We start from the raw sequence: 56775 nt of genomic DNA on the forward strand, positions 1-56775 counted from the left end.
TCGGCGCGGCGCGCGAACCACCGGGCCGCGGTCTCGTGAGCCGCCGCCGCCGCCACGAAGTCACGTCGCCGCGCCTCGCCCTGCAGATAGGCCAGCAGGATCGGGTGGATGCGATACGCCCTGGTGTCGTCGCCGCTCTCCCTGGTGATAAGTGCGCTGGGCCCGGCCAGCCGGTCCAGCACAGCCCCGGCATCCGCTCGCTTCGTCACCTCGACGGCCAGGTCGACCGAGAGGGCAGGCCTGACGGCGGCGCGCAGCATCGTGTTCTCGTCACCATCAGCTCAGCCGTCGATGATCTCCGACCGGAGGAAACCGGCCACCGCCGGATCGTCACCGTCGAAATCCACCACCAGCCCTGCGGAATCGTTCCTCCCGTGCAGGAACGGCACGATCAGCATCAGACCGGTCACCCATCCCGCGGTGCGCTGCAGCAGGATCGTCGTCTCCTCGTCCGTCAGGAGGAGACGATGCCCGGCGGCGAGCGCCAGCAGCTCGCTCCGATCGAACGCCAGGTCCGCCGGCGGCACGTCGACCATGGAGCCGTCGCCGCGCAGTCGCGTCGGCCCTGCGCACGGCCGGGTGCGCCCGGCGACCACGAGACGGATGTCCTCGGGCGCCGACGCGACCGGCTCGCCCACCAGCCCCGGCCGATCCGCTTCGACACGGTCCAACCCACCGATGAACACGTACCGGGTGTCCCCGTCGCCTGACACCCCCGAGCGCCGCCCGACCTGCCGCCAGACATCAGCGGGACGGAACCGGCCCGGCTGCGCGCGTACCCAGGTGACCGACTCCCCGTTCCGGTGAAGACGGCCAGCCCAGGAGGCCAGCAGGGTCATCTTCCCGGAGCCTGCCGCAGCCCAAACGCAGACGCAGCGCACTTCGCCGGCGATGAGCCGATGAAATGCACCATCAAGCCGCGGCCGTTCCACCTCAGCGGTCGACGGAGCCGGGATCGGCGTGCCGACCCTCGGTGACGGTGCAGCCGGTGACGACGCTGCAGGTGTCACGGCTCCCGGTGTCAGGGCTGCGCCCGGAAGCACCATCTGAGCCGGTACCCGATGCGAGGTCATAGAGACACGTCCTCCATTCGCGGTCCCGAGTGGTCGTTCAGCCTCGTCACCGTAGCTCTCGGCCTGCCCCACGGTAGGGTGCCCGGTGCACGCCGCACCGCCTGCAGCGGGTTCGAACGTTTGGAATTCACCCGTTTCGGGTGAAGGTGGTCCGGCCGCCTGGACGTAGAACAGTGGCACCCGTCACATTGTGTCGTGGTCGACGCTCAACGCAGGAAAACGGCAGTGCCCGAAGATGAGGAGAAAGTGCCATGGACTTCTGGGAAAACCTGTGGGGGACGATCTGGTTCTTCTTCTGGACCTTCGCGATAGTTTCGTAATTCTTTGCTCTCTTCGGCGTCATCGTCGACCTGTTTCGGGACCGGCAGCTCGGCGGCTGGGCGAAGGCGGCGTGGTTCCTCGTCCTGTTCTTCGTTCCCTTCCTCACCGTGCTGATCTGCGTGATCGCCCGCGGCAAGGGCATGGCGGAACGCAGTTCCACGGAGTCGAGGGAGTACCAGGCGCAGACCGATCAGTACATCCGCAGTGTCGCCGGAACCAGTGCCGGGCCCACGGAGGAGATTGGCCGGGCGAAGGCCCTGCACGATGCGGGCGCGATCACCCCGGCCGAGTTCGACGCCCTGAAGTCCCAGGCGCTGTCGAGGTCGTCCTACACCGAATAGGACAGCCACCCAATAGGACAGCCACCGAATAGGACAGCACGCACAGAGCGGTGGCCTCATCCGTTGAACCGGATGCGCCCACCGCCCTGTGCGTGACCTGATCGAGTGGGGTGCTGCTTCATGGTTAGACGGCGTCGAGCGCGTAGCCCTCTTCACCGTGCACGATGGTGTCCACTCCGGCCACCTCGTCTTCGTTGTTGATTCGGAAGCCGATCGTCTTCTGAATGATCACGCCGATGCCGTAGGCCATCACGAAGGAGAAGATCGCGATGCCGAAGGCTGCGACAAACTGCACCCAGAGCTGGTTGAGGCTGCCGGTGTCGAGCAGGCCGATGCCCGACCCGAAGATACCGATGTAGAGCGTTCCGATCATGCCACCGATGAGGTGGATGCCCACCACGTCGAGCGAGTCGTCGAAGCCCCACTTGAACTTCAGGTCGATGGCAACCGCGCACACCGCTCCGACGAGGACTCCGAGGACGATCGCCCAGAACGGGGTGAGGATGTTACAGGCAGGGGTGACGGCGACGAGCCCGGCGACGGCACCCGAGGCGGCACCGATCGAGGTGGGCTTGCCGTCCTTGATCTTCTCGACGATCAGCCAGCCGAGAATACCGGCGGCGGGAGCGACGAGCGTGTTGATCCAGGCGAGGGCGGCGACACCGTCGACGGCGGCTTCGGAGCCGGCATTGAAACCGAACCAGCCGAACCACAGGAGCGAGGCACCGAGGAGGGTGAGCGGAACGTTGTGGGGCTTGGAGATGCCCTTCTTGAAACCCACCCGCTTGCCGAGCACCAAGGCGAGAGCCAGACCGGCTGCACCGGCGTTGATGTGCACGGCGGTGCCACCGGCGAAGTCGTTGACCCCGAGAGCGGCGGGAGCCCAGCCGTCGGCGAGGTTGAAGACCCAGTAGGCGACCGGGAAATACACCAGGGTCGACCACACGGCGGCGAAGATCAACCAGGCGCCGAACTTGGCACGGTCGGCGATCGCACCAGAGATCAGTGCGACGGTGATGATGGCGAAGGTGGCCTGGAAGCCGGCGAACGCCAGCCCGTTCAGGTCGGGAGAGAGAAATCCGTCTTCCCCGGCGCCGAGCAGCCCACTCAGGCCGAGCAGCCCGGACGGGTTGCCGAGGAAACCGGGGATCAGCGGCGGGCCGAAGACGAGCCCGTAGCCGTAGAGCACCCACAGCACACCGACAACGCCCATCGCGCCGAAGCTCATCATCATCATGCTGATGACGCTCTTCGCCTTCACCATTCCGCCGTAGAAGAAGGCAACACCGGGAGTCATCAGAAGCACGAGGGCGGCCGCGACGAGGAGCCACAGGGAATTGAGATTCAGGGCTATTTCATCAGTTGTGGCGTCCAACAGGACTGACAGTTCAACCATGGATATGGTTACCTCTCGCTACTAACAGTGATTGCCGTCGACGTGCACAGGGTGAGCGGTTGATCGTGTCTCGGCGGGTACAGAGTCAGTTTGGAGTTGTCAGGTTTCGGTGAGTGCGCGCGGATGTTTCGCCCGCGTTACGCGCCGAGCGACGGTGTTAACATCGCGTTTCCGGCAGGCAGAGCGGTGGTCCGGCCCCGATCAGTCGTGGATCAGTCGTGCGGTGGAAGCTCACCTGTGGTCAGCGCCACGAGACGGGACTGGGACCGCTGGTACTTCTTTCGGTAACCGCCGGAGAGCATCTCCTCGTCGAAGACCTCGTTCAGGGGCTGCCCGTTTGCGATGATCGGAATCTCCGCGTCGTAGACCCGGTCGATGAAGGCGACCAGCCTGAGGGCATCCGTCTGGTCGGTCAGCAGGTACACATCGGTCAGGGCGATGACGTCGATGCCGTGGATCAACTTGATGTACTTCGACGGATGCACCGTGCTGAGATGTCGGATCAGGTCGCCGAAGTCGTCCCGGGTCACCGTGGAGCCGCGTTCGACCAGGGCGGGCACCAGTTGGTCCACTTCGTCCCGGGGCACGGCGATGGCGTGGCCCTCGATGTCGCGCCTGCGGTAGTCGAGGCCGTCGATACGCACGATCTCGAAGTTCGCGGACATCGCCTGGATCTCGCGAAGGAAGTCGATCGCGGCGAAACGCCCCTCGCCCAGCGAATTCGGCGGCGTGTTCGACGTGGCGGCGACGCGGGTACCCGAGGCCACGAGCTCGCCCAGAAGCCGGGTCATCAGCATAGTGTCGCCCGGGTCGTCGAGTTCGAACTCGTCGATGCAGATCAGGCGGGCGCCGGAGAGCTGCCTGACGGTGGCTGCGTAGCCGAGTGCTCCCACCAGTGCGGTGTACTCGATGAAGGTGCCGAAGTATTTCGGTCCCGGGGCGGCATGCCAGAGCGCGGCCAGCAGGTGGGTCTTGCCGACGCCGAAACCACCGTCCAGGTAGATGCCCGGCAGCTCCGGCTTGGACTTGCGGGTGCGGGAGAAGAAGCCGCTGGGCCGCTGGGCCAGCCAGGCTCCGGCAAAGGTGCCCAGCCGTTCCACGGCCTCGAGCTGCGAGGGGAAGTTCAGGTCAGGTCGGTACGACGCGAAGGAGGCGTGCTCGAACTGGGGCGGCGGAACCAACTCGGCCACGATCTCCGGCCCGGTGATGCTCGGAGAGCGATCGGCCAAACGTTGCACCTGGCTGAGAGCTTGTGGAGCCATGCTGTAGTACCCGGTTTCTGTGTCGGACTGATAGTCCCGGTCGGAGCATCATCGTTGAAGAACGACCGCGGATGCGATCAGGACCCATACCGCGTAGATTCGAAAACGCGGACCGGTAACCAGCCTAAACCGCGCCCATTTGATTCCAGTGTCCATCGGACGCCACCAGGAGGTTCCCCCCATGTCTGTTGATCTCGATCCGGCACCGAAGTTCATGGCCTACGCCCACCCCGAACGTCTGGTCAGCACCGAGTGGCTGCAGGCGCATCTCGAAACCCCCGGTCTTGTTGTCGTCGAATCGGATGAAGACGTTCTGCTCTACGAAACCGGCCACATCCCGGGAGCCGTGAAAATCGACTGGCACACCGACCTCAATGATCCGGTCGAGCGCGACTTCGTCGACGGTGCCGCCTTCGCCGCAATGCTCAGTGCCAAGGGCATCTCCCGCGACACCACCGTGGTCATCTACGGCGACAAGAACAACTGGTGGGCGGCCTACGCCCTGTGGGTGTTCACCCTATTCGGCCACGAAGACGTCCGCCTGCTCGACGGCGGCCGTGACAAGTGGGTGGCCGAGGAACGAGGCCTCACCCGGGACAAGCCCGTTATCACCCCGACCGTGTACCCGGTCGCCCCGCGCAACGATTCCGCCATCCGCGCATTCCGCGAGGATGTCTTCGCGCACTTCGGGAACCCGCTGATCGACGTGCGCTCCCCCGAGGAGTACACCGGCGAACGCACCCACATGCCGGCCTACCCGGAGGAGGGCGCCCTGCGCGGCGGCCACATCCCGTCGGCAGCGTCGGTGCCGTGGGCGCGCGCCGCTGCACCGGACGCCACCTTCCGCACCCGCACCGAGCTGGACGCCATCTACCGTGACGAGGCCGGCCTCTCCGACGGCGACAACGTCATCGCCTACTGCCGGATCGGCGAGCGGTCCAGCCACACCTGGTTCGTCCTGACCCACCTTCTCGGCTTCGAAGGCGTGCGCAACTACGACGGGTCCTGGACCGAATGGGGTAACGCCGTGCACGTGCCGATCGCGATGGGCACGGAGCCGGGCGCCGCACCTCAGCCCCGCTGAGCCGGCCGGCCCACTCGGATTCCGGGGCCTCACGGCCCGCGCATGGCAGAATGAGTGTTGATGACCGCCACCGAACTTCCCGCCAAACTGGCCGAGATCCGCGATGACTTCCTCGAACTCGAGGAGTCCGACCGGCTGCTGCTGCTGCTTGAGTTCGCCGACGAGCTGCCGGCGCTTCCGCCGCGCTACGCGGAGCACCCGGACCTGCTCGAGCGGGTCGTTGAATGCCAGTCCCCCGTCTTCATGTTCGTCGAGGTGGACGACGAGTCCGCGGTGCACCTCTACGCGACCGCTCCCCGGGAGTCGCCGACGACCCGGGGCTTCGCCTCGATCCTGGCCCAAGGTCTGGATGGGCTCAGCGCCCAGGAGGTGCTCGATGTGCCGGATGACTATCCGAACACGATCGGATTGACGAAAGCGGTGTCTCCCCTGCGCATCCGCGGCATGTCAGCCATGCTCGCCCGCACCAAGCGCCGCCTGCGCGAGGGCGCTGCGTGACCCTGACCCGGGTGTTTCCGGAGCCGGACGCGGGCGGCGATACGGTCGACCTGCCGCGGAGCGTCGACGGGCTCGACCCGGACAGCCGGGATTGGCTGTTGCGGCGCTACGCCCCGGCGCCGGGCGCGTACCTGCGGGTCAACATGATCGCCAGCCTGAACGGCGGCGTGGCCGGGACCGATGGCACCTCGGATTCCCTCTCGAGCCGCCTCGATCGCCGCATCCTAGGTGTGATCAGGGAACTTGCAGACGTCGTCCTGGTCGGCGCCGGCAGTGTCCGTGCGGAGGGGTACGTCGTGCCGGCCCGGACGGCCCTCGCGGTCGTCACCTCCAGCGGAAACCTGGCCGGTCATCGGCTCGAGCACTTTACGAACCGGGACTCCGCACACCCGGAATCCGCGCATCGGCAGCCGGTGTTCATCCTCTGTCCGCGCATCGCAGTCGGCCGGGTGGAGGCCGCCACGGTCGGGGCCCGCACGACCGTCGTGCCGCTCGACGATGAGAACGGTGTCCTCACTCCGTCCACGATTCTCGCGGCCCTCTGCGCCCTCGGCCTCCCGCGCATCGTCTGCGAGGGAGGTCCGGTGCTGGCCGGGCGATTCTTCGCGGCCGACCTGGTCGACGAATTCTGCCTGTCCACGAGCCCCCAGGTAGTGCTCGGCGGCCGGGGGTTGCTCGAATCGGCCACGGCCGGATCCACCGGATTCAGGTTGCGGCAACTTCTTCTGGACGACCAGGGAGCGACTTACGCTCGGTGGGAGCGATCTCGACCAGCCAGTTCGTGATGGCCTGATTCCAACCCTCGCGGTCGTAGTTCCACAGCTTCGTGTGCCGCGCCACCGCGAACGGCAGAAAGGTCACGATGTCGGGTCGGCGCCCGGCCAGGGCGCGGGAGCCGGTCGCGGGCACGAATCCGTCGTCGTCGCTGTGCATCAGGAGCACCGGTAGGTCGAGCTCGGCGGCGCGCGTGACGAAATCGAGGCGTCCGAAGTCGATCGGTTGGGTCTGACCGGTGACGATCTTGCCCCAACGCCGTCCCAGGACCTCCAGAGCACCGCTGGCGATGACCGCGGGCAGGCCGAGCAGGCCGCCGTGGAAGCGCGCGACATCCGCCCAGTCGATCACGGGCGAGTCGAGCACGATGCCGACGATCCGGTCGCGCAGCGTTGATCGCGTCGCGCTCTGCAGCACGATCGCGCCGCCCATGGACCACCCCATCAACACGATCTCGGTCGCACCGCGGTGCACCGCGAACGCGATCGCCGCATCGACATCCTGCCACTCCGCGTCTCCGAGGGAATACCGACCGTCGCCGCTCCGCGGTGCCTCCCCGTCGTTGCGGTACGACACAAGCAGGGACGTGAAGCCCGCATCCCGGAAGACCGGCGCCGCTCGCAGCGTCTCCTGCCGCTGCACCCCGCGCCCGTGCACCTGGATCACCCAGCGGCCGTCCGGCTCCTCGGCCGGGATCAGCCAGGCCGGGGCGTCACCGGCGTCGGTAGAAACGAGCACGTCCTCGAAGGCGAAGCCGAGGTCCCAGGGCCCGAGGTACGAGTAGCCGCCGAGCCGGCCGCGCTCGGCCCGGGCCAGATCCCCGTGATCGACGCGCAGGATGCGCCGCGTCACCTTCGTGGGCGTGAGACGGAGGATCTCGCCCAGGTGGGCGTGTCCTGTATCACCCGAGAACCAGAAGCTGTAATCGCCCTGCAGTACGGAATCCGCCGTGGACTGCAGCGTAATCGTTTCCGCCGCGAGGTCGACGGAGTGGATCCGCACGTCGTCGGAGCGCGTGGTCGAGGGCGTCACAATCCGACGTGCCATCACGGCCGCCAAAACACCGCCCGCGACCCCCAGCAACACCGTTGCCCCGGCGACTGCGATCCCGCTCACCGCCAGAAAACGCCTCGGGTACCGCCCTGAGCCCGCCCGCTCACGCATGACTACCTCCCCTGTCCGGCGTGCCTGTCCGACTCCGCTCGAAAAAAACTCTAGTCTGCACACGTGCCCGAAACACAAGAAACGCTCCCGCCGGAGTTCGCCGCCGCCCGCGCATCCTTCGCACGTGCCCGCATCCGTACGGAGCTTGTGGTCAATGAGATTTCCGCACCCGGAAACCTCGCTCCGCACTCCATCGCCTTCTCGGCCGACGTGACCCCGGTACGTCACGGGAGCGACTCCGATCTCGGGACCGGACGCTTCATCCTGCTTTATGACCCGGCCGAGCCCGAGGAGTGGGGCGGCGCCTTCCGCGTCGTCTGCTTCGCCCAGGCTCCCCTGGAAACCGACATCGGCCTCGACCCGTTCGTCGCGGGGGTCACCTGGTCGTGGCTGGTCGATGCTCTCGACGCCCACGGGGCACGGTATACAGCGGCCTCGGGGACCGCTACTAAGATTATCTCGTCCGGCTTTGGCGAACTTGCCAAGCAGGGCGATGGCGCGCAGATCGAACTGCGAGCCTCGTGGACGCCGCTGGACCACAATCTCGCCGCCCACGTCGAAGGATGGGGCGAGCTGCTCTGCATGCTCGCAGGTCTTCCACCCACTGGCGAAGGAGTCAGCATGTTGTCCACACGCCGAACCGGTCGTGCTTGATCACCAGGTGATCGATACGCGGGACGCCTACCTCGCGGCGACCGCAGTCCTCAGCGCGGGCACGGGCCCGATCGGCATCGACGCTGAACGAGCCTCCGGCTTCACCTACTCCCAGCGCGCCTACCTGATCCAGATCTATCGGCGCGACGCTGGCACATTCCTGTTTGACCCGCCCGCGATCGGCGACTTCCACGAGCTCAACCAGGCTCTGCGCGATGACGAGTGGATTTTCCACGCCGCGAGCCAGGACCTGGCCTGCCTGCGCGAGGTTGGACTTGACCCCCGGCACATCTTCGACACTGAACTGGCCGCTCGCCTGCTCGGAATCCCCCGGGTCGGCCTCGGCACTGTGGTGGAAGAGCTGCTCGGCATCCATCTTGCCAAGGAACACTCCGCCGCCAACTGGTCGACCCGCCCACTGCCGGAGGCCTGGCTGGTCTACGGCGCGCTCGACGTGGAACTGCTTCCCGACCTGCGTGACCGTATGGTCGACATGCTCGCCACAAATTCCAAGACCGACATCGCCGCGCAGGAATTCGCCGCCGTGCTGGCGCGTGAGGCGAAGCCCGTCGGCCCCGAACCCTGGCGCCGCCTTTCCGGCGTGCACTCCATCCGGGGACAGCGCGGTCTGGCCGTGGCCCGGGAATTGTGGCTGGCTCGCGACGCTCTGGCGCAGGAGCTGGATGTGTCCCCCGGCCGGCTCGTGCCCGACGCGTCGCTGACGGCGGCAGCACGGGCAATGCCGGCGAACCGGCAGGCCCTGGCTGATCTGAGGGAGTTCAGCGGCCGTGCGAGCCGCAGCGAACTCGACCGCTGGTGGCGTGCCATCCAGAAGGGCCTGGCGTCAACCGACCTGCCGTCGCTTCGGGGAAACGGCGACCTGCTCCCGCCCCCGCGCGCCTGGTCCGACCGCAATCCCGAGGCTGACCTGCGCTACAAGGCCGCTCGCGCAGCCCTCACCGAGGTCTCCGAGGAGCTCGCCATCCCGCTGGAGAACCTCGTCACCCCGGACTATGTCCGCCGGGTGGCGTGGACGCCGCCCGAGAACGTCGACCCCGCATCCGTCGGTGAGGCGCTCGCGCACCTGGGTGCGCGCACCTGGCAAATTGAAGTGACCGCACAACGGATCGCCGATGCCTTTGTGGATGTCCACCAATCGATCGAGCTCTCTTCGGAAGCGGATTCGTAGGATCCGTCCAAGGATTCGACCCTCCACGGGAGCCCCTTTAGGATCGACCGACACCTGATCGATGATGGAGGCAAAGTGGCCGATAGAACAGAAGTCGTGTTTGTGGACGGGGTTCGTACCCCGTTCGGACGCGCCGGTGAAAAGGGCATGTACTGGAACACCCGGGCGGATGATCTCGTGGTCAAGGCCATGATCGGACTGCTGGAACGCAACCCGTCGGTCCCTGGGGAACGCATCGACGAGGTGGCGATTGCCGCCACCACCCAGACCGGCGACCAGGGCCTCACGCTCGGTCGCACGGCGGCACTGCTTTCCGGGTTGCCGAAGTCGGTACCCGGATTCGCCATTGACCGGATGTGCGCCGGCGCCATGACCGCCGTGACCACTCTCGGAGCCGGGATCGGATTTGGCGCCTACGACCTGGCCATCGCCGGCGGCGTCGAGCACATGGGACGCCACCCGATGGGTTCGGGCGTCGACCCGAATCCGCGTTTCCTGTCCGAGCGCCTGGTCAGCGAGGACGCCCTCAATATGGGTGCCACGGCCGAGCGCATCCACGACCGGTTCCCGGCGTACACCAAGGAGCGGTCCGACCGGTTCGCCCTGCGCAGCCAACAGAAGGTCGCCGCGGCCTATGCCGCCGAGAAGATACAGCCCGACCTGGTGTCGGTTGCGATCCGCAGCGATTCCGGCTGGGGTCTGGCGACCCGCGACGAGGCTCCCCGCCCCGAAACCACGATGGAGGGCCTCGCGACTCTCAAGACCCCCTTCCGTCCCCACGGACGGGTCACTGCCGGCAACGCGTCCGGGCTCAACGACGGTGCCAGCGCCTGCCTCCTCGCCAGCGGCAAGGCCGCCAAGGACCTCGGTCTCACCGTCAAAATGAAGATGGTCAGCTTCGCCTTCGCCGGCGTTGAGCCGGAGGTCATGGGACTCGGCCCGGTCCCCTCTACCGAGAAGGCCCTGCGCAAGGCCGGCCTCAGCATCACGGACATCGGCCTGTTCGAACTCAATGAGGCTTTCGCCGTGCAGGTCATCTCGTTCCTCGACCACTTCGGCATCGACGACGAGGACCCGCGGGTGAACGAGTACGGCGGCGCGATCGCCATCGGACATCCGCTCGCTTCCTCCGGCGTGCGCCTGATGAACCAGCTCGCCCGTCAGTTCAGCGAGCACCCGGAGGTGCGCTACGGCCTCACCGCCATGTGCATCGGCCTCGGCCAGGGCGGCACCGTGATTTGGGAGAACCCGAACTTCAACCGGAAGGCAAGCAAGCGATGAGCAACTACTCCCAACTCGATTTCACCCCGCTGGTCGAGCTGTCGGCCGACGAGGTCGTCACCCACTGCTACGTACACGATGTGCCTCTGTCCGGTGGAAGGACCCTGGCGCTGGTCACGCTCGACAATGGCCGGGACCACACCCGCCCGAACACGCTCGGCCCGAACACCCTGCTCGAGTTCGCCATGGCGATGGACCTTCTCCGGGAACGCGCCGCCCTCGGCGACATCCACGGCGTCGCCGTCACCGGCAAACCATTCATCCTCGCCGCCGGCGCCGACCTGAGCAAGGTCAGCGAGATCCCATCGCTCGCGACGGGCAAGCTGCTGGCCCAGTTGGGCCACTATGCGCTGGGCAAGCAGGCCGAACTGGGTGTGCCCTCCTTCGTGTTCATCAACGGGCTCGCACTGGGGGGCGGGCTGGAGATCGCCCTCAACGCCGATTACCGCACCGTCGACGCGACCGTGCCCGCGATCGCGCTGCCCGAGGTCTCCCTTGGGCTGATCCCGGGCTGGGGCGGCTCCTACCTGCTGCCCAACCTGATCGGCATCGAGAACGCGCTCAAGGTGATCATCGAGAATCCGCTCAAGCACCGCACGCTCAAAGCGGCGGATGCTCTCGAGCTGGGCATCGCCGACGTGCAGTTCGCCTCGGCCAGGTTCCTTGAACAGTCCATCGAGTGGGCCGATGGCGTGATCGCCGGAAAGACAAAGGTCGCCCGGCCCAATACGCCCGGCAAGGTCGAACGGCTCGTGAAATGGGATGTGGCCGTGGGCGTGGCCCGCAAGATGCTGGAAAACCGCATCGGAACCGTCGCCCGGTCGCCGTACATCGCCCTCGACCTGCTCAAAGCAGCCAAGAGCGGATCTCGCCAGGAAGGGTTCGAGCGGGAAGACGACTCCTTGGCCGAACTCATCGCCGGAGACCAGCTGCAGGCCAGTATTTACGCTTTCAACCTGGTGCAGAAGCGAGCCAAGCGGCCGGCCGGTGCGCCGGACAAAGCCCTTGCCCGCCCGATAAAGAAGGTAGGCGTCATCGGCGCCGGCCTGATGGCCAGCCAGTTCGCCCTTCTCTTCGTGCGTCGCCTGCGCGTGCCCGTAGTCATCACTGACCTCGACCAGGCCCGCGTCGACAAGGGCGTCGCGTACATCCACGGCGAGATCCTCACCCTGGAGACCAAGAACCGTATCTCCCCCGACGAGGCCAACCGGCTCCGCGCTCTGGTCACGGGAACGACAGACAAGGCACAGTTCGCCGACGCCGACTGGGTGATCGAGGCCGTCTTCGAGGAACTCGGAGTGAAGCAGGATGTCTTCGCCGAAATCGAGAAGCACATCTCTCCCGACGCCATCCTCGCCACCAACACCTCGTCCCTCTCGGTCGAACAGATCGGTGCGAAGCTGGCCCACCCCGAGCGCCTGGTCGGTTTCCACTTCTTCAACCCGGTGGCGATCATGCCGCTGATCGAGGTCGTGAACACCCCGCGGACCAACGACGCCACTCTCTCCACGGCGATGGTCGTGGCAGCCAAATTGCGAAAGAACGCGGTCATCACCCGGGACACCCCCGGGTTCGTCGTGAACCGCCTCCTGGCGAAGCTCCTGGGTGAGGCCATGCACGCCGTCGACACCGGAACCCCGTTCGAGGTCGTCGATGGGTCACTGGCTCCGTTCGGGATGCCGATGACCCCTTTCGAGCTGCTCGAGCTGGTCGGCCTCAAGGTCGGCGCACACGTTCTGGACACCCACCATGCCGCATTCCCGGACCGGTTCTTCGAGAGCGCGAACCTGCATAAGCTGGCCGAGCACGGAACCATTCTGGAGCGCGACGCCAAGGGCAGGATCAAGGGCTTCGACAAGGGCGCCGTCAAGATCGTCGCGGGCGGGCAGACCCCGATGACAGCCGAGCAGATCCTACGCCGGATCGAGGACGGCCTCGCCGATGAAATCAAGCGGATGCTGGACGACGGCGTCGTGCACGCCGCGGAGGACATCGACCTGTGCATGATCCTCGGGGCCAACTGGCCGTTCCAGATGGGCGGGATCACGCCCTACCTCGACCGCGTCGGCGCGAGCGAACGGGTCTTCCAGGGCACGTTCCACACCCCACCGATCCGCGGCGTCGCTGCCGCGGCCCTGCCTGCCACCCGCACGACCGTAGGCGACTGACTGCATCCACTCCGCCGACCCGTAACCTCGGCTCCTTTCTCTTCACGGAAGGGGAGCCGAGGTCGTGGCTCGGCGCGGTGGTCGGCGGTATTTTTGTGCGGCCGGCGGGGCCGGAAGGGTGAGGCCCGCCAAGTGTGGGCGTTGGGGGTCGCACGGGCCGGGGTTTCCGAACCGGGCGTTTCCCTTGCCGACGTAGACGATCAGGGGACCTCGATGTGGGGTGGACGTGCAATCCACGCCCCATCCGAGTCCGGGCCCGGCCCGGCCCGACCAGCAACTCTACCCTGAACGAATTCGACGGAGATTTTGGATTTTGGCGGATTTGGCCCACAAACCCCCGAGAAAGCGGTTTCCCCAGGATCTCCGTCGAATTGGCTCGACGCCGGGCACGGCACCCCGCCTGTGATGAACAGCGACCACGGGGTGATCTCAGCCCCAGCCTTCCGAAAACGACACAACCATTCGATAGGGAATCACCTAGTCGTGCTGAAGGTTTGCCGGGATGCTGGCGGTGTCGGCGCGGTCCGCCGGCAGGGGCCGCGCATGCGGGATCTTGCTGCCGAGCACCATTGCGACGACATCGCGGGCGATGCGCTGCGGGGTCAGCCCAACACGGTCGAGGATCTCGGCGCGGGTGCCGTGGTCGAGGAATTCGTCGGGCAGCCCCAGTTCGGTGACCGCCGTGTCCACGCCGGCTTCACGCAGATCTTGGCGGACACGGGTGCCGACGCCGCCGACCCGGACGCCGTCCTCGATGGTCACGACGATGCGGTACTCCGCGGCCAGGGCCACGATGCTCCGCGGTACCGGGACGACCCAGCGCGGGTCGACGACGGTGGCTCCGATGCCCTGGGCTGCGAGCCGGTCCGCCACATCGAGACCGATCGTGGCCATCGGCCCGACGGTGACGATCAGCACGTCTTTCTGGGCTGATTCCAAGAGCACGTCTACGCCGTCGCCCAGGCGGCGCACGGCGTCGATTGGTGCGCTCACGCTGCCCTTGGGGAAACGCAGCACAGTGGGCGCGTCGTCGACGGCCACGGCCTCTTCGAGCTCCTCTGCCAGGCGCACCGAGTCCCGAGGTGCCGCGAGGCGGATCCCGGGGACGACCTGAAGGATCGCCAGGTCCCAGATGCCGTGATGGCTGGGACCGTCGGGCCCGGTCACCCCGGCCCGGTCGAGCACGAATGTGACGCCGGCCTTGTGCAGGGCGACATCCATCAGGACCTGGTCGAACGCCCGGTTGATGAAGGTGGCATAGAGCGCGACGACCGGGTGCAGGCCACCGAAGGCGAGGCCGGCGGCACTGGTGACCGCGTGCTGCTCGGCGATGCCCACGTCGTGCACCCGGGCGGGGAATCTCTCGGCCATCTTGTGCAGGCCGGTGGGACGGAGCATGGCCGCGGTGATGCCCACGATCTTCGGATCGAGTGTGGCAAGGCGCAGCAGCTCGTCGGCGAACACCGACGTCCAGGAGGGTGCGCCGGCGGATTCGGTGGACTCCCCTGTTTCCGGGTCGATCTGGCCGACCGCATGGAACTGGTCGGCGGTGTCCTGAACGGCCGGGTCGTAACCCTTACCCTTCTGGGTGATCGCGTGCACGATCACCGGCGCGCCGTAGCCCTTGGCCTGATGGAGCGCCTCGACCATCGCCGCCATGTCGTGGCCGTCGATCGGGCCGATGTACTTAATGTCGAGGTTGGAGTAGAGCGCCTCGTTGTTGGAGAACCGGGCGAGGAAGCCGTGCATGCCGCCGCGCACGCCGCGGAAGAACGCCCGGGCGGGCGCGCCCATCCGTTCGAAGGCCTGACGGCTGGTCAGATAGGCACTGTGGTACGCCTGTCGGGTGCGCACGGTGTTCAGGAAGCGGGCCATGCCGCCGATGGTGGGCGCGTAGGAGCGGCCGTTGTCATTCACGATGATGATCAGGCGACGGGTGTTGTCGTCGCTGATGTTGTTGAGGGCTTCCCAGGTCATGCCCCCGGTCAGGGAGCCGTCGCCGACGACCGCGATCACATGGCGGTCGCTCTGCCCGGTCATCTCGAAGGCTCGGGAGATACCGTCAGCCCAGGACAACGAGCTGGAGGCGTGGGAACTCTCCACGATGTCGTGCTCGGACTCGCGCCGCTGCGGGTAGCCGGCCAGGCCACCGGCCTGGCGGAGGAGGCTGAAGTCCTGGCGCCCGGTGAGCAGCTTGTGCACGTAGGCCTGGTGTCCGGTATCGAAGACAATGGCGTCACGCGGGGATTCGAAGACCCGGTGCAAAGCGATGGTCAGCTCGACCACGCCGAGGTTCGGACCAAGGTGCCCGCCGGTCTTGGAGACTTCCCGAACGAGGAACGCCCGCACCTCGGCCGCGAGCTGGACGAGCTGTTCCATCGAGAGGCGATCCAGATCTCTCGGCCCGAAAATCGTGTCCAGTAGCGCCATCGATAACACCTTTCACGTTGCGCTATCCGCCATCAGAAAACCGGCGCATAGATTCGGTCAAGCCGAGTCTACGCGCCGGTTTCGGTAGCTAGCCGAAAGGCTCCTGCGTGCTATGCGACCAGCGAACGCAGGACGTACTGCAGGATGCCGCCGTTGCGGTAGTAATCGGCCTCACCCGGAGTGTCGATGCGGACGACCGCGTCGAACTCGACCGTGGCCTTGCCGGCGGCAGACTGCGCACTCGGCGCCGCCGTGACGCGCACCGTCTTCGGGGTGACCCCGCTGTTCAGCTCGACGAGACCCTCGATTGTGACGACCTCCGTGCCGTCCAGTCCAAGTGACGCCCAGCTCTGGCCGGCCGGGAACTGCAGAGGCACGACGCCCATCCCGATCAGGTTCGAACGGTGGATGCGTTCGAAGCTCTCCGTGATGACGGCCTTCACCCCGAGGAGGCTGGTGCCCTTCGCGGCCCAGTCGCGGGACGAACCCGAACCGTATTCCTTGCCACCGAAGATGACCAGCGGCGTGCCGGCGGCCTGGTAGTTCTGCGAAGCGTCATAGATGAACGCCTGCGGAGCCCCGTCAACGGTGAAGTCGCGGGTGTAGCCACCCTCGACTCCGTCCAGCAGCTGGTTGCGGAGACGGATGTTCGCGAACGTGCCGCGGATCATGATCTCGTGGTTGCCGCGGCGCGAGCCGTAGGAGTTGAAGTCGCCCCGTTCGACGCCGTGCTCCAACAGGTAGGCGCCGGCCGGGCTGTCGGCCTTGATCGAACCAGCAGGGCTGATGTGGTCGGTCGTGACCGAGTCGCCCAGTTTGGCCAGCACACGGGCACCGACAATGTCGACCACCGGGGTAGTCTCCATGGTCATGCCGTCGAAGTATGGAGGCTTCCGCACATACGTGGACTCAGGGTCCCACTCGAAGACCTCGCTGTCCGGTGTCGGCAGGCCGCGCCAGCGCTCGTCGCCCTCGAAGACATGGCCGTACTGCTTCGTGAACATGCCGGTGTCGATCGAGCCGTCGATCGTGGACTGCACCTCGGCGGAGTCGGGCCAGATGTCCTTGAGGAACACCTCGTTGCCGTCGCTGCCGATGCCGAGCGCATCCGTCTCGAAGTCGAAGTTCATCGAGCCTGCGAGGGCGTAAGCGATGACCAGCGGCGGGCTGGCCAAGTAGTTCATCTTGACGTCGGGGCTGATCCGACCCTCGAAGTTGCGGTTGCCTGAGAGCACCGCGGTGACGGCGAGGTCGTTGTCGTTGATCGCGGTCGTGACCTCGTCGATGAGCGGGCCGGTGTTGCCGATGCAGACCGTGCAGCCGTAGCCGACGGTGTAGAAGCCGAGGGCCTCCAGGTCGCTGGTGAGGCCGGCCTTCTCGTAGTAGTCGGTGACGACCTTCGAGCCCGGAGCCAGGGTGGTCTTGACCCACGGCTTGCTCGTGAGGCCCTTCCTGACGGCGTTTCGGGCGAGCAGGCCCGCGGCGAGCATGACACTCGGATTGGACGTGTTCGTGCACGAGGTGATGGCCGCGACAGCGACCGCTCCGTGGTCGAGCGTGTAGTTCGCGCCGTCCTGCGTGGTGATCGCGACGGGCCTGGACACGCTGATCGGAGCGTGGCTCACATGGTTGTGTGAGGCCTTGTGGTCAAGGTTCTCGTCCTCGGCGGTAAAGCCGATCGGGTCTGAAGCAGGGAAAGAGGCCTCGACGGCCGCGTCCACAACAGTCCAGTCCTGCGTCGCGTAGCTCTGCAGGTCAAGTTCGAACTGCGACTTCGCCTCGGTGAGGATGACGCGGTCTTGCGGGCGCTTCGGGCCGGCAATCGATGGCACGACGGTGCCCAGGTCGAGCTCGAGGTACTCGCTGAAGACGGGTTCCTTGTCGGCATCGTGCCACAGGCCCTGCAGCTTCGAGTAGGCCTCGACGAGTGCAACCTGCTCGTCGCTGCGACCGGTCAGGCGCAGGTAGTCGAGGGTGACGTCGTCGATCGGGAACATCGCGGCCGTGGATCCGAACTCCGGGCTCATGTTGCCGATCGTGGCCCGGTTGGCCAGCGGAACCTGCGAGACACCCGCGCCGTAGAACTCGACGAACTTACCGACCACGCCGTGCTTGCGCAGAATCTGGGTGATGGTGAGCACGACATCCGTCGCGGTGACGCCGGTCGGAATGGAGCCGTTGAGCTTGAAGCCGACCACCTTGGGAATGAGCATCGAGATGGACTGGCCAAGCATGGCTGCCTCGGCTTCGATGCCGCCCACACCCCAGGCGAGCACGCCGAGGCCGTTGACCATGGTCGTGTGCGAGTCGGTTCCCACGCAGGTGTCGGGGTAGGCCTGGAGCACGTCGTTGCCCTCGGCGTCCGGCACGGTGCGGGTCATCGTAACGCGGGCCAGATACTCCAGGTTGACCTGGTGCACAATGCCGGTTCCGGGCGGCACGACCTTGAAATCGTTGAACGCGGTCTGGCCCCAGCGCAGGAACTGGTACCGCTCACCGTTGCGCTCGTACTCGATCTCCACGTTGCGCTCGAGGGCGTCCGCGGTTCCGAACAGGTCGGCGATGACGGAGTGGTCGATGACCAGCTCGGCCGGAGCCAGCGGGTTGATCTTCTTCGGGTCGCCGCCGAGTTCGGCGACGGCCTCGCGCATGGTGGCGAGGTCGACGATGCACGGCACGCCGGTGAAGTCCTGCATGACGACGCGGCCAGGGGTGAACTGGATCTCGGTGTCGGGTTCCGCCGTTGGGACCCACTCGCCCAGGGCGCGAATGTGGGCCTCGGTGATGTTGGCGCCGTCCTCGGTGCGAAGGAGGTTCTCCAGCAGCACTTTCAGGCTGAACGGAAGCTTCTCGTAGCCCGTTACCGCGTCGAGACGAAAGACCTCGTAGTCCGTCGACCCGACCCGCAGGGTGTCCTTGGCTCCAAAACTGTTTACGACCGCATTATTAAGCGCCGACACGATGCCCTCTCCTTCGTGGAAACCGACGGCGAAACCGTCCGCAATCCTCAATCCTGACGACCGGACGCCTGCCCCTGCCAGCAAGGGTAACCTAACCGGCGGATGCCACGTGCGGACGATGTCCAACGCCGAACTATCTTGACGTAGAGATAACTCTAGCGGTGCCACCGCGTTTCCCGCGCTTATTTCCGGCAGATGTCGCGGAATCGCGGTGAATTTAATCGGGCCGGCGACCCGCTGCGTCGTCGGTCTCCCGGTCGTCGACGCGGTAGACCGCCCGGACCACCAGCCACGAGATCACCAGGAGCGGCGCGTAGAGCGGAATCCCCATCAGGAGCTTGACGGCGCCGAGCCACTCCACGTTTCCGGAGTAGTAGAGGGGAAGCTGAACGGCCAGGCGCAGGGCGAACAAGCCCGCCCAGCAGAGCGTGAGAATGGTCAGCACCCGACGCCTGGACCGGTTCGACCGCCAGGCGATTCCCTCGCCCATCAGGAATCCGACAGCCAGCCCGATCAGCGGCCAGCCGACGACCGCCGAGATGAAGAGGGCACCGCCGTACAGTCCATTGGTCCAGAATCCGGGCAAAAAGAAGTCTTCGGCGCGGCCGGTGAACAGAGCGAGCACGGCGCTGACGATCAGTGCCACCAGGCCGCCGACGGCAGGCGTCACCGTTTGGCGACTAATCCGGCGCAGAACGATGAAAACGACGCCGATCAGCACCGGCACAACGAGGGACAGCACCAGCGACTGCTCGGGAAAAAGCTGCCGGGTGAAGGTGTAGGTGATCAGGAAGACAAGTCCGGGCAGCAGGGCCTCGACCAGTCCACGGATGCCGCCCATCGCGGCCAGCAGGGCGCGCCCGCTGATCGGATCACCCTCGGCCGCCGGCGTGAAGCCGGCCCGCCGGGCCGCCGCCGCCATGCCGTCGGCGAACGCGGCCGGCACGGGCGAGTCAGGCGCGTTCTCTGATGCGTCGGGCTCGCGGGCCTCGTCGGGGAGTGGTGCGTCCGTCATCCCGGCGTTCTTCAGGACTGGCCCGGCTCGGCCGCAGTGGCGGGGGTGGCCGGCATCCGCAGCGGAATGAGGTCACGCGGCGGCATCGGGGCGGATCCGCGCACCACGACGATGCTGCGGAACAGGTTTTCGATCTCGGTCGCGGCGTCGGTGTTGATGGCACCCTCGCCGGCAATCACGCCGCGCAGGAACCAGCGCGGGCCGTCGACTCCGATGAAGCGGGCCAGCCTGCTCGTTCCGTCGGATCCGTGACCCGCGGCCACGGGAATCTCGGCCACCAATTCGGGGCCGAACGGGCCTTCGCGCAGGGTCGTCGTTCCGCCCTGCTTGCCGATCTGATCGGCGATCTGGGCGCGGATTTCGTTCCACAGGCCACTTGAGCGGGGCGCGGCGAACGGCTGTACCTGGAGGGTGGAGCCGGCGTAGTCGAGCCCGATCGCCACGACCCGCTTGCTGCCCTCTTCGATCTCCAACCGTAGGTGAAGCCCCTCACGCGGGAGGATCTTGACCCCGCCGAGGTCCACGTAGGGCCGCACCGGGTTGGCTTCGGCTTCGTCGAGGGGACCCTCGGTCGCACGATCGTCCGGCGCCGACTTGGCCGTCTCGTCCGGGTTCTCCTCCGGGTTCGCGGTGTCGCTCACTGGTTGTCTCCTGACGTTGAGGTGCCCGTGCTGATGTTCCGGCTCAGGCCGGTGGACCCGAATCCGCCAACCCCGCGCTGGCTGCCGGGCAGCCGATCCACGGGAATAAACGTGGCCCGACTGACGGGCATGATGATGATCTGGGCGATGCGGTCGCCGATCGCGATCGCATGGGGCGTGGTCTGGTCGGTGTTGAGCAGCGTCACCTTGATCTCGCCGCGATACCCGGCGTCGACGGTGCCCGGCGCGTTCACGATCGTGATGCCGTGCTTGGACGCGAGACCGCTGCGGGGCACGACGAATGCCGCGAAACCGTCGGGCAGGGCGATCGACACGCCCGTGCCGACCAGTGCTCGTTCGCCGGGGGCCAGGACTAGAGCCTGGGAGGAATGAAGGTCCGCTCCCGCGTCACCCGGGTGCGCGTAGCTCGGGAGGATGGACGCGGTAATCAGGACTTCGACGCTTTCTGCCACGTGTCGAGGCTAGTGCAGAAGTCTGATCGAATAGACCCATGCCTGAATATCGCGAAAAACTCTGGGCCTCTCCCGCACCCTATGTGGCGACTGCGCTCATCATTCCTGCCAGCATCCTCGTGTTCGCACCGATTTCGATGCTGGCCGGGGTGCTGCTGGCCGCCGGTCTGTACGCCGCTTGCGTTCTGGCGCTGCTCTTGTCGGCACCGGTGGTGCAGGTGCGGGGCGGTGAGCTCACCGCCGGGCGCGCGAGCATATCGATCGATCTGGTTGGCGAGGTTCAGCCCTTCGACGGAGATGAGGCCGCCCTGGAACGTGGCCAACGGCTCGACGCCCGGGCCTGGCTGCTCATCCGCGGCTGGATTCGGCCCGTCGTGCGAATCCCGATCCTGGATGCGACGGATCCGGCGCCGTATTGGCTGGTGTCGACGCGGCGCCCACAGAAATTGGCCGCCGCGATCAACGGATCGCGACGACCAGCATCACATGATTGAGCGCGTTTAGGAGTCGCACTCCAGGCATACCAGGCCGAGCTTGGTCTCGTGCGACATCTGCGAACGGTGCTTCACCAGGAAGCACTCCACGCAGGTGAACTCGTCCGCCTGCGGAGGCAGAACGACGACATCGAGGTCGAGGTCGGACAGATCAGCGCCGGGAAGATCGAAACCACCGGGGTTGTCCGAGTCGTCGACATCTACGACACCGGACATCTTGTCGGGTACGCGCTCCTTGAGGGCCTCAATCGACTCTGAGTCGTCTTCGGTCTTCCGTGGTGCGTCGTAATCGGTTGCCATACCCATCCATTCAGTTACGCCGAGAAAGGATTTCGGCGGCCATAGTTTCCAACAATCCGGGCGGAATAGCAAACTACACGCCGCGTCATTTGCTCGGCACAGTCATCAACTTGCGGCACGCCCGGCGTATTCCCCGAAGATTCACTCTTTACATGGCATTCTTAGTCGCACTAGTGATGGCGAAAGGGCTTTCAACATGCAGGAATTGAAAGTTATTGGAGTCGAGAGCGGTGCGCTGCTCGCAGCGTCTGAAGAGGGAGACCGATTCAGGATCCCCATCGACGAAGTTCTCCAGTCCCGGCTTCGCCAGGCCCAGGTGGAACCAGCGTCGGGGCCGAAGCTGAGTCCCCGGGAAGTGCAGGCGCACATCCGTGCCGGCATGTCCGCCGAGGACGTCGCCGCGGTCACGGGTGCGTCCATCGATTTTGTGCGCCGCTTCGAGGGCCCGGTCGTCGCCGAACGCGACTACATGGTCTCCTGCGCGCTGAGCGTGCCGGTGCACACCGCCATCGACCTCGACCCGATCGAGGGCGGCGCCAACTTCGGCACCGTCATCCGTGAGCGTCTGGCCTCGCTCGGCGCCACGAACGAGCGCTGGGCCAGCTGGAAGGAACCCGGCGCCGGCTGGATCGTCAAACTGGCCTTCACCGCCGATGACATCGACCACGACGCCCGGTGGGGCTTCGAACCCAAGAAGAACTCGCTCTCTCCGGACGGCAGTGAAGCCATCGCCTTGTCGCAGCAGGGTGAACTGAAGGGTGCCCTGATCCCGCGGCTGCGGGCCGTCGGCGCCGAGACCAGCCTCGCCGATGTGTCCCGCTTCGACAGTGGCGCCTTCACATTCAAGGAATCACTGTCCGAGGAGACGTTGCACGATACGGCGCCGCTTCTGGACCCGGTGCCGTATTCCCGGTCGGCCGGCACAACGGATGCCGTGTCCCGTGCAGCCATCAAGCGCGCCGACGAACCGCCGCAGAGCCTGAGCGAGACGGCCGACCTGCTGGCGTCACTGCGCCGCCGCCGCGGGGAGCGCGAAGCCGCCGCTTTCGAAAGCAACCAGGTCGAGAGCCACTCCAGCCACAGCAACCCCGCCAGCACCAGCCCGGCCCCGGGCATCCGATTGGTGGACCAGCCGGTCGAGGCCGCCGCGGAACCCCACGTCGCTCCCTCGGCTCTCGCCGCCCCGCCGACCGAGGCCCCCCGCAACGCCTGGTCTGCCCAGGCCGCCGGGGGTCAGTCACCGGCCGCGACTCCGCGAGCGTCGGGTCATGGCAAGCGCGGGCGGGCCTCGATGCCCAGCTGGGACGAAATCGTGTTCGGTGCCCGCACCGACGACGACCTGCCCTAGCACGCAGGGTTTCAACGGCACCGGCACCGGTCCGACGAGCCTGTGCATACGACTCGCCCACGCATTCGACTACCCTAGGCAAGTGAGAATCAACACCCGGCTGCGATCCACAAGCCGGATTCCTCTGCTCCAGGCAGTGAAGACATCCGTGGCCGTCGCCCTCGGCTGGATCCTGTCGCAACTGCTACTGGACACGGAGCAGCTGCCCGTCTTCGCCGCGATCGCCGCCCTGCTGGTGGTGCAGCCGAACATCAACCAGACCCTCGGTCGCGCAGTCGAACGCAGCCTGGGTGTTATCGGCGGGGTCATCATCGCCTATGGCGTCGGTGTCGCATTCGGCCAGTCCAGCTGGGTCGTTCTCCTGGCCATCGTGTTCTGCATCATGCTGGCGTGGGCGCTTCGGCTGGCCCCCAGCTCGGCGAGCCAAATTCCGATCAGCGCCATGCTCCTACTCACAATCGGCACGGCTACGGCTGAATACGCGCGGGATCGCATCGTCGAAACCATCATCGGGGCGGCGGCCGCACTCCTCGTCAACGCCCTGATCGTGCCGCCAGTGCTTCTTCGTCCGGCGCACGCGGCTGTGATCCGACTTGCCTACGAGATCGCGGACACCCTCGACCGGATCGTCGACGCCCTGCGATTTCCGCAGAAGGCCAGCCAGATCGAAGAGATGATGATCAAGGTGCGTCTGCTGCGCCCCATGCTCGCCAAGGCGGATCAGGCGCTCAAGCAGGCCGAGGAGAGCCTCACGCTCAACCCGCGGCACGCGGTGAACCGGCGTCTCCTCGACATCGACGAGGAGCTCTTCGCCCGGCTGACCTCGCTCGTCGCACGCGCGATCGGCATGACCCGGTCCCTGCGCGACCACTACGACCATTCCCTGCACCTCGAGCCCACGGTGCTCGCGATCACTGTCGAGCTGAGCCGTGCCGCCCATGACCTGAGGCTCCTCACCGAACAGGTGGACCACCCCGGCGTCCAGCAGGTCAGCCTGCCGCAGAGACCACCCACCCTGACCGCCCCCCTGATCATTGCGACGCCTCATCCGCAGCACTGGATCCTGATCGGATCCCTGATGGAGGACCTACGCCGGGTGCGTGAGGAGATCAAGGGCGAATAGCCGATGATTTCCGAGGTGCACAATATGCCGTCGGATCGAAAGGGAGCGCGCGCGTTTCTGACCCCGAACGCCTGCGCTCGGCCCGAGCAGCGTGGTCTCTCATTCACGACCAATACCCCGGGGCGTAGAGGATCGGAGCGGCCGCGTCGGTACCCTAACCAAAGGTCAACACGAGAGGGACCTCACTCCCGTGGGGTCCCTCTCGTGTTCTTGTCCACCCTGCGCAGACCTCTGCGCGCGGACGACTACGCCTGGTTGAGCGCGGCCTGAAGTTCGATGGTGATGATGACCTTTTCGCCGAGCAGCATTCCGCCGGTCTCAAGGGCCGCGTTATAGGTGAGGCCGAAGTCGGCGCGGGTGACCTCGGTCTTCGCCGTGGCGCCGGCCTTGTAGTTGCCGTACGGGTCGGTGCCGAAGCCGCCGAACTCGAAGTCAAAGGTTACGGGCTTGGTGACGCCCTTGATGGTGAGGTTGCCGTCGACGAGGAAGTCGTCCTTGACCTGACGCACGCCGGTAGAGACGAAGTTGATGGTCGGGTAGGTCTCGGCGTCGAAGAAATCGCCGGTGCGCAGGTGGCCGTCGCGGTCCGCCTGGTTGGTGTTGATCGTCACGACCTGGGCCGTGGCCGTGACGGAGGAGTCGAGCGGGTTCTCGCCGGTGACGAAGGTCGCGTCGAACTTCTCGAACGTGCCCTTGACCTTGCTGATCATGAGGTGGCGGATGCTGAAACCGACCTCACTGTGGGTCGGGTCGATGGTCCAGGTTCCGGCCTTGTAGCCGGGTATGCTCGCTGCGGTGGTCTGAGTCATGGGTTCTCCTCAATTCGCGGAACGGTGGATTCTCGTCCTCATCTTTATGCAAGCGCATAGGAAAGTGAAATATTCCGAATCGGGGAGAGTTCTTTTCGACAGTGGTCCGGCCACTCCCGCCGGAATCCCTTGACTGCCTCCGGGGCCGAGGGTACCGTCGGTCGCTCAGGGGGCTGGTGCATGGGTGGAACGGAGGGCTGAAATGCGCTCACGGTTCTTGCTCCCCCCGGGTCTGCTGATCGCCCTGCTCGCCGGATGCGCGTCCCCGGCCCCTTCGTCTCCCTCCTCTGCTTCGGCGCCGGCAACCGAGAGCGTGGTAATGCGCCCCATCACCGAGGGCGGTCTGCCTGCCGCGGGCTTCACCGTCACCGAGGAGACGACCGTCACGCTCGAGTGTGGCAGCGCGTCGTTCGATGAACGGCCGTCCGCGGTCGCCGTCGACGACAACATCCACGCCTGCACACCGTCGAGCGCGTTCGCCGTAGCGTGCTGGCAGGATGCGGCGCCCGGCTTTGTGGCCTGCTACCGCGACCCGTGGACCACGGCGGTGGTGCGCCTGCCGAGCACCGGGAGCCTGCCGGCGGCCACCGCGCCCGAGCAGGCGCGACCGCTCGGGCTGTTGCTCAGCGACGGGGACCGCTGCCTGATTCGCAGCGGTGGCGTTTGGAACGACCTGACCGAGCACCCCGCCTGGTACGGCACCTACTCGTGCACGGAAGATGGGGCGGTCTGGGCGGAGAGCGCAGACGGCATCGATCGGTCAGGTCCCCGGTGGACGGTGCGCGTCGCGCCCATTTCGGGGGGAGATCCGCTCACCACCCGCGAGGTCGTCACGGCGTACTTCGTCGGCACGGCAGAGGGCTAGCGGACTGAGAGCTGACCGGGCGCCCGGCGTACTGGGTCATGACTTTGGTGACACCCAGCTGAGGACACTCCGGTGCCTCCGACGAAGACGAGAATGCGTGATTAGAGTGTGCCGGCATCCATGAGTTCCTACTCGGTGCGGTTCGCTGCACAATCAGGATTCGGGGTTCACTCCTGGGATGCGCTGAGGGCGGCCCGGCCGCGCAGCACCAGGAGCTTGTAGGCAGCATCATCGATCTGCTCCGGCGTGAGCCGCCCGGTATCGACCGCTTCGACGATTCTGCCGATCAGAACTGTGACATCGGTGCCGTACCGTGCGGGATTCGCCAGCAGAACGTAGAGCAGCATGGTGTTGCCCGCTGCCAGGGCGGCGATCCCGTTCTCGGCCGGATCGGCGTACTCCGGCAGGCCGGAGTCCTGGAGCATCAGCAGATCGTCGGTAATCGTGACGCCGTCGAAACCGAGTTCGGTGCGGAGGATCTCGTGCCAGGCCGGCGACAGGCTCGCCGGACGCGGATCGACGCTCGGGTCGGCCGTGAGGTCGGCGACGATGCCGAAGTTGACACTCACGCCGACGGACTGGAGCAGGGTCGACCAACTGCGGAAGGCATCCTCTGTGGCCGGTGCGGGAGCGTCTGCAGCTGGGCAGCCCGGGGCGCCAGGTCGGCGGGCAGCCGGGAGACCTCGCCGCCCTCCTGGTCGATGCCGATGAGCAGCGGGAGTTCCGGGTCGGGACTGAGGGCATCCGTCATTGCCCGCATTTCTTCCGGGGAGACCGGCACGTTGTCACCCATCAGGATGAGTCCACCGAGGCCGTTCGCCCCGGCGAAGGTGCGCAGCTCGGCCGCATCTGTTCCCGGCTGGTGCAGCATCAGTAGGCTCGCGACCTTCTCGGTCAGGGACATGGCGGCCAGGCGGCGAGTGGCGTCTTCGGCAACAGGGTCGGCCGACCAGCCGGGCCGGAGCGGGGCGGCGGTGCCGCTTTTCGCGTCCGTTCCGCGCGCCGCGGTGCAGCCGGAGAGGGTGAGGGCCAGCAGGGCCATGGCGGCGAGCGCCGCCAGGCGGGGGGCTGGGGCCGGGTGTCGTCGGCCGGAGATCACCGGTCCAGGCTAACCTGCCGGCAGCTACCAGGGCGAAGCGCCCATCCGCTTCACCGCCGGCGGCGTTAGAATCGGTCTTCGAGCGGGGAGGCGCGCATGCAGATGAGGGACATGGCCGGCGAGGCCGTGCTGATCGCCGCCGGCGGGCGGTCCATCCTCCTGCAGATCGCCGACCCGGCGATCGGCCACGGAATTGCGCACCACAGCGACTTCGCCTCCCGACCGCTCGATCGGCTGGACGGCACCCTGACCTACGTGTACGCGGTCGTGTTCGGAACGCCGGAGGAGGCTGCCCGGGCACGACGCCGGGTCGATCACGCCCACGCCCCGGTGTCGGGCTTGGCCACCGAGGCTCGTCCGGCTTACACCGCCTTCACCCCGGAGCTGCAGCTCTGGGTGGCGGCGACCCTGTATGACTCCGCCATGACCATGCGGGAGCTGGTCTACGGCCCGCTCGACGGAGCCACGGCGGACGCGCTTTACCGGGAGTACGCCGTGCTGGGCACGGCGTTGCAGATGCCCGCGGAGCTGTGGCCGCCCAACCGGGCCGCCTTCGCCGCCTACTGGGACCGACGCGTCGGCGAGTTGCAGACGGATGCCGCCACGCGCGCCGTGGCACGCCAGCTGCTGCATCCCCGCACCGGGCCGCTCTGGCTGCGGCTGATGATGCCACTGGGCCGGTTCGTGACCGTCGGGCTGCTCCCCTGCTCGGTGCGGGAACTGTTCGGCCTGCCCTGGACCGCGGGGGCGCAGCGCCGCTTCGACCGGCTGATCCGGCTGACCATACGTGTCTATCCCCGGCTTCCGCGCCGGCTGCGCCATTGGCCCAAGAACCACTACCTGCGCGCGATGCGGTAGTCGCCTGCGCTGGCGGTAGTCTGAGGGTTTCCCCAGCCTGAGGATTCCAATGACGCAGCACTCGGCCCCCGCCGCCCCGGGCACGCCCGACGGTCTCGACGCTATCGACCGGCAGATCGTGGCCGAACTCAGCCGCGACGGCCGCCTGTCGATGCGCCAGCTGGCCGTGCTCGTGCACATTTCCCGCACCACCGCGCACACCCGGATGCAGAATCTCGTGCGTCACGGTGTGGTCACTGGATTCGGAGCACAGATCGACCGCCGGGCGCTCGGGCTCAGGGTCTCCGCCCTCGTGATCGTCAAGATCGGCGATGTCTCTTGGGCCGAGATGGCCCGGCGCCTGAGTGAACTGCCCTTCGTCGAAAAAGCTCAGGCCGTGAGCGGCGACATCGACATCATCCTCACCGTCAGCGCTCCGGACCACGAGCAGCTGAGCCAAGCCATCCTGCGCGATATCCACAGCATGCCCGGCGTGATCTCCACCCGGTCCCACCTCATCCTCGAGGAAATCACCGGCCTGCCCCCGGCCCGTGCCGCGGACAGCTGGCGCTGAACGGTCGTTTTCCGCGGACGAATGGCCTGGCGCGACGCCGCTTCGGACCAATCGTTCGCATCCGTCGCCGGGGCATCGTCGACGGCGCGGAGATGCCCCACCATTGCGACATGAGCCTCAATGTCGAGAGCCTGGTTGAGAGCCCCCTCACCGCGCCGCGTCCCCTCCGCCTGATCGATGACACCGGTCGCGCCGCGCCACTCGATGAGGCCTTCGGGTTTACCTTGCCGGACCCGACCACACTGCTCAATCTCTACCGGCGCATGGTCGTCGCCCGCCGGTTCGACGTGCAGGTCACCGCGCTGACCCGGCAGGGACGCCTGGCAACGTACCCGTCAGCTCTCGGCCAGGAGGCCTGCGAGATCGCCGCGGTCGCCGCCCTCGGCGCCGAGGACTGGCTCTTCCCCACCTACCGGGACAGCATCGCCCTACTGACCCGCGGCGTGCCGCCCGAGCACATCCTGGCCTCGTTCCGCGGGGACTGGCACAGCGGCTACGACCAGAACGCCCACCGGATCGCCCCGCAGGCCACCCCTCTGGCTACCCAGGCGCTGCACGCCGTGGGGCTCGCGACCGCGTCCAAGCTCAAACGGGAGCGCACCGTCGCACTGACCCTGCTCGGCGACGGCGCCACCAGCGAGGGCGACGCCCACGAGGCGTTCAACTTTGCTGCCGTCTGGCAGGCCCCGGTCGTCTTCGTGGTGCAGAACAACCAGTACGCGATCAGCGTGCCGCTGGACAAGCAGATGCGCTGCCGCACCATCGCCGACAAGGCCATCGGCTACGGGATGCCCGGCTACTTCGTGGACGGCAACGACGTCGCCGCAATGTACGCGGTCACCTCGTCGGCAATGGAGAACGCCCGCGCCGGCCACGGCCCGACCCTGATCGAGGGTCTGACCTATCGGATGGAGGCACACACGAACTCCGACGACCCAAGCCGCTACCGCGATCCCGGGGATCTGGAGATCTGGCGACGCCGCGACCCGATCACCCGCCTGGACACCTACCTGTGCGAGATCGGTGCGCTGAGCGACGCGGAGCGTGCGGACATCCGTGCCGAGGCCGAGGATCTGGCGGCGGACACCCGCGAATGCATGACCCGGTCCGCCCCAGTGGATCCGCTGGAGCTGTTCGACCACGTCTACGCGACCCCGCGCGCCGCCCTGGCGGAACAACGAGCTTTCCTCGCAGCTGAGCTCGACGAGCACGCAGAGAACGCAGAGCACGCCGAGCACGCCGTCGCAGCATCCGTCGCCGCCCACTCAGGAGTCAACTCATGACGCTCCCCGACACCGCACCGACGCCCCTGCGCGCACCGGTCACTCTCACCATGGCGGCGGCGCTGAACGCCGCGATCCAGGACGCGATGCGCGACGATCCGACGGTCGTCCTGTTCGGTGAGGATGTCGGCCCGCTCGGCGGCGTCTTCCGTGTGACCGACGGGCTGTACGCCGAATTCGGGGAGAGCCGCGTGAGCGACTCGCCGCTGGCCGAATCGGGGATTGTGGGCACCGCGATCGGCATGGCCATGTACGGCCTGCGCCCGGTGGTCGAGATGCAGTTCGACGCGTTCAGCTACCCTGCGTTCGAGCAGATCGTTTCGCACGTGGCCAAGATGCGCAACCGCACCCGTGGGCGCATCCAGCTGCCCCTTGTGATCCGGATCCCCTACGCCGGCGACATCGGGGGTGTGGAACACCACTCCGATTCCTCCGAGGCCTACTGGACGGCCACGCCCGGCCTTACGGTGGTCTCGCCATCGAATCCGGCGGATGCCTATTCAATGCTCCGCGAGGCCATTGCTTGTGACGACCCGGTCATTTTCCTCGAACCCAAGAGCCGGTACTGGGCCAAAGCCGAGCTCAGCCTGCCTGTGCGCACCGCGCCGATGACCACTGCGGTCGTGCTGCGGGAGGGCACCGATGTCACGCTGATCGCCTACGGTCCGACCGTGAAAACGGCCCTCGCGACAGCCGAGCTGGCCGTCGCCGAGGGGCTCTCGATCGAGGTGATCGACCTGCGCAGCCTCTCCCCGTTCGACGACGAGACGGTGGGCGCCTCCCTGCGGAAGACCTCCCGCGCCACTGTGCTGCATGAGGCGGCGCAGTTCGGCGGCTACGGGGCCGAGGTCGCCGCCCGGCTGACCGAGCGCAACTTCTTCCACCTGGCAGCGCCGATCCTGCGGATCACGGGTTTCGATATCCCCTATCCCTCCCCCAAGCTCGAGCAATACTTTCTGCCCACTCCCGACCGCATCCTGACCGCCCTCGGAACCTGGGAGTGGAACTGATGGGTCAGAATTTCATCCTGCCCGACCTCGGCGAAGGACTCACCGAAGCCGAAATCGTCTCCTGGCTGGTCGCCGTGGGCGACACCATCACCATCGACCAGCCCGTGGTGGAGGTCGAATCGGCCAAGTCCATCGTGGAGTTGCCGTCGCCGTTCGGCGGTGTGGTCGAGGCCCTGAACGGGGTCGCCGGCCAGATCATTCACGCCGGGCAGGTGCTGCTGACAGTGACGGATGCCGCCGAGGCCGACACCGCACGGCCGACCGCTCGGACTGCTGTTACGCCCGCGGCGATGGCAGCCGGGGTTCCGGTCGCGGAGGTCGACGGGTCGGCATCCGGTGCCGTGCTCATCGGCTACGGCACGAGGGAGAACACGCGTCCCGTGCGGCGCCCTGCCACTGCGCGCTTCGGCGTGCGACCCGGCTCAGCGGCTCCGGTCGTCGCGGCAATCGTCGAACCGGTCTCCGAGGTGACTCCGGCCACCCCGGTAACGGCTCCGGCCTCTCCGTCTTACCCGGCCGGCCGCTCCCCCGTGGTCTCACCGCTGGTGCGGCGTCTGGCCCGCGAAAACGGCCTCGACGCGACCCTGCTAATCGGCAGCGGGAGCAACGCGCTTGTGCTGCGCCGGGACGTGGAATCGGCAATCCGGGAACGGGCCGCAGCGGTTGAGTCCACACCGGTGGTCGAGCCCGCGGCACTGGCCCAACCTGCACCCGTGGCGGAGCCGGTCGGAACCCGGGCCGCACCCACCGACGACATCCGAATCCCGATCACCGGCCTACGCAGGGTGGTGTCGGAGCGGATGACCACCTCGCGCCGGGAAATCCCCGAGGCAACCGTCTGGCTCGATGTGGACGCCACCGAGGTCTTCGCCGCGCGGGACCGTCTCTTCGACGCCACAGGCGAACGCTTCAGCGTGACCGCGCTGATCGCCCGGTTCACGGTCGCCGGACTGCGCCAGTTTCCGCTGTTGAACTCCTCAGTCGACACGGCCAGCCAGGAGATCCTCCAACGCGGTGCCATCAACCTCGGGCTTGCCGCTCAGACCCCGCGGGGGCTGATGGTGCCGGTCGTGCACGACGCCCACTCACTGACCACCCGCGAACTCCGGGATGCGATCGCCGGTATCGTGACCCAGGCAACGGATGGCTCGTTTCCCCCATCTCGACTCAGCGGCGGCACCTTCACCCTGAACAACTTCGGTGCTCTGGGTGTCGACGGGTCAGCCGCGATCATCAACCACCCTGAGGCCGCCATTCTGGGCATCGGACGGATGATCGAGCGCCCCTGGGTGGTCAATCACGCCCTCGCGGTGCGCACTGTGGTCGAGCTGTCGCTGGTCTTCGACCACCGGGTCTGTGACGGAGGCACCGCCGCCGGTTTCCTCACCTACGTCGCACGCTGCATCGAGAACCCTGTGAGCATGCTCGCCGACCTCTGACCGAGCCGCAAACGGCCTCGACCCTGCTGTGGTGCCGCCTGGGGTCGAGGCGTGCGCCAGGTCGTCTACGACACGCCAGGACATCTCGTGGCAGGGGTTTCCTGCCGCTGGGGTTTGTTGCGGTCGACGCCCTCAAGTGCGAATCCTCACCGGGCGGGTTATCCGGGCGCTCCGCCCGGATGCGTTTGCTTCTGGCCCCGAATTCCAAGCCCGAGTGCGCTCAAGGTCCGGCTTGCGGGCAGCCTGGCGGTCCGTGCCGTTCGCAGGCGAGCGCGCTCGACTGCGCGCAGTTCAGCGCGACACGATTATCGAGCAAGTCTCTCGATATAACTCCGAGGCTGTGATCTGTATCGGAGTGCCATTCGGACACACCAGACCCAGTTGATCGTCCCGCAAGGCAATACGATCCGGCTCGATGGCAGAGCCCGCACAGTCAGCGCCGACAACACCTGAAGTCAGCGCGGCAAGCATGACAAGGTATGCCAGCGCTGCGACTATTCGACTGTTAGAACCACCCCGACGGCCCTCCAGTGAATACCGAATCTGCCGGCGCGACGCGAGGTCGGACTGGTGGAGCTAGGAGCGTGGTTCTCACGCGAGCAGAAGGTCACGCAGGCCCAGACCGTTCATGGTGCGTTGGTTCGACCGGCGCCAGCACTTAACCCGACTCCGATAGAACTGTAGCCGTTGCGCATTCGAAACCGAACCAGCTTGTGCACTGGAACACGCGTGGAGCCGATAATGCGGTCAATCTCATTTCGACGGGACTTTCTCGGCGGAACACACTTTGTAGAAATGGACTTCCATGATCGTCAAAAATTCCGCTTTGGTTCTCGTTACCCTCGTCGGCCTCGCTACCGTCACCGGCGCGGCCGCACCATCACAGGCCGACATCGTGCTCGGCGAACCGCAGGATGCCGCCCACGCGCACAATGACTATGAGCATGAGCGTCCGTTATTTGATGCCCTCGAGCACGGATTCACCAGTGTGGAAGCCGATGTTTGGCTCGTAGATGGCGAGCTTCTCGTCGCTCACGATCTCGAGGATGTCCAGGCGGGGGTTACTCTCGAAAGCCTCTACCTGGATCCGCTCGACCGCCTCGTGGACGGCCGTGCTGGCAGTGTCTACTCTGGCTGGGATGGCAGCTTCCAACTTCTGATCGACATAAAGAGTGACGGCGAGAGTACCTACGCTGCGATCGAGGAAGACCTGGCTGAGCATCGCTCGATCATGACCAAGTACACGAACGGCAAAACCAAATCCGGACCGGTTGTCGCCGTGGTCAGCGGCAACCGCCCTCTAAAAACCATGCAAAATCTTGACTCACGGTTGGCTTTCTATGACGGCCGCTCCGGCGACCTGACATCTGGAATACCAGCCGATCTCATGCCGCTGGTCAGTGAGAATTGGAACAAGCTATTCGTGTGGCAGGGCGTCGGTCCGATGCCGGAAAGCGAAAAGGTCAAGCTGCGCGAATACGTGCAGTCGGCGCACTCCCAGGGCTACCGCGTCCGTTTCTGGGGAACCCTCGATGTTCCGGGCGAAGCCCGCGAAGCGATCTGGACTGAGCTGCACGAGGCCGGCGTTGACCACATAAATACGGATGACCTCGCCGCGCTGGAGGAGTTCCTGGGGAGCCGGAGCTAGCGGAAATCGCCATCCACTCGCCCGGACCTGAAAGAAGTACTGTGTACACAGTTGAAATCGATCGGTGTCCCCAGTTCGCGAACGAATTCCGCCGTTAACGGCACTGGCCTCCACGGCAAAATCTCCCAACGGGCTGCTGGGAGATTCATGCGGAGACCGTTTCCAAAGGCCACTCCCCCGAGACGTCGGAACGGTCCTTGTTGCCCGAAGTCGGGCAAGGCCTGTAGCTTTCGGAAATGACGTCCGACCGTGTAAGGCCGACAGGGAACCGCCGCCTACCCTCCTGGGCCGCGGGGTCGATGGGCGCCTACCTCGTGTCAGTCGCCGGGCTCATTGCGGCAGTGTCCGTGATGCGCGCCTTCGAACTGGGCGTCGGGACGGCCGCACCCGAAGCGATGGTTCTGCTCATCGTGGTTCTGACGTTGCCGTTATCTACTGCTTACTATGTCGTCGGTTCACTGGGTTCATCGCAAATGTCCGGGCCAGCAGAATTCGCCGTCGAAGCATTGACCATGAGCGCGGCGTTGTACTACCTGGGATTCTTCCTCTTGGCTGCGATCAATGCTGCCATCTTCAGATGGATAGTTATCAGCACTCGCCGTCGGCGGGCGGAAGCTCAGTCTGATTCCTGACGGTCAACCGACGCGCTAGGGCCCGTGGATCCAGCGCGAAGCAGTGGCCTGGCGAGGACAAGCCCGCAAACCAGGCCGGCGAAGGCAACAGGGAAAGCCACCAAAGCGCTGAGGTGTGGGAAGAGAGAACCTCCGAAAAACAAGGTGAGGCCGCCGACAAGGACAGCCGGGGCTGCGACGAGGGCGCAGGTCCAGATGGGGGCGTGCATCAACCGAGCCCAGACCGCGGCCCCGACGAGGGCGACCGAACCCGCGAGAATGAGAATCTTCCCAGCACGATCGCGTTCAAGAGCCTCACCGGTTGGCTCAAAAAAGAATGTTCGATCGAGACCTGTCCCCAACAGGACCAGCCCGACGAGGATGAGCGCGGACCATGCGACCAGGGCGGCAACCCAGAGTGAGAGGCGGACCCAACTGGCTGTCATCGCTCCACTCATTTCTGTTGTAGGCATGTGCGGAACGTGAAATGCGCTTCTTGAAAGCCGCAGGTCGTCGAGTGTCATCTCGTCAGGTTCCCCCCAACTGGACGCGTCAACCGCGGGACCGAGGCCCGACCCTACTGTTCAGAATCGCTATCCGCACCGCCCCATTCGGGGAAGAAGCCTCGGCGTTGCCCGACGCTTTGGTCTGACGATCGCGTGCAGAAGTGTCGCCCATGGGACGAATCTGACACCGGGCACCTGCTTCGCGCCTTCGGTGCCAACGATGACCTCGCAACCCAGGTCGGCGACACCGACCTGTCAACGCTCGAGCGCTGCCAGGAATTCATCGCACTTCAGCTCGCCCCATCCAGCCCGTCCGTGCGCAACTTCGCAATCAGCGTCGACGGCAAGGCTGTCGGCAACGTGGGCATCGGAAACATGGAGCATCGACACGACACCGGTAGGGTCTACTACTGGGTGTCCGCCGAGGCCCGAGGCCAAGGCCTCGCCTCACGCTCCCTCGCCTCGGCTACCGCTGGGCATTTGAAAGGCGCGACTCGCTCCGGCTCGAGCTCAAGCACAGGGTCAACAACCCGGCGTCCTGCATCGTCGCACTGGAAGTGGGATTCAATATCGCAATCTCCCAGCGGGCTGCTGGAAGGTTGATGCGGAGACCGTTCTGCTATCGGCGTCTCTTTGCTCGGGCGGCGAACTCGTCAAGGACTTGAACGACGTCCTTGGCTAGCCAAATTCGATTTCGTCGTCCGTCTGTGATTTGGGTCAAAATGTTGGCGTCAACAAGGCGATCGATAGCGACCTGGGCATTGACGCTCGAAATACCGAGCTGAGCTGCGGCTGCGGCTGCGCCGATCACGGGTTGCCGAAGCAGAATACCCACGAGCCGGTGTACCGCTGAATCTCGTCTCGCGCTGATGCGCCCGCGCCACTCCACCTGCACGCTTTCCAGGTCAGCCACGAGGATTCGACCATTGTGCACCGCCGCGAACGACGCCTCCGCGATGGAACGGATGATCGGGGCGACATCCCCGGACCGGTACGCGCTCAGGGCATCGAAATATCGACCGGTGTCGTGAAGCAGCCCCGCGGAGACCGGAACAGCAACGTTTTGAGTGAGCCCTCCAGAACGCAGCATCGCCTGGATGAGTGCGCGACCGACCCTTCCATTTCCGTCGGGGAACGGATGGATTGTTTCAAATTGCGCATGAGCGATCGCGGTCTGGGCAAGCACGGGAAGATCAACTCGATTGGCGAAGGCAACAAGGTCGTCCATGAGCGCGGGGACGCGGTCCTGATGGGGCGGGACAAACTGTGCGGTGTGCGGCCCAAAACTCCCGCCACCGATCCAGACCTGCTGGTCACGCCAGTGACCGACGATGTCAGGATTGCTTTGCTCAAGGAGAGCGCGATGCATCTCCAGGATGGCGTTGCCGTCGATCGACTCAGACAGGGCAAGTGCCGCTTGCATCGCTCGGACGTTGCCGACGATGAGCTGCGCATTCTTCGAGGCGTGCTCACCGAGCTCCGCCAAGGCGATCTGCCGAGCGCCGCTCGTGAGGTTCTCAATTTCGGAGCTGGAGGCACTCTCGGTTCGAAGGAGAATGGACGCAAATGGTGCAGCGATTTGCCCCACTTCTGCATCGAAGCGGGCAAGCTCGCTGGCGGCCTCTTCAGTCAGCGCATGCATCTCGCTGTCGAACGGTATGTCGAGATCAGAGATCAACGCGGGCACCGACGCCAAGTACGGACCTGACGCCAGACGCTTCTGGGTTCGTAGGCCATACTCGTCCTGGACGCTTCGCCACGGCCGTTCTTCACAGCCGATCAACGGCCAGACCGACTTCTTCTCAAACATGGACATGTATCAAGTATACCAATGCTTATTAGCATATCCATAGTTACGGATTCACTCTATTCTGACTTATTCCACTCGACTGCTCCGAAACCTTGCGAAACGCACTTTCCGAAGCCAAAGAGAAGTCAGTGAAGTGCAGCGCTAGCTGGCGGTGAATTCGCATCGCTCAATGGCGTGAATGAACGGGTGAGCACATAGGGGTTCTCGATCCGATCAACAGATCATTCTGACTGGCGTGAAATTCGTGACCTGCGCTCGGAGATGATTCGCGAGACGCCGACCGGTTGACTCTCCCTGTGCACGAGAACGCGCGCGCGCGACGGGCGTCCGAAAGTCGGGGCTTCGCGGCCACCGGGTACCGTGTCCCATACAACCTCGACACCAGCAGGAGCGAACTGAAAATGGTCAAGAAGCTCTAACGCTCAATTGCCACCTTTTCGGTGGTACTGGCGACGTTGGCCGGGCTCGCTCACGTCCAGGGTTCCGCTTGCAGCCTTTAGGTTTGTGGGATGGATGAAGAGGTTCTGGCCGGGGGAAACTCGAGCATTGTCGTGCGGGTAGGCGACACCGTTTACCGCCCCGCCGGTCCTTGGACTCCCGCGGTCCATCAACTTCTGAGCACACTCCGCGCGGCGGGAGTGACGGAAGTACCTGAGCCCTTGGGCCTGGACGAGCAGGGCCGCGAAGTGCTCTCTTACCTTCCGGGAATCGTCGGCCACCACCCAATGCCCGGCTGGATCTGGTCGCCCAAGATCCTGCACGAGGCCGGGTCCTTGCTCCGAAGGGTGCATGACGCCAGCGCGCCCCTCGCGCACTCGGCCGCCATCTGGCAGCTGCCTGCGCATCAGCCAATCGAGGTGGTGTGCCTGAACGACATCGCACCGTACAACATGGTCTTCCAAGACGGGCACATCACGGGTCTGATCGACGTCGATATGGCCTCCCCCGGGCCTCGGATTTGGGACCTCGCGTACCTCGCATATCGGCTCGTCCCGCTCGGCGAGTACGCAGACCATGACGCTCCGGACTGGGATGCTCGCCTCGGCCGGCTCGATGCGCTCATCCGTGCGTACGGCTCTGAGTTCGATCAGGCTGCTGTGCTCCGTGCGGCAGCGCACCGGATGGAGGATCTTGCCGTTTTCACGGATCAACGTGCCGCCGACACAAGTCGCAATGATTTCGTGGAGCATGCCGCACTATACCGACGTGATCGCGACCGACTTTTTGATATGATCGCAAGCCTGCAGGCCTAATGAACGCGGATATCCAGGTAGTCCAAGTCAAACGCCGGCAGCATCCGCATGAATGAACATCTCGGCTATGCCATCGAAGAACGCTGGCTCAGCCTCACGATGCCGTGAAAGCACAAGAACACCCGCCCGGAAGAGGTTTCCGAATGCCACTCTTCCGGGACTTCGGAATCTCGGCAAATTGGTGCCGAGCCTGGGTCCATAGGCGTCCGACGAACGAGTCTGTCGTCAGGGCAGTTCACCTTGAAGTCACAACGCGGAAAGCGTCAGGTAGCCAGGCCTCGAAGTACGGGCGCCTGCTCGGTTGCCAGAAGTTCTGTGCAGGTCGAAGGAACCAAAAGGTGCCACCGTCGGCGCGGCCGCGCGAGCCGCCCAATATGCCACTTCGATAGTGAACTTCACCGCAGGTACTAAATGGAGCGCTGGCCGATAGCCGCGGCGGGTTCCAGGAGTCACTGGTCATCCACTCAGGGCACTTGGAGGCGCCTGGTAAATCCATTCCGCGCGACCGTTCTTGCGCGTACCATTCGATGCATCGCTAGACCGTGACCGGCGTGCCATGCTTGCCCGCGCGGAGCTATCCCAAAAGAGTGCACCATGCGTGCAACCAGCGACAACAACAGGCGTCCCGCATCGGAGAAAAACGGCGGTTGGGAACATAAATCGGTCAGCATTGCGCTCAGGTGGGATAGCGGTTATCGTCGCCGGGCGGTCAGGCATCGCGATGTTTACCCTTGAGCTGATGGGACCGGTTCTCGGTTTCGATGACACCGACAATCCCGCAGTGAGCCTCCATTATCTGCGCCAGTATCCGCAGTTTTACGCTTTGGCGGCGGTCGCAGTGTTTATCATGGCACTCGCGTACATCGTGGCGAGTTTCGCTATCTCAGATGTGCTTACGCCACGCACGAGTATGATCACGCGCCGAAGCCTGAGCGCGCTCGGACTTTTCGCGGCTGCGTTCTTGTTCATGCACGGGGTCTTGCGCGAGTCGGTGGGGCCGTTGCTCTACATCGACTCGGTCAATAGGGGATGGGGCGAGTCCGCATACCTCACCATTCAGATGTTGGGAACCCATGGTTTCCTTGCGGCGGGCCTCATTACGCTCGCTGTCTGGTCCGTGGGTATCTGTCTGGTCCGTGGGTATCTGTCTGGTCCGTGGGTATCTGTGTGGCCGGGGCTCACTCCCGCCCCCTTCCGATCTGGTTATGTGTCTTGGGATTAGTCGCAGGCCTCCGTCTCGTGATGCTCAATGCTGGGCCATTGATGACGGCAGCAGCGATCGACCTGCCCGGGATCTGGCTCGCCTCCATGGCACTGATCCCTCTGGGAATGCTTTGGTGGCTGACCCTCGGCGTGGTGCTGCTTGTCAAGTCCCGCCGCAGTCACGAGCAGCCACCTGTCAATTCAGCACAGTGAACCACACCGAGTAGATGCGTAATGAAACCTGTATGACGACAGCACGAGAATCACCCCGGCATACGATACCGTGCCGCAAACTCATCAGGGGAAGTGCGCTCACCTCGTTCCATCGTCACCTCAGCGCTCGAGGCAGTGGACGTGTTCGTCCGTTCGGAGGGGCCCGCCCCGAGCGCCTATGCCGAATTTCGGGACGACATCGCGAGGTTCACCAGCAACCTGCTCGATGGACGCCCAACCGGCGGCATCAAGTAGGTCCCGCCGGGAAGGTATGCCACCGGCGGCTGCCGCACTGCAACCCGCCCGCATGAGGTTCCGTTAGAGCAAATGACGCGCGGGAGCCTGACGCTTCTTTGCCCTCCGGACCTGGTGGAGGATCGGCTCGGTGTATCCGTTGGGTGAGGATGCACCGTCGATGATGAGTCGGCGGGCGGCCCGAAACGCGAGCCCAGGCCCGGTTCTGCCGATCAGCGCTTCATAGGTCGGGTCATCGGAATTCTGTGCATCGACGACCGCCGCCAGTCGCCCGAGGCTGGCGTCGACATCCGTCTTGCTGATGACGCCGTGGGTGAGCCAGTTCGCGAGGAGTTGACTGGAAATGCGCAGCGTCGCACGGTCCTCCATGAGCCCCACGCCGTGAATGTCCGGAACCTTGGAACACCCGACCCCCTGATCGACCCATCGAACGACGTAGCCGAGGATCGACTGAACGTTGTTGTTCAGCTCGGTCAGGCGCTCCTCATCGCTGAGGTCTCGCTCGGAGAGAGGGAGGACGAGAATCGGGTCCAGGGCCTGGCCTGTCCGCCCGGCCAGTTCGTGTTGACGGGCGGCCACGTCGACCTCGTGATAGTGGATCGCATGCAGCGTCGCCGCTGTGGGAGACGGGACCCAGGCTGTGGTTGCACCGGAATGGGGGTGCGAAATCTTCTGCTCGAGCATGTCGTGCATGAGATCGGGCATGGCCCACATGCCCTTGCCGATCTGGGCACGGCCGGGAAAGCCCGCCGCGAGACCGGCGTCGACGTTCGCGTTCTCGTAGGCAGCCATGAAGGGCATGGAACGTATCGAGCTCTTGGTGGCCACTGGCCCGGCGTGCATGGAGGTGTGGATCTCGTCGCCCGTGCGATCGAGGAATCCCGTGTTGATGAAGACGATTCGCTCGGCGGCAACGGCGATACAGGCCCGCAAGTTGAGCGTCGTTCGCCGTTCTTCGTCCATGATCCCGATCTTCACGGTGAGTGGGGGCAGGCCGAGGAGCTGCTCTACCCGGGCGAACAGGTCGACGGTGAACGCGACCTCGTGGGGGCCGTGCATTTTCGGCTTGACGATGTACACCGAGCCGGTGCATGAGTTGCCGCCGCGGGCCTCGCCGACGAGGTCGGGGAACGAACCGAGAACGGTCAGCACCGCGTCGAGGATTCCTTCGAACACCTCGGCGCCGGACGCATCCCGCACGGTGTCGGTCTGCATCAGGTGCCCGACGTTGCGCACCAGCAGCAGGCTTCGGCCGTGCAGCGTCAACTCGCCGCCGGTTGGAACGGTGTAGACGCGGTCGCCGTTCATGGTGCGCATGAAGACGCCGGCGCCCTTCCTGACGGTCTCATTCAGTGTGCCGCGCATGAGTTCGCGCCAGTTGCGGTAGCCGAGTACCTTGTCGTCGGCGTCGACTGCGGCAACCGAGTCTTCGAGGTCCATGATCGTGGTGACAGCGGACTCGAGCACGATGTCCTGGATGCCCGCGCTGTCCGTGGCCCCGATAGGTGCGGTCCGATCAATGATCACGTCGAGGTGCAGTCCGTGATGTCGGAAGAGCACGGACGACGGTTCCAACGCCTCTCCCCTGTAGCCGACCAGCGCCGAGGGCGACGCCAGGACAGCGGATGATCCGTCTTTCAAAGCCACGACCAGCGCACCGTTCTCGACTCGGTAAGCGACGGCATCAGCGTGCGAGCCCCGTTCGAGTGGGATGGCCTGGTCAAGCAGAGCCCGTCCGCGCGCGATCACCCGTCCGCCGCGGACGGCGTTGTAGGAATCCGCCCGGGACGCACCGCCGTCATCGGATATCGCGTCAGTGCCGTACAGCGCGTCGTAAAGCGAACCCCAGCGGGCGTTCGCCGCGTTGACAGCGAACCGCGCGTTGAGCAGCGGAACGACAAGCTGGGGTCCCGCCTGCGACGCGATCTCCGCATCGACGTTCGAGGTGGTGATGGTGAAGTCCCCGGGTTCGGGCGCGAGGTACCCGATCCTGGTGAGGAAAGCACGGTACTCGCCCGGGTCAGGCTGGCCGGGGTTAGCCCGGTGAAAGGCATCGATCTGGGCCTGCAGGTCATCCCTGATGCCGAGCAACTCAGTGTTCCGGGGAGTGAGGTCGCTGATCAGCGTGCTCAGCCCAAGCCAAAAGGCGTCCGCGGTGATGCCGGTTCCCTGCAGCGCCTCGTTCTCGACGAACGCGGCGAATGAGGAGGCGACATCGAGATCTGCTCGTTCGACGCGGGCGGAGAGGCCAGTAGTAGGCGCTGGGACGGATGCTGTGGTGGGTGTGTTCATCGTTGAACTCCTTGGGCTAGTGCGGGTACGCCCGCTCGGCCGACTGTGTCTGGCCAGTCTCGCACCCCGGCGCCGCCGCTCCATGACACACTCACGTCGGGCAGGTCTCGTGCAATAGGGTTCAATTATCCGGCAGACGCTTCACCCTCAGTTCGCCGCCTGGTCACAAACGCTGAATTGGGAACCTGATGTCTGAAGTTCGCGCACGCCCCAGTCGATCCGAGCGATTGGATGCGCTGCCGTTCACCCGGGAGCACCGCCGTGTGCTTGTGGGTTCCGGCCTGGGCTGGGCTCTGGATGCAATGGACGTTGGACTCATTTCTTTCGTTCTCGCACAATTGGCGGTGCAATGGCAAGTCTCCGACGCGGAGCTGTCCTGGATCGCATCCGCCGGGTTCGTCGGTATGGCCATAGGTGCAGTTCTCGGTGGTTTGCTGGCCGACCGTATCGGCCGACGCCAGGTTTTCGCTCTCACCCTTCTCGTTTATGGTCTCGCGACGGGAGCGTCGGCACTGTCCGAGACTGTGGCCGTACTCATTGCATGGCGATTTATCGTGGGGCTCGGTCTTGGCGGTGAGCTCCCGGTCGCTTCGACGCTCGTGAGCGAGTTCGCGCCTCCACGAATTCGCGGCCGCATCATCGTCATCCTCGAATCCTTCTGGGCCATTGGCTGGACCGTTTCCGCAGTCATCGGGTACCTGGTCGTACCGTCATCGGCCGACGGCTGGCGCTGGGCACTGGCTGTCGGAGCGGTTCCGGCCGTGTACGCGGTGGTCGTGCGCCTTCGGCTGCCGGAATCGGTTCGCTTCCTCGAGTCGCGTGGCCGCCTCTCTGAGGCGGAGTCGACCGTCCGACGTTTCGAAAAGTCCGCCGGAATCACCGCCGGACCCTATGATTCTGCGTGCCCCGCAAAGACAGGTGAGGGGCCGATCAAAACCGGTTCCCGGACACGCGTCACCGCGCTGTGGTCGCGCGGCCTGCGTCGCCGAACCGGTGCGCTGTGGCTGGTCTGGTTCTGCGTGAACTTCTCCTACTATGGCGCCTTCATCTGGCTTCCGACCATCCTGGTCGCGTCGGGATACTCGCTCGTTCGCTCCTTCGCGTACACGCTGATCATCACCGTGGCCCAACTGCCGGGTTATGCCGCTTCGGCGTACCTTATCGAGCGTTGGGGACGGCGCAGGACACTGGCCGTATTCCTTGCCGGCTCGGCACTTGCGGCGGCGTTATTCGCGGTAGCCGGCGATGCCACCCAGGTGATCGGTGCCGGCATGCTGCTTTCCTTTTTTAACCTGGGTGCGTGGGGAGCGCTCTACGCAGTGACCCCGGAGCTGTACCCGACCCGCATCCGTGCCACCGGGGCCGGCTGGGCAGCCGGCGTTGGTCGGATCGCCGCGATCCTGGCTCCGCTGGCCGTGCCGATGCTACGCGAGGTGGGCGGGACCGCACTTCTTTTCACGGTCTTCGCAATGTTTTTCGTGGTCGCTGCACTCGGCGCTCTTGGACTCCCCGAGAAACGGGGCGAGGCTCTGGAGGACTGAAACGGCAGGAACGGTTGCGCGAGACACTGGGGTATGCCCGATCTGACTTTGCACGACGGCGGCGGTCGGTTTCCGTCTCCTCCTCGGTTTTCAAGTGGTAGAGGTTGCCGAAGAACGCGTCGAACCCGTGCACGGTGGGCAGGAACTCGTTCGGTGAAGGCGATGCCCTCGTTGGCAACCCGAAATATGGATGAGATTGTTCGGCTTGGTGTTGGCCTAGTCCAACACCGCGAAACCGGGGAATCTGCAGTGTCTCGCAGAGCTCAGGGCTTCGGCGGAACCCACTTCACGAAAGCCTGCTGACACTGGCAGGCTTGAAGGATGAATAACGTGATGACGGCAGCCGTACTGACGAGATTCGGTGGCACCGAAGCATTGGAATTGCACCACGATTGGCTCCGGCCGCGGCCGCAGGACCACCAGGTGCTGGTGAAAGTAACAGCGGCTGCCGTCAACAACACAGACATTTGGACGCGCCAGGGAGCACATGGGTTGCCGGAAGATCCCACGGCGCAGGCCGGCTGGCTGGGTTCGTTTGATTTTCCGCGCATTCAGGGTGGGGATATCACCGGCATTGTCGTCGAGGTGGGTCATGGTGTGACCGAAGAACTGTCGAGTCGCCGGGTGCTCGTGGACCCGGCTATCTACGGATGCGAAAGCGAGAATGCGTCTCCGGTGGGATACCTGGGCAGCGAGGCCGATGGCGGGTTCGCGCAGTACGTCGCAGTGGATGCCACTCATGCTCATGACGTGCTGGATTCCCCGCTATCGGATGAGCAGCTGGCGTGCCTGCCTGTGGCATTCGGCACCGCGATCGGAATTCTCGAACGTGCCAACGTGCGAGGCGGCGAAACCGTGCTCGTGACGGGAGCATCCGGCGGGGTTGGACGTGGTTGCTGACATCGCCGGTGGACCGGGGGTCTCCACCATGATGCCGATGCTTCGGGACAACGGGTGCTGGGTGATCGCGGGTGCTGTGGCGGGGCCGGTGATCGACTTCGACCTCCGCCGCCTCTATCTTCACAATGTGCAGCTGATCGGATCCTCGATGCACACCCGGGTTCATTTTCATCGGCTCGTCGAGCTTGCACGCGGCGGGCAGGTCAGTCCTCAGGTCAGCAGCACGTTTGCCCTGACCGAGATCGCCGAAGCCCAAACGGAGTTCTCCGAGCGACGACACATCGGCAAGATCGTCATCCTCCCCCACTGAGACCAACTGTTGGTACCCGAGGGAAAACTCTAATTGATGCACTAATAGTGCACTATCGTGCACTTGTGGAAAAAAGTGCTGCGGAACTTGCGACCGCCATCGGTGTACGCGTCAAACACGAACGCCAACAACGTCGGTGGACTCTTGACCAGCTGGCGGAAGGAACCGGGGTGAGTCGCCGAATGCTGGTCAACATCGAGCAGGGTGCCGCGAACCCGAGCGTAGGGACACTGCTCCGGATCAGTGGCGCCCTCGGCGTGGGCCTCCCCGATCTGGTCGAACCGCCCCGATCGAAGCCGATGAAAGTCATCCGAAGGGGCAAGGGCGCGGTGCTGTGGACCGGCGCGCACGGCGGGCGCGGAGCGCTCGTCGCGGTGACTATACCGCCGAACGTCGTCGAACTGTGGGACTGGACCCTCGAAGCAGGCGATCGACATGTGAGTGAACCGCATACGGCCGGCACGAAAAAGCTCGTGCAGGTGCACATGGGAACGATCTCGATTTCGTCGGGAGAACAGACGATCACGCTCAACGATCGCGACGCGCTCTCCTTCCCCGGCGACGTAGCCCATTCCTACGTCAACGCCGGCCCGCACGCAGCACGATTCTCACTGACAGTGTTTGACCCGGGCGTCGGCTCGGCTACCCGAACGGAACGCGTTGATGCCTGAGCAGACGGCCTTGAACACGTTCCTCGACGCCGCCCGAGTCGACGATGACGTCTTTGCGTTACGGCCCGACTACCGGGCGGTGTTGGTCGCTGTCGATGGACTCGAGCCCGGCCCGAGTGATGAGGCAAGCGAGGCGCTGCTCCTCGCGGCGGAAGAGGCCGCCCGCTCCACTCTCCAGCAACAGGCTGTCGAGGAGGTTCCGCACATTGCCGCGTGGCGCCAGGCGTACCGGGCGTTCGGTGCGAAGCCGCAGCGCACCCGCAACAGTCTGGAGGCGCTCATGCGCCGCGCGGCATCCAGGCTGCCCCGTGTGAATCGACTCACGGACCTGTACAACGCAATCTCGATTCTGCACGTGGTGCCGCTCGGCGGGGAGGACCTGGCGCACTACGTCGGAGCACCACGCCTGATCCGCGCAACCGGGTCGGAACCTTTCGAGATCATGTCCGAGGGCACATCCGTGACTGAGCATCCCGACGCCGGGGAGGTCGTGTGGACCGACGCGGGCGGTGTGACGTGTCGACGCTGGAACTGGCGTCAAGCACGTCGCACCCAGCTCACCGACACCACCACCAGCGCCCTGTTCATCCTCGACGCACTCGAACCGCTCGACGACGACGCACTATTGGCAGCAGCTCGGGAGCTCGAGTGGGAGCTCACTCGTCTCGGCTCGAACGTTCAGGTCGCGCAGCGCCGGCTCGGAGCAAACGCACTGTCCGGAAATGCCTGACATGAACCAACGCAGCATCCCGATTCCCGCTTCGGCGCTTGCTGTCACGGCCATGCTGTCTGTTCAGCTCGGCTCGGCGCTCTCCGTCGACCTGATCGCGACAGTCGGTGCTGCCGGAACGGCGTGGTTGCGCCTCATGGCCGGAGCGATCATCTTCGTCGTTCTCGCCGGAGCCGCCGCACAACGGGATGCACCGCGTGTTCCCGCACCCGTGTCCCAGACAGGAGCCCCCACATGTTCACCGGACTCAACGCCTTCCCGCTGACACCCCTCTGCGACGACGTGTTCCAGCAGGATGCGTATGCACGTCTCGTGACGCAGCTGAGCACCGCCGGCGTCGACTCGATCACCGCGCTCGGCTCCACTGGTTCCCATGCCTACCTCGACCGTGAGGAGCGCCGCCTCGTCGCTGACACCGCCGTTCAGGCTGCGGAAAGCACCCCCGTGATGGTCGGCATCGGCGCGCTGCGCACCTCTCGAGTGCAAGCACTGGCCGAGGACGCCCAGAACGCGGGGGCATCCGGCGTGCTCCTTGCCCCTATGTCGTATCAGACACTCACCGAGGACGACGTGTTCGGCCTCTACGAAGACGTCACGGCGGGGCTCTCCGTTCCGCTTGTGGTGTACGACAACCCGGGCACAACCCACTTCACCTTCTCCGACGAACTGTACGCACGCATCGGGACCCTGCCGAACGTGACGTCGATCAAGATTCCAGGCCTTCCCACCGTTCCCGATGAAGCACGGGCCCGTGTCGACGCGATTCGCTCGCTCGTTCCCGAGCACGTCACCGTCGGGATCTCTGGGGACAGCGCGGCCGCGACCGGGCTCAATGCGGGATGCGAGGTTTGGTACTCGGTGATCGGCGGCACACTCCCCGCACTGGCCCTCACGATCACCCGCGCAGCACAAGCAGGAGATACCGCTGCGGCCGACGCTGAATCGCAGCGTCTGCAGCCGCTCTGGGAGATGTTCGCCGCTCACGGCAGTCTGCGAGTGACGGCCACGATCGCGGAACACCTGGGGCTCGTTCCTCCCGCCTCGCTGCCGCGCCCCATCCGCGGCCTGAAAGTGGCAGCACGCACGCGAGTCGCCCACCTCGTCGAGGATCTCGACTTACGAAACTGACGACCGTGACGATGCGCCTCGGGCTCTTCGCCGCCATCCGAACCGAACAGGTGGATGAATCTTGGACTTCAGAATCGGAGATCGCCGCGCGGCATCACCACGATGAGGAAAGTTGCGATCGGCACAAGGACAAGGGATAACAACCACCAGAGCAGTCAACCGCGTCCTTTCGACTCAGCAAGCCCTGCATTCACGAGTGTCAGCGCAAACCAGCACCCGCCGATCGTTGCCTCATTACCCAAGTCCATGCACTCATGCTCGCAGACGCCCGGCCGCGTTCGGCGATCAGACACCGGAGGGATGGGTCCGGGTGAGCGATTTTCTCATCATGAGCCCTAATGCGCACCACGCGTCAACCTCACCGGTTTTTGGGTGCCCGGGCAAGGTCCGTGAGTAGTCTCAACGCATGATTGGGTTGGGTGAGTTCGTCATCGGCTTGCTCGCTCTGATCGGCGGCGCGGAACTCGTGGTGCGCAGTGGCACCCGCCTCGCGGCTCGGTTTGGGATCTCACCGATGGTGATCGGCGTCACGGTGGTCGCGGTCGGCACCATTTCTGCCGACGATCGTCGGCGCATCCGCTCTGATGTTGATCTTCGCCGGGGATGGGCTACTCACGCGGCTCGACGGTGGAATCCTGCTACTCGTCGGCGTCGTCTACACCGTGCTCATAGTGCGTGCCGCTCGCCGTGAGGCCGCCGTCGTTCGCACCGAGTCCGCCCGCGAGTACGGCATCACGAAACGAGAGATCGCCTCCACCGCACAGCTGGTGCGCGACGTGCTCTGCTCGTCGTTCGGACCTGACAAGACAACGGGATGACCCGGTCTGTCACGCCCGACCAGCAAGCGTGTGGACAGGCCAGCGGCCGACCCGTGGGACGATGCCGTTGTGCGGATTGATGAGGCTCAGGCGCACGTTCGACGTGTCTACCGCGGCGGCTTCGTCGGTCAATTGGTTTCAGGCATACTGTGGCTGATCGCGGCGGCCGTGGCGACTTGATTGTCGCCATGCGCATCGATCGCAACGCTGTTCCTGGGTGGGATGCTGATTTTTCCCCTGACGACGCTCACGCTTCGAACCGCCGGTGGGCCAGCGGCATTGCCCAAGGGCCATCCGATGGCGGCGCTCGCGACGCAGATCGCATTCACCGTCCCTTCGGGCATGCTCGTGACCGTTGCCCTGGGACTGACCGAACCGAACCTGTTCTTCCCGGCAAGCATGATCATCGTCGGTGCGCATTATCTGCCGTTCGTTTTCCTTTACGGGATGCGTCTCTTCGCCGTGCTCGCCGGACTACTGATCCTGGTCGGAACAGTGCTTCTCCTGTGGCTACCGGTGGGCGCTCCGCCCGGCGGATGGTTCGCGGGTGCACTCCTGGTCGGTTTCGCGTATCTGCCGCGCGCGTCCTCAGAACGGCGTGGGCACCCCTGACTGGGCATCCCGGCCGGGTGGGGCGGGCGACGGTGTGGTCGACACCGAGCGGATGACCGTGGCCGGCTCACTCACGAACGTGCGCCCGGTCGGCGACGTCCACTCAAGCGTGCCGCCACCGAGGTGCAACACCCGCCACCCGGTCTCGCTCTTCAACGCATGACACGCCGGACACAGATGCGCGAGGTTGTCGTGCGCGGTCAGGCCGTCGAACTGCCAATCCAGGGAATGGTCCAGGTCGCAATGCGCCGCCGACCGGTTGCAGCCCGGAAACCGGCAGGTTTTGTCTCGCACCCGGAGGAACCGTTTCAGGTCTTCCGGGACCGCGTACCGGTCCCGGCCTACCGACAGCACCGCCCCCGTCTCCGGCCCCTGCAGGCTCAACGCTGCGAGCATCACCCGCTCGTAGGCACCGGCCACCTTCTCCGCACTGTCGTACAGGGTCAGCGACGCCATACCGTCGGGCTCGGGCTCGAAGAACATGGCCCGGTCGCGCACGGACTTCTGGTGCCGGGCCCGGATCGTCTCCGGATGCAGGCGCTCCCGGAGCAGCCGGGCCCGGTTTTTCAGCTTCGACGCCGTCACCGTGCCCGCCGACCGCAGAACCTCCGCCTCGAACGCCGCCTTGGCCTCGTCGGGAACCGACCAGGCCTGATTGATCACCACCTTCGCGTGCTGGTAACTGATCTCGCCGGCCTCGAGGGCGGCCCGGGTGGCCGGGAGCTCGCCGGCCAGGGCGCGGCTCTCCGCGATCAGGTTCTCGGCCGTGCGGCGCGGCACCCGAATCGTGCAGGCCAGTTCGGCCTCCGCGATCGCCTCGAAATGCTCCCCGAGAGCCTCTTGCTCTTCAATAAATGAGGGCTTCATGACACACACGCTACGGGCACCCACCGACATTGCCCGCGGCATCCGCCCACCTACACGCACCCTGTGGATAACCCGATCACACCCACAATGTGGAGGAAAAAGCCCTGATCATTGATCGCGACCATTCAGGCCGAGGAAGTCCCGGAGCTGCAGTGCGCCCTCGACTTTCAGTTCGGGCTCGGCGCGGTTCAGGGTGTCGGCAGTCAGAACCAGTTTCTGGTTCAAGACCATCTCGCCGTCGCGCCTCTTCAGGCGACCGATTCCGTTCTCCCGGTAACCGACCTTTCTCGACACCGCGAGGGACGCGGGATTGTCAACGAATGCCGCTGAGGTGACCTCGGCGGCGTCCAGGTGATCGAACATGAATGCGCAGAGAGTCTGACGCATGCGCGTACCGATCCCGCGGCCGTGGTGCTTCATGCCGAGCCATGAGCCCGTCTCCCCCGTTCTCGTGACGAGGTAGTCCCTGGTTGAGATGCTCTGGCAACCGACGATCTCACCGTCGAAGCGAACCGTGGTCTCGAGCGACCAGGCCGCCGGCGACATCTCGGCTCGTTGTGCCCAGTGGTATTGCATGAGTCGCAACCGGATCTCGCCCGGGGAACCTACGGTCCACGGGAAGAAGAACGGCATCTCCGTCGGCGCGTGGATGCCTGCCGCAGCGAGCGCATCGAGTTCGGGTAGGTCAGCGTCGCGAACGGGAGACAACGTAACGGGGCCGCAGGTGATTTTCAGCCCGAAAGGTGGCCACAGGTCTTCAATTGGTTTGGACAAGACTGCTCGCGACGGCGGATGTGTTTCGTGGTTCCCCATCCCGCGATGGTACCGACTCATCGCTGACTCGCGACGGCATAATTCCTTCCGCGCACGGCCGGCGGTGTCCTTATGCTTAAGTGTGTCCAAAAAACCGTTATCGTTGCTAACGATGCGTGGAGACCATTACGGTCTTCAGCCAGCCAGCGTGGTTCGCGCTGAGCCGTAACAAGCGGAATCATTAAAATCCGCATTAACACCAGAAGGAGTCCAAGGTGGCATCGAAACCCGCTGCAGACATTATTGAAAGTATCGGAGGGGCCGGAAACATCGTCGGCCTCACCCACTGTGCCACCCGGCTACGTTTCACGCTGAAGGATGCATCGGGGATTGACCAAGCGGCCGTCGAAGCGTTGCCTCTGGTTCTCGGCGCTGTTCCGCAGGCCGGCGATCGCTACCAGATCGTCGTCGGCGGATCCGTAGATACCGTATACAACGACATTATGGCGCTTCCCGCAATGAAGAAGCATGCGGGCGACCACGGCACCGGCACCGGCGATACCATCGCCGATGTGAAGGCCGCGGGACGCGCGAAGGGCCCGCGCGGAAAGTTCTCCGGGCTGGACACGTTCTTCGAGATCCTGTCCGACTCCTTCCGCCCGATCCTGGGTGCGCTGCTCGGCGCATCCCTGTTCATCACGTTCATGGCTCTGATGGCAACCCTCGGGGTCATCCCGTCGTGGAACGCACCAGGCGTCACCCTCGACCCGTCCTGGGCGTTCATCAACCTGATGTGGCAGGGCGTTTTCGTCTTCCTTCCGCTGATGGTCGCCTACAACGCCTCCAAGCGGCTCGGCGCTGACCCCTGGGTCGGCTTCGCCATCATGGCCGTCGTTATGCTCCCCGGCTTCAACGCGCTGGGACTCACCGACGGAGCAGAGACCGTCTTCGGCGGCAAGGCAGCAGTCGTGCAGATCTTCGGACTGCCTCTGACCGTTACCGACTACAGCTCGCAGGTGTTCCCGCCGCTGATCATGGCGGTCGTTCTCGGGTTGCTGACCAAGTATCTGAAGAAGATCATTCCGTCCAGCGTTCAGCTGATCTTCGTGCCGTTCTTCTGCATGCTCATCATGATCCCGCTGACCGCCTTCCTGATCGGCCCCATGGGCGTGTACGGCGGTGCCGCACTCGGTAACTTCCTCAAGTCGATCAACGACTTCTCGCCGTTCATCTTCGCTGTCGTCATCCCGCTGGCCTACCCGTTCATGGTTCCGCTCGGCCTGCACTGGCCGCTGAACGCAATCATGCTGCTCAACATCCAGTCCCTCGGCTATGACTTCATCCAGGGCCCCATGGGCGCGTGGAACTTCGCGTGCTTCGGTGCAACTGCCGGCGTGCTGTTCCTGTCCATCCGCGAAAAGGACCGTCAGATGAAGCAGACCGCAACGGGCGCGCTCGCGGCCGGCCTGCTGGGTGGTATTTCTGAACCCTCGCTCTATGGCATCCACCTTCGGTTCAAGCGCATCTACCCACGGATGCTCGTGGGCTGCCTGGTCGGCGGCGTCATCCTCGGCCTCGGCGGCGGCGTGAAGACCAGCGCATTCGTCTTCACCTCGCTGTTGACCATCCCCGCGTTCGACAACATTCCCCTGTACGCGGGCGCCATCACCGCGTCGTTCTTCACCGCGATGATCCTCGTGATCCTCTCCGGCTATAAGACGCCGGAGCAGAAGGCGGAATTCGCCGAGGCTCTGGCTGCGGAAACCGTAGCGAGCGAAGAAGCTGCAACCGACTCTGACATCGCAGCCCCGGTTGTTGCCGGTGCGTCAGGCTCAGGAACAGGCACCGGGACCGCAACCGCCACCGCCACCGCCACCGCCACCGCCACGGTCCTGGCCACGATTGGTTCGCCCATCGCCGGTATCGTCGTTCCGCTGACGGACGTGCCGGACCCTGTGTTCAGCAAGGGAATCGTCGGTCTTGGCGTGGGAATCGATCCGACCGAGGACACCGTGTACGCCCCTGGAGCAGGCAAGGTTCTCGTCGCTCAGGCGACCGGTCACGCCTTCGGGCTGCGACTCGACAGCGGTGTTGAAATGCTCATTCACGTGGGTATCGACACCGTGAACCTTGGCGGCAAGGGCTTCGAGGTCAAGGTGGCCGCGGGCGACCGCGTTGAGGCAGGCACCCCGCTGGTGACCTTCGACCGCAAGGTGATCGAGGATGCCGGCTACTCGCTGGTCACCCCGGTGCTCGTGACGAACCCCAAGAAGTTCGGATCGGTCGACCAGGCAGCGTCTGGCCATGTAGAGGTCGGAAGCCCTCTCATCACGGTCACCGCCAAATAAGACACCTCAGGTCAAAAGGTGGGCAGAGAATTTTCTGCCTACCTTTTTCCTGCCGCTCACATAACCCGGGGGTATACCATCCTCGTTCCACCGACTAGAAAACGACCGTTCATCGGCCAGAACGTCGACGGAATCGACATTCTTGTGGTCAACGAACGAGCAATTCGGCACTCAGGAGACCGCGAGCCTCATCGTGGGTTCACTGTTGGTGCGTGCGCAGGAGCGAAGGGCACGGCTCATCGGCTGCGGGTACGGAGATGGTCGTCTCCGCGCATGCGCAAGGCCACGACGAGTCCGGATGCCGCGGTCAGCGCCGCGACCACGGCGACCGCCGTAGGAATACCGAAGGCGTCGGCGAGCAGCCCGGACAGTAACGCGCCCACGGCGAAGCCTCCGTCACGCCACAACCGGTACGCACCCACCGAGCGGGCCCTCCACTCGGGGTGGGCGACGTCGCCGATCGCGGCGAGCAGTGTCGGGTAGACCATGGCGGTGCCGGCGCCGAGCAGGATGGCTGCGGTCAGCCAGACCCCGAAGCTGTCCCCGGCGGCGACCAGCCCTAAGGCGACAGCCTGCACAATCATCTCACCGACAATCAGACCTTTGCGGCCGATCCGATCGGAGAGCCCTCCGGTGATGAACTGCCCGGCTCCCCAAACCGCCGGGTAGACGGCGGCCAGGATGCCGATGCGTTCGATACTGAGTCCGGCGGCGGCGAACAGAATGGGGAAGAGCCCCCAGGCGAGGCCGTCGTAGAGGTTGTTGACCATCTCGGCCTGGCTGATCGAAGACAGCGACCGGTCCCGGAAACTGGTCAGGGTGAACACCTCGCGATTGCTGAGGGAGCCGGCGTGGGCGTGAACAGACAGGTGGTTGACGGCCTCGACTTTGGCGTGCTGATGGGTTTCGCGCACGAAGATGACCGACAGACCGAGGCCCAGAGCGATGAAAACCGCGCCGAGCAGGAACGGGCCAGGACGAAGCCCGTATTCGCCCGCGATGTAGCCGGTGGCCAGTGCCGTCGCGGCGACTCCGAGGTACCCGGCCGCCTCGTTGAAGCCCATGGCCAGGCCGCGGCGGCTCGGGCCGACGAGGTCCATTTTCATGACCACGGTGGTCGACCAGGTCAGTCCCTGGCTGATCCCGAGGATCACGTTGGCGGCGACGATCCAGCCCCAGGTCGGGCCCAGGATGAGCAGGATCGGAACGGGGATGGCGATCAGGCAGCCTGCGACCAGCACCGGCTTTCGGCCGTAGCGGTCGGAGAAGGTGCCGGCGAAATAGTTGGTGCCGGCCTTGGCGAAGCCGAAGGCGAGGATGAAGGTCAGCGCGCCCGTATAGCGGTCGAGCTGAAAGACCTCGTCCGCCAGCAGCGGCAGCACAGTGCGTTCCTGGCCGAGCGTGCCGCCGACCAGCGCGTTGACCGCGACGAGCAACAAGAACTGGGGGGAAGTTCTGCCGGAGGCCCAGGAAGATGCCGCGGCGCACGCCTTTGGGTTGGTCTGCGGCGTTCGGGGTCTGACTCATAGTCCGTTCTCCAGCGAGAGAGCCGCTACACGGGCCCGAATCATATTCCATAAAACCATGGATTATCAGATGATGCTAGTGTGAAGGGAACCGAAAGGAAAAAGATGGGCGATCGAGAAAAGAAATCGGCGCTGTTCGAGCAGTTTGCCCGCGTCGGCAAGGCGCTGGGCAGCGGCAAGCGCCTTGAGCTGGTCGACCTGATCGCCCAGGGCGAACGCACGGTGGAATCGTTGGCGAACGCGGCCGGCCTGGGTCTGACAAGCGCATCCGCCCACCTGCAAACCCTCAAACATGCGGGTCTGGTCAGCACTCGCCGGGAGGGCACCCGGATTCACTACCGACTCGCCGGGGATGACGTCGCCCGGCTCTACAGCCTGGTGCGCAGCGTCGCGCAGACCCATCTCGCAGACGTCGAATCCATCCGGATCGCCTATCTGGGTCTCGATGACTCCGAAGCGGCGGGTGACGATGCGCACGAGGAAATCACCAGGGAAGAGCTTCTCGCACGCGCGACGGCCGGGACTATCACCGTGTTGGATGTGCGGCCACGGCAGGAATACCACGCTGCGCACATTCCCGGCGCCCTCTCCATCCCCCTCGAGGAACTCAGCTATCGGCTCAGTGAACTGCCGACGGACCGCGAGGTTGTCGCCTACTGCCGCAGCAAGTACTGCGTGCTTGCCTACGAGGCCATGGCCGTGCTGCGCCGGAGCGGCCGCCGCGCAACGCGATTGAACGAGGGGATGTTGGAATGGCGACTGGCGAATCTGCCGGTGTCCGCCGAGGCGGCCGCCGGGCGCACATCCGTCGAACTACCGGCCTATCGGACTACCGGACTACCGGCCGGCGGCCGAGTGGGCTTTGGAACCGAATCAGGTAGCCGTCCGGATCGGTGACCAGGAACTGGCGCACACCGGCTTCCTCGTCGTCGACGCGATACCACTTCGTCTCGGGCGCCATGAACAGTGAAACGCCGGCCGCTCGCAAGGCCGACAGGATCGGATCGACGTCGGGCACGGCCACCTGAAAGTTCACGCCGCGACCCTGCGGCACCTCGAGGGGACCCGTGATCCAGTTCCTGCCGGCTCCCGCCCGTTCCAGCATCACGTGCGCGGATCCCCGCATGATGTAAGCGAAGCCGTCAGCGGGGCGGTCGTAGCGAATCGTGAATCCGCACAAGTCGCACCAGAACTCGATGCTGGCTTCAAGATCCCGCACCAGAAGTTCAGGCACCAACGCTGGATCTGTCCCGGAAGTCACATAGTCATGGTGTCATGCTCTGCTCACCCGCAGACCTACCGAGTCAGGGAAGTGCACTCCGGTGCGGCATCGAAGGCCTGCCCGATCGCGCTCGTGCCGTCGACAGCGGCCGCGCACCGTACGCGCGCCCCGCCGGCAGCGTGAACGAGTTCGACGGAGATTTTGCGCGAAACGGCCCAAAGCAGCCCGGAAACCGGCTCATTCCTTAAAATCTCCGTCGAATTCGTTCGACACCCGACCTGGCGCTCCGCCTGTGGCGCTCTCAGCTGGTGCCCGGGGGTTACTCCTTGGCGACCAGGGTGAGAACGTCGTAGGTGGCGACGACCTCATCGTTCTGGTTGTGCAGCACGGCGTCCCAGCAGACCTCGCCGTACTCTTCGGTCTCGCGCGGGGTGATCCGCTTGGCCGTCAGGGTGACCCGGATGCTGTCGCCGGGCGACACCGGGGTGACGAACCGCAGCTTCTCCAGCCCGGAGTTCGCGAGCACCGGCCCGGGGGCCGCATCCACGAACAACCCGGCCGCCCAGGACACCAGCAGGTAGCCGTGCGCGACGATCCCGGGGAAGAACGGGTTCGCCGCCGCCGCCTCGGGGTCCGTGTGCGCGTAGAACTTGTCGCCGGTGGCCTCGGCGAATGCCGTGATGTCGGCCAGAGTGACCACGCGCGGTCCGCCCTGGGTCTGGTCGCCCACCCGCAACTCGGCCAGGGACTTTCGGAACGGGTGGATGCCCGTTCGCACCGCGGCACCGGCGTGCCACTCCCCCGTGATGGCGGTCAGCATGTCGGGCGAGCCCTGGATAGCCGTGCGCTGCATGTGGTGCAGCACCGAACGGATGCCGCCGAGCTCCTCACTGCCGCCGGCCCGCCCGGGTCCGCCGTGCACGAGGTGCGGAACGGGCGATCCGTGGCCCGTGCTGCTGCGCGCATCGACCCGGTCAAGCATCAGTACCCGGCCGTGGTGCGCTGCGATCCCGAGCACGAGCGTACGCGCGATATCGGGGTGGTGAGTGGCCACGGTCGTCACCAGTGAGCCGCCGCCGCGCGCGGCCAGCACGATGGCGTGGTCCAGGTCGGTGTACTCGATGATGGAGGCCACCGGGCCGAAGGCTTCGATCTCGTGCACGGCCGGGCTCTCCGGGTCGTGGAAGGCCAGCAGGATGGGGGCGACGAAGGCGCCGCCCGGGTCGGTTCCGGTCGGGGCGTCCACCGAGCCCATCACGATGCGTCCGCCGCCGTCGATCAGGCGGGCGACGCTGGCGAGCACCTCGTCGCGCTGCCCGGTGCTGGCGAGGGGCCCCATGGTGACCCCCTCGGCGCGCGGGTCGCCGAGGGTGACGCGGCGGGCCATCCGTTCGGAGACGGCCGCGACGACCTGGTCGCGGCGGCCCGCCGGCACGATCAGCCGGCGGATGCTGGTGCACTTCTGACCGGCCTTGCTGGTCATCTCGGTCACTACGGAGGCGACATAGGCGTCGAACTCGGCCGTGCCGGCCGCGGCGTCCGGGCCCAGGATCGCGGCGTTGAGCGAATCGGTCTCGCTCGTGAAGCGCACGCCGCCCTCGACCACGTTCGGGTGGGACTTGAGGGTGCGGGCGGTGCCGGCCGACCCGGTGA

55 protein-coding genes and 1 pseudogene (2 of these 56 running past the window's edge) are annotated in these 56775 nt (G+C 65.4%); 35 read left to right on the forward strand and 21 right to left on the reverse strand.

What is annotated here, in order from left to right:
* Both CXY81_RS11470 and CXY81_RS11475 read right to left on the reverse strand, forming a co-directional pair.
* Positions 1-260: the beginning of a hypothetical protein gene (locus CXY81_RS11470; protein WP_104194899.1), read on the reverse strand. The gene continues 1360 nt to the left of window position 1, outside the view; only the first 260 of its 1620 coding nucleotides appear in the window; its start codon is at positions 258-260; the stop codon falls past the left edge of the window.
* A gap of 21 nt (positions 261-281) precedes the next feature.
* Positions 282-839, reverse strand: coding sequence for a hypothetical protein (locus CXY81_RS11475; protein WP_104194900.1), 558 nt, complete (start codon positions 837-839; stop codon positions 282-284).
* 662 nt (positions 840-1501) lie between these two features.
* On the opposite strand from CXY81_RS11475, the gene CXY81_RS17530 reads away from it, so the two are divergent.
* Entirely contained in the window at positions 1502-1735 is a 234-nt protein-coding gene (locus CXY81_RS17530) for an SHOCT domain-containing protein (protein ID WP_369828380.1), read from the forward strand.
* Between the two features lie 124 nt (positions 1736-1859).
* Here CXY81_RS17530 and CXY81_RS11485 read toward each other — a convergent pair whose 3' ends face one another.
* On the reverse strand, positions 1860-3131 hold the full coding sequence (locus tag CXY81_RS11485; protein WP_104194901.1) for an ammonium transporter: 1272 nt from the start codon (positions 3129-3131) through the stop codon (positions 1860-1862).
* A gap of 212 nt (positions 3132-3343) precedes the next feature.
* Entirely contained in the window at positions 3344-4393 is a 1050-nt protein-coding gene (gene zapE / locus CXY81_RS11490; protein ID WP_104194902.1) for a cell division protein ZapE, read from the reverse strand.
* Positions 4394-4574: 181 nt separating this feature from the next.
* Here zapE and CXY81_RS11495 point away from each other — a divergent pair, with 181 nt between their 5' ends.
* Genes CXY81_RS11495 through CXY81_RS11505 form a run of 3 tightly spaced genes read left to right on the forward strand, consistent with a single transcriptional unit; the run spans position 4575 to position 6760 of the window.
* The gene (locus CXY81_RS11495; protein ID WP_104194903.1) at positions 4575-5477 is read left to right on the forward strand and encodes a sulfurtransferase; all 903 of its coding nucleotides are present in this window, start codon (positions 4575-4577) and stop codon (positions 5475-5477) included.
* A 60-nt stretch (positions 5478-5537) separates the two neighbouring features.
* Positions 5538-5975, forward strand: a complete 438-nt coding sequence (locus CXY81_RS11500; RefSeq protein WP_104169741.1) for a SufE family protein — start codon at positions 5538-5540, stop codon at positions 5973-5975.
* Complete coding sequence (locus tag CXY81_RS11505) at positions 5972-6760, forward strand: dihydrofolate reductase family protein (RefSeq protein WP_233194140.1); 789 nt, start codon at positions 5972-5974, stop codon at positions 6758-6760. The genes CXY81_RS11500 and CXY81_RS11505 overlap by 4 nt, the downstream gene beginning before the upstream one ends.
* Here CXY81_RS11505 and CXY81_RS11510 read toward each other — a convergent pair.
* Entirely contained in the window at positions 6681-7865 is a 1185-nt protein-coding gene (locus tag CXY81_RS11510) for a S9 family peptidase (RefSeq protein ID WP_158252052.1), read from the reverse strand. The two genes, CXY81_RS11505 and CXY81_RS11510, sit on opposite strands and share 80 nt — an antisense overlap.
* Positions 7866-7976: 111 nt before the next feature.
* On the opposite strand from CXY81_RS11510, the gene CXY81_RS11515 reads away from it, so the two are divergent.
* From CXY81_RS11515 to CXY81_RS11530, 4 genes are all read left to right on the forward strand, one after another.
* On the forward strand, positions 7977-8567 hold the full coding sequence (locus CXY81_RS11515; protein ID WP_104169739.1) for a DUF3000 domain-containing protein: 591 nt from the start codon (positions 7977-7979) through the stop codon (positions 8565-8567).
* Entirely contained in the window at positions 8560-9756 is a 1197-nt protein-coding gene (locus CXY81_RS11520; protein WP_104194904.1) for a ribonuclease D, read from the forward strand. Before CXY81_RS11515 ends, CXY81_RS11520 begins: the two co-directional genes overlap by 8 nt.
* Before the next feature lie 75 nt (positions 9757-9831).
* Entirely contained in the window at positions 9832-11037 is a 1206-nt protein-coding gene (locus CXY81_RS11525) for a thiolase family protein (protein ID WP_104169737.1), read from the forward strand.
* Positions 11034-13205, forward strand: coding sequence for a 3-hydroxyacyl-CoA dehydrogenase NAD-binding domain-containing protein (locus CXY81_RS11530; protein ID WP_104169736.1), 2172 nt, complete (start codon positions 11034-11036; stop codon positions 13203-13205). The genes CXY81_RS11525 and CXY81_RS11530 overlap by 4 nt, the downstream gene beginning before the upstream one ends.
* A gap of 477 nt (positions 13206-13682) precedes the next feature.
* Here the strand turns inward: CXY81_RS11530 and dxs are convergent, their stop codons facing one another.
* The 5 genes from dxs to dut form a co-directional block, all read right to left on the reverse strand.
* Positions 13683-15635 (reverse strand): 1-deoxy-D-xylulose-5-phosphate synthase, encoded by a 1953-nt coding sequence (gene dxs, locus CXY81_RS11535; protein WP_104169735.1) that lies wholly within the window; start codon positions 15633-15635, stop codon positions 13683-13685.
* Positions 15636-15745: 110 nt separating this feature from the next.
* A complete protein-coding gene (gene acnA, locus CXY81_RS11540; RefSeq protein ID WP_104194953.1) occupies positions 15746-18595 on the reverse strand; it encodes an aconitate hydratase AcnA in 2850 nt (949 codons plus the stop codon).
* Between the two features lie 217 nt (positions 18596-18812).
* Entirely contained in the window at positions 18813-19610 is a 798-nt protein-coding gene (locus CXY81_RS11545) for a DUF3159 domain-containing protein (RefSeq protein ID WP_104194905.1), read from the reverse strand.
* Between the two features lie 11 nt (positions 19611-19621).
* Positions 19622-20251 (reverse strand): DUF3710 domain-containing protein, encoded by a 630-nt coding sequence (locus tag CXY81_RS11550; RefSeq protein WP_104169733.1) that lies wholly within the window; start codon positions 20249-20251, stop codon positions 19622-19624.
* Positions 20248-20724, reverse strand: coding sequence for a dUTP diphosphatase (gene dut, locus CXY81_RS11555; RefSeq protein WP_104169732.1), 477 nt, complete (start codon positions 20722-20724; stop codon positions 20248-20250). The genes CXY81_RS11550 and dut overlap by 4 nt, the downstream gene beginning before the upstream one ends.
* A gap of 38 nt (positions 20725-20762) precedes the next feature.
* Between dut and CXY81_RS11560 the strand changes: the two genes are divergently transcribed.
* A complete protein-coding gene (locus CXY81_RS11560; protein WP_104194906.1) occupies positions 20763-21218 on the forward strand; it encodes a DUF3093 domain-containing protein in 456 nt (151 codons plus the stop codon).
* Positions 21219-21224: 6 nt separating this feature from the next.
* Here the strand turns inward: CXY81_RS11560 and CXY81_RS11565 are convergent, their stop codons facing one another.
* Positions 21225-21518, reverse strand: a complete 294-nt coding sequence (locus CXY81_RS11565) for a DUF4193 domain-containing protein (RefSeq protein WP_104099606.1) — start codon at positions 21516-21518, stop codon at positions 21225-21227.
* Positions 21519-21714: 196 nt separating this feature from the next.
* On the opposite strand from CXY81_RS11565, the gene sepH reads away from it, so the two are divergent.
* Both sepH and CXY81_RS11575 read left to right on the forward strand, forming a co-directional pair.
* Positions 21715-22866: a septation protein SepH gene (gene sepH / locus CXY81_RS11570; protein ID WP_104194907.1), complete on the forward strand. Its 1152-nt coding sequence runs from the start codon at positions 21715-21717 to the stop codon at positions 22864-22866.
* Positions 22867-22948: 82 nt separating this feature from the next.
* Positions 22949-23989, forward strand: coding sequence for an aromatic acid exporter family protein (locus CXY81_RS11575; RefSeq protein ID WP_199183056.1), 1041 nt, complete (start codon positions 22949-22951; stop codon positions 23987-23989).
* Positions 23990-24234: 245 nt separating this feature from the next.
* Here the strand turns inward: CXY81_RS11575 and CXY81_RS11580 are convergent, their stop codons facing one another.
* Complete coding sequence (locus tag CXY81_RS11580) at positions 24235-24798, reverse strand: YceI family protein (protein ID WP_104194909.1); 564 nt, start codon at positions 24796-24798, stop codon at positions 24235-24237.
* A 319-nt stretch (positions 24799-25117) separates the two neighbouring features.
* On the opposite strand from CXY81_RS11580, the gene CXY81_RS11585 reads away from it, so the two are divergent.
* Positions 25118-25663: a hypothetical protein gene (locus CXY81_RS11585; RefSeq protein WP_104169727.1), complete on the forward strand. Its 546-nt coding sequence runs from the start codon at positions 25118-25120 to the stop codon at positions 25661-25663.
* Positions 25664-25830: 167 nt separating this feature from the next.
* On the opposite strand, the gene CXY81_RS11590 is transcribed toward CXY81_RS11585, so the two are convergent.
* Together CXY81_RS11590 and CXY81_RS11595 are read right to left on the reverse strand one after the other, a co-directional pair.
* A complete protein-coding gene (locus CXY81_RS11590; RefSeq protein WP_158252053.1) occupies positions 25831-26232 on the reverse strand; it encodes a glycoside hydrolase family 3 N-terminal domain-containing protein in 402 nt (133 codons plus the stop codon).
* Positions 26229-26762, reverse strand: a complete 534-nt coding sequence (locus CXY81_RS11595; RefSeq protein ID WP_134542584.1) for a glycoside hydrolase family 3 N-terminal domain-containing protein — start codon at positions 26760-26762, stop codon at positions 26229-26231. The genes CXY81_RS11590 and CXY81_RS11595 overlap by 4 nt, the downstream gene beginning before the upstream one ends.
* 96 nt (positions 26763-26858) lie before the next feature.
* On the opposite strand from CXY81_RS11595, the gene CXY81_RS11600 reads away from it, so the two are divergent.
* The 8 genes from CXY81_RS11600 (at position 26859) to CXY81_RS17535 (ending at position 35273) form a co-directional block, all read left to right on the forward strand.
* A complete protein-coding gene (locus CXY81_RS11600) occupies positions 26859-27620 on the forward strand; it encodes an oxygenase MpaB family protein (RefSeq protein ID WP_233194141.1) in 762 nt (253 codons plus the stop codon).
* Positions 27621-27669: 49 nt separating this feature from the next.
* Positions 27670-28173: an Lrp/AsnC family transcriptional regulator gene (locus CXY81_RS11605; protein WP_104099599.1), complete on the forward strand. Its 504-nt coding sequence runs from the start codon at positions 27670-27672 to the stop codon at positions 28171-28173.
* Positions 28174-28283: 110 nt separating this feature from the next.
* Positions 28284-29456, forward strand: a complete 1173-nt coding sequence (pdhA, locus tag CXY81_RS11610) for a pyruvate dehydrogenase (acetyl-transferring) E1 component subunit alpha (RefSeq protein WP_104194913.1) — start codon at positions 28284-28286, stop codon at positions 29454-29456.
* On the forward strand, positions 29453-30466 hold the full coding sequence (locus CXY81_RS11615) for an alpha-ketoacid dehydrogenase subunit beta (protein ID WP_104194914.1): 1014 nt from the start codon (positions 29453-29455) through the stop codon (positions 30464-30466). The genes pdhA and CXY81_RS11615 overlap by 4 nt, the downstream gene beginning before the upstream one ends.
* Positions 30466-31905: a dihydrolipoamide acetyltransferase family protein gene (locus CXY81_RS11620; RefSeq protein ID WP_104194954.1), complete on the forward strand. Its 1440-nt coding sequence runs from the start codon at positions 30466-30468 to the stop codon at positions 31903-31905. Before CXY81_RS11615 ends, CXY81_RS11620 begins: the two co-directional genes overlap by 1 nt.
* 805 nt (positions 31906-32710) lie before the next feature.
* Entirely contained in the window at positions 32711-33553 is an 843-nt protein-coding gene (locus CXY81_RS11625; RefSeq protein ID WP_104169719.1) for a phosphatidylinositol-specific phospholipase C/glycerophosphodiester phosphodiesterase family protein, read from the forward strand.
* Between the two features lie 299 nt (positions 33554-33852).
* Positions 33853-34185 (forward strand): hypothetical protein, encoded by a 333-nt coding sequence (locus tag CXY81_RS11630; RefSeq protein WP_104194915.1) that lies wholly within the window; start codon positions 33853-33855, stop codon positions 34183-34185.
* A 638-nt stretch (positions 34186-34823) separates the two neighbouring features.
* Positions 34824-35273, forward strand: coding sequence for a GNAT family N-acetyltransferase (locus tag CXY81_RS17535; protein WP_104194917.1), 450 nt, complete (start codon positions 34824-34826; stop codon positions 35271-35273).
* Between the two features lie 16 nt (positions 35274-35289).
* Here CXY81_RS17535 and CXY81_RS11645 read toward each other — a convergent pair whose 3' ends face one another.
* On the reverse strand, positions 35290-36486 hold the full coding sequence (locus CXY81_RS11645) for a Fic family protein (protein WP_104194918.1): 1197 nt from the start codon (positions 36484-36486) through the stop codon (positions 35290-35292).
* Positions 36487-36989: 503 nt separating this feature from the next.
* Between CXY81_RS11645 and CXY81_RS11650 the strand changes: the two genes are divergently transcribed.
* The 3 genes from CXY81_RS11650 (at position 36990) to CXY81_RS16435 (ending at position 39149) form a co-directional block, all read left to right on the forward strand.
* Positions 36990-37733, forward strand: a complete 744-nt coding sequence (locus CXY81_RS11650) for a phosphotransferase (RefSeq protein ID WP_104194919.1) — start codon at positions 36990-36992, stop codon at positions 37731-37733.
* A 721-nt stretch (positions 37734-38454) separates the two neighbouring features.
* A complete protein-coding gene (locus CXY81_RS11655) occupies positions 38455-38955 on the forward strand; it encodes a hypothetical protein (RefSeq protein ID WP_104194920.1) in 501 nt (166 codons plus the stop codon).
* 41 nt (positions 38956-38996) lie between these two features.
* Entirely contained in the window at positions 38997-39149 is a 153-nt protein-coding gene (locus CXY81_RS16435) for a hypothetical protein (protein WP_158252054.1), read from the forward strand.
* A gap of 318 nt (positions 39150-39467) precedes the next feature.
* Here CXY81_RS16435 and CXY81_RS11660 read toward each other — a convergent pair whose 3' ends face one another.
* Complete coding sequence (locus tag CXY81_RS11660) at positions 39468-41696, reverse strand: malate synthase G (RefSeq protein WP_104194921.1); 2229 nt, start codon at positions 41694-41696, stop codon at positions 39468-39470.
* 188 nt (positions 41697-41884) lie between these two features.
* On the opposite strand from CXY81_RS11660, the gene CXY81_RS11665 reads away from it, so the two are divergent.
* The 10 genes from CXY81_RS11665 (at position 41885) to CXY81_RS11710 (ending at position 48406) form a co-directional block, all read left to right on the forward strand.
* Entirely contained in the window at positions 41885-43237 is a 1353-nt protein-coding gene (locus tag CXY81_RS11665; RefSeq protein ID WP_104194922.1) for an MFS transporter, read from the forward strand.
* A gap of 321 nt (positions 43238-43558) precedes the next feature.
* Positions 43559-44137, forward strand: a complete 579-nt coding sequence (locus CXY81_RS16700; protein ID WP_199183057.1) for an alcohol dehydrogenase catalytic domain-containing protein — start codon at positions 43559-43561, stop codon at positions 44135-44137.
* Positions 44127-44447, forward strand: a complete 321-nt coding sequence (locus tag CXY81_RS16705) for a zinc-binding dehydrogenase (RefSeq protein WP_199183058.1) — start codon at positions 44127-44129, stop codon at positions 44445-44447. Before CXY81_RS16700 ends, CXY81_RS16705 begins: the two co-directional genes overlap by 11 nt.
* Before the next feature lie 65 nt (positions 44448-44512).
* A complete protein-coding gene (locus CXY81_RS11680) occupies positions 44513-45118 on the forward strand; it encodes a helix-turn-helix domain-containing protein (protein ID WP_199183059.1) in 606 nt (201 codons plus the stop codon).
* Positions 45111-45848, forward strand: a complete 738-nt coding sequence (locus CXY81_RS11685; protein ID WP_104194924.1) for a B3/4 domain-containing protein — start codon at positions 45111-45113, stop codon at positions 45846-45848. The genes CXY81_RS11680 and CXY81_RS11685 overlap by 8 nt, the downstream gene beginning before the upstream one ends.
* On the forward strand, positions 45841-46113 hold the full coding sequence (locus CXY81_RS17050; RefSeq protein ID WP_233194142.1) for a hypothetical protein: 273 nt from the start codon (positions 45841-45843) through the stop codon (positions 46111-46113). The genes CXY81_RS11685 and CXY81_RS17050 overlap by 8 nt, the downstream gene beginning before the upstream one ends.
* Positions 46083-46976, forward strand: coding sequence for a dihydrodipicolinate synthase family protein (locus CXY81_RS11695; protein ID WP_104194925.1), 894 nt, complete (start codon positions 46083-46085; stop codon positions 46974-46976). The genes CXY81_RS17050 and CXY81_RS11695 overlap by 31 nt, the downstream gene beginning before the upstream one ends.
* A gap of 406 nt (positions 46977-47382) precedes the next feature.
* Positions 47383-47667 carry a hypothetical protein gene (locus CXY81_RS17540; RefSeq protein ID WP_146067684.1) on the forward strand — a complete coding sequence of 95 codons (285 nt, stop codon included), beginning with the start codon at positions 47383-47385 and terminating at the stop codon, positions 47665-47667.
* A complete protein-coding gene (locus tag CXY81_RS16710) occupies positions 47561-47794 on the forward strand; it encodes a hypothetical protein (RefSeq protein WP_104169709.1) in 234 nt (77 codons plus the stop codon). Before CXY81_RS17540 ends, CXY81_RS16710 begins: the two co-directional genes overlap by 107 nt.
* Positions 47795-48016: 222 nt before the next feature.
* Positions 48017-48406 (forward strand): hypothetical protein, encoded by a 390-nt coding sequence (locus CXY81_RS11710; protein ID WP_104194926.1) that lies wholly within the window; start codon positions 48017-48019, stop codon positions 48404-48406.
* Here the strand turns inward: CXY81_RS11710 and CXY81_RS11715 are convergent.
* Together CXY81_RS11715 and CXY81_RS11720 are read right to left on the reverse strand one after the other, a co-directional pair.
* Positions 48383-49273 carry an HNH endonuclease signature motif containing protein gene (locus CXY81_RS11715; protein ID WP_158252056.1) on the reverse strand — a complete coding sequence of 297 codons (891 nt, stop codon included), beginning with the start codon at positions 49271-49273 and terminating at the stop codon, positions 48383-48385. The two genes, CXY81_RS11710 and CXY81_RS11715, sit on opposite strands and share 24 nt — an antisense overlap.
* A gap of 108 nt (positions 49274-49381) precedes the next feature.
* On the reverse strand, positions 49382-49981 hold the full coding sequence (locus CXY81_RS11720) for a GNAT family N-acetyltransferase (RefSeq protein WP_198411931.1): 600 nt from the start codon (positions 49979-49981) through the stop codon (positions 49382-49384).
* 320 nt (positions 49982-50301) lie between these two features.
* On the opposite strand from CXY81_RS11720, the gene CXY81_RS11725 reads away from it, so the two are divergent.
* On the forward strand, positions 50302-52374 hold the full coding sequence (locus tag CXY81_RS11725) for a glucose PTS transporter subunit IIA (RefSeq protein WP_104194928.1): 2073 nt from the start codon (positions 50302-50304) through the stop codon (positions 52372-52374).
* A 236-nt stretch (positions 52375-52610) separates the two neighbouring features.
* Here the strand turns inward: CXY81_RS11725 and CXY81_RS11730 are convergent.
* Positions 52611-53901: pseudogene (locus CXY81_RS11730) on the reverse strand (MFS transporter).
* Between the two features lie 104 nt (positions 53902-54005).
* Between CXY81_RS11730 and CXY81_RS11735 the strand changes: the two are divergent.
* Positions 54006-54797: a metalloregulator ArsR/SmtB family transcription factor gene (locus tag CXY81_RS11735; protein ID WP_104194930.1), complete on the forward strand. Its 792-nt coding sequence runs from the start codon at positions 54006-54008 to the stop codon at positions 54795-54797.
* Here the strand turns inward: CXY81_RS11735 and CXY81_RS11740 are convergent.
* Positions 54730-55134, reverse strand: coding sequence for a VOC family protein (locus CXY81_RS11740; RefSeq protein ID WP_198411932.1), 405 nt, complete (start codon positions 55132-55134; stop codon positions 54730-54732). The genes CXY81_RS11735 and CXY81_RS11740 overlap by 68 nt on opposite strands.
* A 307-nt stretch (positions 55135-55441) precedes the next feature.
* Positions 55442-56775, reverse strand: partial view of a phenylacetic acid degradation bifunctional protein PaaZ gene (paaZ, locus tag CXY81_RS11745; RefSeq protein ID WP_104194932.1) — the 3' portion only. 748 nt of this gene lie beyond the right edge of the window; the window shows 1334 of its 2082 coding nt (coding positions 749-2082); its start codon lies off the right edge, out of view; its stop codon occupies positions 55442-55444.

The sequence above is a fragment of the Cryobacterium sp. M25 genome (assembly GCF_002929635.1).
In the GTDB taxonomy this organism is placed as follows: Bacteria; Actinomycetota; Actinomycetes; order Actinomycetales; family Microbacteriaceae; genus Cryobacterium; species Cryobacterium sandaracinum.

Excerpts from the sequence above, each read along its gene's own strand:
- CXY81_RS11475 (WP_104194900.1), bottom strand. The coding sequence starts at position 839 with ATGACCCTGCTGGCCTCCTGGGCTGGCCGTCTTCACCGGAACGGGGAG.
- CXY81_RS11485 (WP_104194901.1), bottom strand. The coding sequence starts at position 3,131 with ATGGTTGAACTGTCAGTCCTGTTGGACGCCACAACTGATGAAATAGCC.
- zapE (WP_104194902.1), bottom strand. The coding sequence starts at position 4,393 with ATGGCTCCACAAGCTCTCAGCCAGGTGCAACGTTTGGCCGATCGCTCT.
- CXY81_RS11495 (WP_104194903.1), top strand. The coding sequence starts at position 4,575 with ATGTCTGTTGATCTCGATCCGGCACCGAAGTTCATGGCCTACGCCCAC.
- CXY81_RS11500 (WP_104169741.1), top strand. The coding sequence starts at position 5,538 with ATGACCGCCACCGAACTTCCCGCCAAACTGGCCGAGATCCGCGATGAC.
- CXY81_RS11530 (WP_104169736.1), top strand. The coding sequence starts at position 11,034 with ATGAGCAACTACTCCCAACTCGATTTCACCCCGCTGGTCGAGCTGTCG.
- dxs (WP_104169735.1), bottom strand. The coding sequence starts at position 15,635 with ATGGCGCTACTGGACACGATTTTCGGGCCGAGAGATCTGGATCGCCTC.
- CXY81_RS11545 (WP_104194905.1), bottom strand. The coding sequence starts at position 19,610 with ATGACGGACGCACCACTCCCCGACGAGGCCCGCGAGCCCGACGCATCA.
- CXY81_RS11560 (WP_104194906.1), top strand. The coding sequence starts at position 20,763 with ATGCCTGAATATCGCGAAAAACTCTGGGCCTCTCCCGCACCCTATGTG.
- CXY81_RS11565 (WP_104099606.1), bottom strand. The coding sequence starts at position 21,518 with ATGGCAACCGATTACGACGCACCACGGAAGACCGAAGACGACTCAGAG.
- sepH (WP_104194907.1), top strand. The coding sequence starts at position 21,715 with ATGCAGGAATTGAAAGTTATTGGAGTCGAGAGCGGTGCGCTGCTCGCA.
- CXY81_RS11580 (WP_104194909.1), bottom strand. The coding sequence starts at position 24,798 with ATGACTCAGACCACCGCAGCGAGCATACCCGGCTACAAGGCCGGAACC.
- CXY81_RS11585 (WP_104169727.1), top strand. The coding sequence starts at position 25,118 with ATGCGCCCCATCACCGAGGGCGGTCTGCCTGCCGCGGGCTTCACCGTC.
- CXY81_RS11600 (WP_233194141.1), top strand. The coding sequence starts at position 26,859 with ATGCAGATGAGGGACATGGCCGGCGAGGCCGTGCTGATCGCCGCCGGC.
- CXY81_RS11605 (WP_104099599.1), top strand. The coding sequence starts at position 27,670 with ATGACGCAGCACTCGGCCCCCGCCGCCCCGGGCACGCCCGACGGTCTC.
- pdhA (WP_104194913.1), top strand. The coding sequence starts at position 28,284 with ATGAGCCTCAATGTCGAGAGCCTGGTTGAGAGCCCCCTCACCGCGCCG.
- CXY81_RS11615 (WP_104194914.1), top strand. The coding sequence starts at position 29,453 with ATGACGCTCCCCGACACCGCACCGACGCCCCTGCGCGCACCGGTCACT.
- CXY81_RS11620 (WP_104194954.1), top strand. The coding sequence starts at position 30,466 with ATGGGTCAGAATTTCATCCTGCCCGACCTCGGCGAAGGACTCACCGAA.
- CXY81_RS11625 (WP_104169719.1), top strand. The coding sequence starts at position 32,711 with ATGATCGTCAAAAATTCCGCTTTGGTTCTCGTTACCCTCGTCGGCCTC.
- CXY81_RS11630 (WP_104194915.1), top strand. The coding sequence starts at position 33,853 with ATGGGCGCCTACCTCGTGTCAGTCGCCGGGCTCATTGCGGCAGTGTCC.
- CXY81_RS11645 (WP_104194918.1), bottom strand. The coding sequence starts at position 36,486 with ATGTCCATGTTTGAGAAGAAGTCGGTCTGGCCGTTGATCGGCTGTGAA.
- CXY81_RS11650 (WP_104194919.1), top strand. The coding sequence starts at position 36,990 with ATGGATGAAGAGGTTCTGGCCGGGGGAAACTCGAGCATTGTCGTGCGG.
- CXY81_RS11655 (WP_104194920.1), top strand. The coding sequence starts at position 38,455 with ATGTTTACCCTTGAGCTGATGGGACCGGTTCTCGGTTTCGATGACACC.
- CXY81_RS16435 (WP_158252054.1), top strand. The coding sequence starts at position 38,997 with ATGACGGCAGCAGCGATCGACCTGCCCGGGATCTGGCTCGCCTCCATG.
- CXY81_RS11660 (WP_104194921.1), bottom strand. The coding sequence starts at position 41,696 with ATGAACACACCCACCACAGCATCCGTCCCAGCGCCTACTACTGGCCTC.
- CXY81_RS11665 (WP_104194922.1), top strand. The coding sequence starts at position 41,885 with ATGTCTGAAGTTCGCGCACGCCCCAGTCGATCCGAGCGATTGGATGCG.
- CXY81_RS16700 (WP_199183057.1), top strand. The coding sequence starts at position 43,559 with ATGAATAACGTGATGACGGCAGCCGTACTGACGAGATTCGGTGGCACC.
- CXY81_RS11685 (WP_104194924.1), top strand. The coding sequence starts at position 45,111 with ATGCCTGAGCAGACGGCCTTGAACACGTTCCTCGACGCCGCCCGAGTC.
- CXY81_RS17050 (WP_233194142.1), top strand. The coding sequence starts at position 45,841 with ATGCCTGACATGAACCAACGCAGCATCCCGATTCCCGCTTCGGCGCTT.
- CXY81_RS11695 (WP_104194925.1), top strand. The coding sequence starts at position 46,083 with ATGTTCACCGGACTCAACGCCTTCCCGCTGACACCCCTCTGCGACGAC.
- CXY81_RS17540 (WP_146067684.1), top strand. The coding sequence starts at position 47,383 with ATGATTGGGTTGGGTGAGTTCGTCATCGGCTTGCTCGCTCTGATCGGC.
- CXY81_RS16710 (WP_104169709.1), top strand. The coding sequence starts at position 47,561 with ATGTTGATCTTCGCCGGGGATGGGCTACTCACGCGGCTCGACGGTGGA.
- CXY81_RS11710 (WP_104194926.1), top strand. The coding sequence starts at position 48,017 with ATGCTGATTTTTCCCCTGACGACGCTCACGCTTCGAACCGCCGGTGGG.
- CXY81_RS11715 (WP_158252056.1), bottom strand. The coding sequence starts at position 49,273 with ATGAAGCCCTCATTTATTGAAGAGCAAGAGGCTCTCGGGGAGCATTTC.
- CXY81_RS11735 (WP_104194930.1), top strand. The coding sequence starts at position 54,006 with ATGGGCGATCGAGAAAAGAAATCGGCGCTGTTCGAGCAGTTTGCCCGC.